The organism is Asticcacaulis sp. (assembly GCF_051954415.1).
Taxonomy (GTDB): Bacteria; Pseudomonadota; Alphaproteobacteria; order Caulobacterales; family Caulobacteraceae; genus Asticcacaulis.
Map to the genome: position 1 here is coordinate 57,672 of NZ_JBQCHT010000002.1, position 42,569 is coordinate 100,240.

General features: G+C 60.3%; 43 protein-coding genes and 2 riboswitches (1 of these 45 only partly in view). Of the genes, 26 read left to right on the forward strand and 17 right to left on the reverse strand.

What is annotated here, in order from left to right; all coding sequences use genetic code 11:
* Positions 1-853, forward strand: the 3' end of a protein-coding gene (locus tag ACTHND_RS00290; protein ID WP_440175200.1) for a helicase-related protein. 2,015 nt of this gene lie to the left of the window's left edge; 853 of the gene's 2,868 nt are visible here — the last part of the coding sequence; its start codon lies beyond the left edge, outside the window; the stop codon is at positions 851-853.
* A 37-nt stretch (positions 854-890) separates the two neighbouring features.
* A complete protein-coding gene (locus ACTHND_RS00295; RefSeq protein WP_440175201.1) occupies positions 891-1,151 on the forward strand; it encodes a DUF6966 domain-containing protein in 261 nt (86 codons plus the stop codon).
* Between the two features lie 11 nt (positions 1,152-1,162).
* On the opposite strand, the gene ACTHND_RS00300 is transcribed toward ACTHND_RS00295, so the two are convergent.
* Entirely contained in the window at positions 1,163-2,356 is a 1,194-nt protein-coding gene (locus ACTHND_RS00300; protein WP_440175202.1) for an esterase-like activity of phytase family protein, read from the reverse strand.
* A 197-nt stretch (positions 2,357-2,553) separates the two neighbouring features.
* Positions 2,554-5,028 (reverse strand): glycoside hydrolase family 9 protein, encoded by a 2,475-nt coding sequence (locus ACTHND_RS00305; RefSeq protein ID WP_440175204.1) that lies wholly within the window; start codon positions 5,026-5,028, stop codon positions 2,554-2,556.
* A gap of 122 nt (positions 5,029-5,150) precedes the next feature.
* On the opposite strand from ACTHND_RS00305, the gene ACTHND_RS00310 reads away from it, so the two are divergent.
* From ACTHND_RS00310 to rpmB, 5 genes are all read left to right on the forward strand, one after another.
* Positions 5,151-5,465: an RNA-binding S4 domain-containing protein gene (locus ACTHND_RS00310; RefSeq protein WP_440175205.1), complete on the forward strand. Its 315-nt coding sequence runs from the start codon at positions 5,151-5,153 to the stop codon at positions 5,463-5,465.
* A 96-nt stretch (positions 5,466-5,561) separates the two neighbouring features.
* Positions 5,562-5,813 (forward strand): ferredoxin family protein, encoded by a 252-nt coding sequence (locus tag ACTHND_RS00315; protein WP_440175206.1) that lies wholly within the window; start codon positions 5,562-5,564, stop codon positions 5,811-5,813.
* Between the two features lie 112 nt (positions 5,814-5,925).
* Positions 5,926-6,120, forward strand: coding sequence for a DUF1294 domain-containing protein (locus ACTHND_RS00320; RefSeq protein WP_440175207.1), 195 nt, complete (start codon positions 5,926-5,928; stop codon positions 6,118-6,120).
* A gap of 375 nt (positions 6,121-6,495) precedes the next feature.
* Positions 6,496-7,011 (forward strand): CarD family transcriptional regulator, encoded by a 516-nt coding sequence (locus ACTHND_RS00325; protein WP_090644948.1) that lies wholly within the window; start codon positions 6,496-6,498, stop codon positions 7,009-7,011.
* Positions 7,012-7,195: 184 nt separating this feature from the next.
* On the forward strand, positions 7,196-7,489 hold the full coding sequence (rpmB, locus tag ACTHND_RS00330; protein WP_303827873.1) for a 50S ribosomal protein L28: 294 nt from the start codon (positions 7,196-7,198) through the stop codon (positions 7,487-7,489).
* Between the two features lie 65 nt (positions 7,490-7,554).
* Here rpmB and ACTHND_RS00335 read toward each other — a convergent pair whose 3' ends face one another.
* The 5 genes from ACTHND_RS00335 to ACTHND_RS00355 all read right to left on the reverse strand — a co-directional run bounded on the left by ACTHND_RS00335 (position 7,555) and on the right by ACTHND_RS00355 (position 12,320).
* A complete protein-coding gene (locus ACTHND_RS00335; protein WP_440175209.1) occupies positions 7,555-8,550 on the reverse strand; it encodes an esterase-like activity of phytase family protein in 996 nt (331 codons plus the stop codon).
* Positions 8,531-8,794 carry a hypothetical protein gene (locus ACTHND_RS00340; protein WP_440175211.1) on the reverse strand — a complete coding sequence of 88 codons (264 nt, stop codon included), beginning with the start codon at positions 8,792-8,794 and terminating at the stop codon, positions 8,531-8,533. The genes ACTHND_RS00335 and ACTHND_RS00340 overlap by 20 nt, the downstream gene beginning before the upstream one ends.
* Before the next feature lie 12 nt (positions 8,795-8,806).
* On the reverse strand, positions 8,807-10,651 hold the full coding sequence (gene cobT, locus ACTHND_RS00345; RefSeq protein ID WP_440175212.1) for a cobaltochelatase subunit CobT: 1,845 nt from the start codon (positions 10,649-10,651) through the stop codon (positions 8,807-8,809).
* 120 nt (positions 10,652-10,771) lie between these two features.
* On the reverse strand, positions 10,772-11,773 hold the full coding sequence (cobS, locus tag ACTHND_RS00350; RefSeq protein WP_440175213.1) for a cobaltochelatase subunit CobS: 1,002 nt from the start codon (positions 11,771-11,773) through the stop codon (positions 10,772-10,774).
* 97 nt (positions 11,774-11,870) lie between these two features.
* Positions 11,871-12,320, reverse strand: a complete 450-nt coding sequence (locus tag ACTHND_RS00355) for a GFA family protein (protein WP_440175215.1) — start codon at positions 12,318-12,320, stop codon at positions 11,871-11,873.
* Positions 12,321-12,393: 73 nt separating this feature from the next.
* Between ACTHND_RS00355 and ACTHND_RS00360 the strand changes: the two genes are divergently transcribed.
* On the forward strand, positions 12,394-13,107 hold the full coding sequence (locus ACTHND_RS00360; protein WP_440175216.1) for a GNAT family N-acetyltransferase: 714 nt from the start codon (positions 12,394-12,396) through the stop codon (positions 13,105-13,107).
* Positions 13,108-13,307: 200 nt separating this feature from the next.
* Here the strand turns inward: ACTHND_RS00360 and ACTHND_RS00365 are convergent, their stop codons facing one another.
* Positions 13,308-13,973: a J domain-containing protein gene (locus tag ACTHND_RS00365; protein WP_440175218.1), complete on the reverse strand. Its 666-nt coding sequence runs from the start codon at positions 13,971-13,973 to the stop codon at positions 13,308-13,310.
* A 71-nt stretch (positions 13,974-14,044) separates the two neighbouring features.
* Between ACTHND_RS00365 and ACTHND_RS00370 the strand changes: the two genes are divergently transcribed.
* Together ACTHND_RS00370 and ACTHND_RS00375 are read left to right on the forward strand one after the other, a co-directional pair.
* Positions 14,045-14,329, forward strand: coding sequence for a BolA family protein (locus tag ACTHND_RS00370; protein ID WP_440175219.1), 285 nt, complete (start codon positions 14,045-14,047; stop codon positions 14,327-14,329).
* Positions 14,330-14,369: 40 nt separating this feature from the next.
* A riboswitch (cobalamin riboswitch) is annotated at positions 14,370-14,558 on the forward strand.
* Positions 14,559-14,737: 179 nt separating this feature from the next.
* Positions 14,738-16,600, forward strand: a complete 1,863-nt coding sequence (locus ACTHND_RS00375; RefSeq protein WP_440175221.1) for a TonB-dependent receptor plug domain-containing protein — start codon at positions 14,738-14,740, stop codon at positions 16,598-16,600.
* Positions 16,601-16,638: 38 nt separating this feature from the next.
* Here the strand turns inward: ACTHND_RS00375 and moaC are convergent, their stop codons facing one another.
* The 3 genes from moaC to ACTHND_RS00390 are packed head-to-tail and all read right to left on the reverse strand — an operon-like array spanning position 16,639 to position 17,824.
* Positions 16,639-17,121: a cyclic pyranopterin monophosphate synthase MoaC gene (gene moaC, locus ACTHND_RS00380; protein WP_440175223.1), complete on the reverse strand. Its 483-nt coding sequence runs from the start codon at positions 17,119-17,121 to the stop codon at positions 16,639-16,641.
* Complete coding sequence (locus ACTHND_RS00385) at positions 17,118-17,591, reverse strand: molybdenum cofactor biosynthesis protein MoaE (protein ID WP_440175224.1); 474 nt, start codon at positions 17,589-17,591, stop codon at positions 17,118-17,120. Before ACTHND_RS00385 ends, moaC begins: the two co-directional genes overlap by 4 nt.
* 2 nt (positions 17,592-17,593) lie before the next feature.
* Positions 17,594-17,824, reverse strand: coding sequence for a MoaD/ThiS family protein (locus ACTHND_RS00390; protein WP_440175226.1), 231 nt, complete (start codon positions 17,822-17,824; stop codon positions 17,594-17,596).
* Positions 17,825-17,953: 129 nt separating this feature from the next.
* Here ACTHND_RS00390 and ACTHND_RS00395 point away from each other — a divergent pair, with 129 nt between their 5' ends.
* Positions 17,954-19,120, forward strand: a complete 1,167-nt coding sequence (locus ACTHND_RS00395; protein WP_440175227.1) for an SDR family NAD(P)-dependent oxidoreductase — start codon at positions 17,954-17,956, stop codon at positions 19,118-19,120.
* 70 nt (positions 19,121-19,190) lie between these two features.
* Here ACTHND_RS00395 and cydX read toward each other — a convergent pair whose 3' ends face one another.
* From cydX to ACTHND_RS00410, 3 genes are read right to left on the reverse strand one after another with little or no spacing between them, the layout of a single operon-like run.
* Positions 19,191-19,313, reverse strand: coding sequence for a cytochrome bd-I oxidase subunit CydX (gene cydX / locus ACTHND_RS00400; protein WP_090644987.1), 123 nt, complete (start codon positions 19,311-19,313; stop codon positions 19,191-19,193).
* Between the two features lie 57 nt (positions 19,314-19,370).
* The gene (gene cydB, locus ACTHND_RS00405; protein ID WP_440175228.1) at positions 19,371-20,531 is read right to left on the reverse strand and encodes a cytochrome d ubiquinol oxidase subunit II; all 1,161 of its coding nucleotides are present in this window, start codon (positions 20,529-20,531) and stop codon (positions 19,371-19,373) included.
* 28 nt (positions 20,532-20,559) lie between these two features.
* Positions 20,560-22,152 carry a cytochrome ubiquinol oxidase subunit I gene (locus ACTHND_RS00410; RefSeq protein ID WP_440175230.1) on the reverse strand — a complete coding sequence of 531 codons (1,593 nt, stop codon included), beginning with the start codon at positions 22,150-22,152 and terminating at the stop codon, positions 20,560-20,562.
* Positions 22,153-22,404: 252 nt separating this feature from the next.
* Here ACTHND_RS00410 and ACTHND_RS00415 point away from each other — a divergent pair, with 252 nt between their 5' ends.
* Both ACTHND_RS00415 and ACTHND_RS00420 read left to right on the forward strand, forming a co-directional pair.
* Positions 22,405-23,952, forward strand: a complete 1,548-nt coding sequence (locus ACTHND_RS00415; protein WP_440175232.1) for an ABC transporter ATP-binding protein/permease — start codon at positions 22,405-22,407, stop codon at positions 23,950-23,952.
* A complete protein-coding gene (locus tag ACTHND_RS00420; RefSeq protein WP_440175233.1) occupies positions 23,949-25,490 on the forward strand; it encodes an amino acid ABC transporter ATP-binding/permease protein in 1,542 nt (513 codons plus the stop codon). Before ACTHND_RS00415 ends, ACTHND_RS00420 begins: the two co-directional genes overlap by 4 nt.
* Here ACTHND_RS00420 and ACTHND_RS00425 read toward each other — a convergent pair.
* On the reverse strand, positions 25,480-26,082 hold the full coding sequence (locus ACTHND_RS00425) for a TetR/AcrR family transcriptional regulator (RefSeq protein ID WP_440175234.1): 603 nt from the start codon (positions 26,080-26,082) through the stop codon (positions 25,480-25,482). The genes ACTHND_RS00420 and ACTHND_RS00425 overlap by 11 nt on opposite strands.
* A gap of 178 nt (positions 26,083-26,260) precedes the next feature.
* Here ACTHND_RS00425 and ACTHND_RS00430 point away from each other — a divergent pair, with 178 nt between their 5' ends.
* The 4 genes from ACTHND_RS00430 to ACTHND_RS00445 all read left to right on the forward strand — a co-directional run bounded on the left by ACTHND_RS00430 (position 26,261) and on the right by ACTHND_RS00445 (position 31,511).
* Complete coding sequence (locus tag ACTHND_RS00430) at positions 26,261-27,709, forward strand: efflux transporter outer membrane subunit (RefSeq protein ID WP_440175235.1); 1,449 nt, start codon at positions 26,261-26,263, stop codon at positions 27,707-27,709.
* Positions 27,710-27,732: 23 nt separating this feature from the next.
* Positions 27,733-28,887, forward strand: coding sequence for an HlyD family efflux transporter periplasmic adaptor subunit (locus ACTHND_RS00435; protein WP_440175236.1), 1,155 nt, complete (start codon positions 27,733-27,735; stop codon positions 28,885-28,887).
* 72 nt (positions 28,888-28,959) lie between these two features.
* Positions 28,960-30,510, forward strand: coding sequence for a DHA2 family efflux MFS transporter permease subunit (locus ACTHND_RS00440; protein ID WP_440175237.1), 1,551 nt, complete (start codon positions 28,960-28,962; stop codon positions 30,508-30,510).
* Between the two features lie 137 nt (positions 30,511-30,647).
* Positions 30,648-31,511: an isoaspartyl peptidase/L-asparaginase family protein gene (locus ACTHND_RS00445; RefSeq protein WP_440175238.1), complete on the forward strand. Its 864-nt coding sequence runs from the start codon at positions 30,648-30,650 to the stop codon at positions 31,509-31,511.
* On the opposite strand, the gene ACTHND_RS00450 is transcribed toward ACTHND_RS00445, so the two are convergent.
* Positions 31,508-32,437 (reverse strand): polysaccharide deacetylase family protein, encoded by a 930-nt coding sequence (locus ACTHND_RS00450; protein ID WP_440175240.1) that lies wholly within the window; start codon positions 32,435-32,437, stop codon positions 31,508-31,510. The genes ACTHND_RS00445 and ACTHND_RS00450 overlap by 4 nt on opposite strands.
* A 160-nt stretch (positions 32,438-32,597) precedes the next feature.
* Between ACTHND_RS00450 and ACTHND_RS00455 the strand changes: the two genes are divergently transcribed.
* The 7 genes from ACTHND_RS00455 (at position 32,598) to ACTHND_RS00485 (ending at position 39,210) form a co-directional block, all read left to right on the forward strand.
* The gene (locus tag ACTHND_RS00455) at positions 32,598-32,984 is read left to right on the forward strand and encodes a hypothetical protein (RefSeq protein ID WP_440175242.1); all 387 of its coding nucleotides are present in this window, start codon (positions 32,598-32,600) and stop codon (positions 32,982-32,984) included.
* Between the two features lie 89 nt (positions 32,985-33,073).
* Entirely contained in the window at positions 33,074-34,291 is a 1,218-nt protein-coding gene (locus tag ACTHND_RS00460) for an amino acid aminotransferase (protein ID WP_440175244.1), read from the forward strand.
* A gap of 2 nt (positions 34,292-34,293) precedes the next feature.
* Complete coding sequence (hppD, locus tag ACTHND_RS00465; protein WP_440175245.1) at positions 34,294-35,337, forward strand: 4-hydroxyphenylpyruvate dioxygenase; 1,044 nt, start codon at positions 34,294-34,296, stop codon at positions 35,335-35,337.
* Between the two features lie 93 nt (positions 35,338-35,430).
* Positions 35,431-36,696, forward strand: coding sequence for a homogentisate 1,2-dioxygenase (gene hmgA, locus ACTHND_RS00470; RefSeq protein ID WP_440175246.1), 1,266 nt, complete (start codon positions 35,431-35,433; stop codon positions 36,694-36,696).
* 211 nt (positions 36,697-36,907) lie between these two features.
* Positions 36,908-38,173, forward strand: a complete 1,266-nt coding sequence (fahA, locus tag ACTHND_RS00475) for a fumarylacetoacetase (RefSeq protein ID WP_440175247.1) — start codon at positions 36,908-36,910, stop codon at positions 38,171-38,173.
* 27 nt (positions 38,174-38,200) lie between these two features.
* Positions 38,201-38,857 (forward strand): maleylacetoacetate isomerase, encoded by a 657-nt coding sequence (gene maiA / locus ACTHND_RS00480; protein WP_440175248.1) that lies wholly within the window; start codon positions 38,201-38,203, stop codon positions 38,855-38,857.
* Positions 38,854-39,210 (forward strand): Rieske (2Fe-2S) protein, encoded by a 357-nt coding sequence (locus ACTHND_RS00485; protein WP_440175249.1) that lies wholly within the window; start codon positions 38,854-38,856, stop codon positions 39,208-39,210. Before maiA ends, ACTHND_RS00485 begins: the two co-directional genes overlap by 4 nt.
* On the opposite strand, the gene ACTHND_RS00490 is transcribed toward ACTHND_RS00485, so the two are convergent.
* A complete protein-coding gene (locus ACTHND_RS00490; RefSeq protein WP_440175250.1) occupies positions 39,207-40,076 on the reverse strand; it encodes an EamA family transporter in 870 nt (289 codons plus the stop codon). The two genes, ACTHND_RS00485 and ACTHND_RS00490, sit on opposite strands and share 4 nt — an antisense overlap.
* 14 nt (positions 40,077-40,090) lie before the next feature.
* A riboswitch (guanidine-III (ykkC-III) riboswitch) is annotated at positions 40,091-40,147 on the reverse strand.
* Positions 40,148-40,256: 109 nt separating this feature from the next.
* On the opposite strand from ACTHND_RS00490, the gene ACTHND_RS00495 reads away from it, so the two are divergent.
* Complete coding sequence (locus ACTHND_RS00495) at positions 40,257-41,297, forward strand: glycosyl hydrolase family 18 protein (RefSeq protein ID WP_440175251.1); 1,041 nt, start codon at positions 40,257-40,259, stop codon at positions 41,295-41,297.
* 369 nt (positions 41,298-41,666) lie between these two features.
* Positions 41,667-42,452 carry a 1,2-phenylacetyl-CoA epoxidase subunit PaaC gene (paaC, locus tag ACTHND_RS00500; RefSeq protein ID WP_440175252.1) on the forward strand — a complete coding sequence of 262 codons (786 nt, stop codon included), beginning with the start codon at positions 41,667-41,669 and terminating at the stop codon, positions 42,450-42,452.
* Positions 42,453-42,569 lie beyond the last annotated feature (117 nt).

The window sequence follows — 42,569 nt, forward strand, 5'->3', positions numbered from 1 at the left end:
TAAGGCATTGGGAATCGCCGGCCATCGCTACGCCTGGTTCCTGCCCGATATACAAAGCCCGAAACTCCGGCCGCTGCTGCAAGCGTTCGGCAAGGGCGAAAACCCCGCCGACCATCCACAGCGCAAGCACAGCCTGCGTGGCCAGTTGCTGCTGGATGATTACGGCGCGGTGGCGCTCAAGACCCTGTCGCAACTCGACAAGATCATGAACCACGGCCAGTGGCAAAAGGGGGCAACCTATGTGAGGGAAGATGCCTTCGCTGTCCTCGCCCTGGGAGACAAGCAGCGCGACAAGCTGATGCAGGCCCTGGGCCTGGTCAAGGTCGAGCCCATCACCATCACCGAAACGGTCGTGGTCACGCCTGTCGCCGGGGAAGCGACAGCAGAAGGCAAGAAGCGTCGCCGACGTCGCAAGGGCAAGGCGACCGCCGTGCCTGAGAGTCCGACCGATACCGTAGACGTAGTGCCGGCAGAAACAGCCGCTGAGACCGAAACCGCTGTTGAAGCGACCGCTGAACCGACGGTTGAAGCCCTGCCGGAAGTGCCCGAAGTCGCGGCCGAAACGTCGCCCGTAACGGAAACCCGCGAAATCCAGTTGCTAGGCTGGCGGCATAAGTCATTTGAGCCGCGCCCGCCGCGTGAAAAACTGCAAAGACAACGTTCGGAACGCAAGGCGCCAAAAGACTCCAGCGAACGCGGTGAAGGCAAGCCCCCTCGCAAGGGCAGGCCGCAAGGTGGCCAGCGCCCGGAACGGCCGCATAAGGATCAGTCTCGCAAAGAACCGGCGGTTAATCCCTACTCGCCATTCGCCGACCTGCGCGCCCGGTTGGCCGAAAAGGTCGAGCAGGACTGATAATGCAGCATCCCGATGTCGCTGAATTTCTGGAAGCTTGCGGGGCCTGCAAACTTTGCTCTTTCAACAAGGCATCAACACTTGGGCAGCACGCGTGAAACAGGCGGCTGATAATATCGAAAAGTCTGACGCTTATGGCTTGCAACAATTTCTGAGTATGTTTGGCGGAATGGAATCGTTAAATGACCTTATCCTTAGCCAGGATGGAAAATTACCCATTGAAGAAAACGAGCAACTCGACAGTTTGAGGTCGAAAGCCTGGTCTCTTGCCAACAATCTGAGACGTGAAATTCGTTAGCACATATAGAGTTACTGCGCCAGCACCTGCGGTACATAACCCGGCAGATCGGCATCGCTGAAACCGAACACATAGATACTGTTGGGATTGGGCTTGCCGTCAATCGTGCTCAGGAAGTCGTTGTCGCTGGCGATCCACAGGGTGTGGGTGACGCCCCCATTCAGCGTAACGTCCGGGCCAAAGGTGACGCCCTCGATCTTTTCCGGAATGGCATCCGTAACCACGCCACCGGCTTTCAGGGCCGCGACCATATCGAGGAACACCGTCTTGGTCACTGTCTTGCCGGCCAGGGCCTCGGCACCGCTCAGGTCGCTGACATCGGCGGCACCTTTCAGATCGATCAGGAACAATTTCTTGAAAACCGGTTCACCGCCGGCGCCGCGCCCCTTGCCATCGCGCTCATCGACCAGGAACTGGTGGTCATTGACCGCCACGATCTCGCTGATACCGGCATATTTCGGCTTTTCCGCCGTACCGGTATTGTTCAGGCCATAGGCATATTCGTGCGTGGCACCCCTGGCGATATCGACCGTGACAATACGCACATAAGGCGCCCTGGTGCCGCCATCCTGCGCCAGCGGACTTTGCATGATACCGACCAAGGTCTTGCCATCCGGGGTGATCGCCAGGCCTTCCATACCCTTGTTGGCCACGCGGCCGCTGTCATTGCCGGCGATTTCGGCTTCGCCTTTCGAGGATAGGTGCGATGCCGCGAATTTAGACGGCAGGGCGAAGCTTTTCAGGCGCTGGCCCGTGGCGCGATCGAACTGATAGAGATACGGCCCGTATTCATCCGAAACGAAAACGCTCTTGCCGTCGCCTGAGACGCGGATGCCCTCTGGATCAAACCGGGCATTGTCCGGATTGGTCGAGCCCTCAGCCGCATCGAACTGGTCGGAACGGCCATTGAAATAGAAACGGCCCGCGGCATTGAGTGCCGGCGCCTCGCCTTTATAGGTCAAAGGTGTGGGGCTCCACAGCAGAGTTGTAGCCTCAAGCGTTTCCTTGACTGTAAAAGGCAGGCCAGTACTCGAAGGTCCAAGTTGGAAACGGAAACTATGGAACCGGTTATAATAGCGTGTGGCGTTATCGACCGAGACGTCATAAGGCGTGGCATTCGGCCCACGATCAGGCAGCATCAGGAAGGCATCACCCCCTGCATAGGCCAGGCCGGAGCCCAGGCCGCCGAGGATATTGCCCGACACACCGTCTTCCAGTGTACCAGCCGTTTGAACCGCCAGGTCATGCCGCTAGACATCAATATCCAGCGCTGCGATCAGGCGTGGTTCGGCGGCGGCCGAAGTGGCGGCAAACAGGGCAAGCAGGACTATCAGCGAGCGCATAGGCAGGTCTCCTTTTGGGAGTCCGCTTATGGACATACCGCGTGACAAGCCCATGACAGTTAACGCTTCTGCGCTGCCGCCAAAACCAGGAACATATAATTGGTCTCGCCGCCGCCCATGACGTATTCCGTCTGCTGCCAGAAATAGGGCCATTTTTTCAGTTCCGGCAGGTCGGGCTGGATCAGGGCCGTACCGGAAATGACGCCACCGGGGATATAGGACCAGTCGGCGCGGTTGGCGCCATAGGCGGTAGTGGCCGATTTTGCCCCGACTCCGGAAGCAAAGGACGCGGTGTTCTCGCCCGGATGGACGCCCAGCACGAAGTTCAGCGCCTCCATCTGCAGGGCGTCAGGCGTATATTGCGGCCATGCCTTGCGGATAAAATACTGGTCGACGCCGAACTTCTGGATATCCCAGCCGGCGCCCCAGATATAGGGCACGTAAGGGACGCCATAGGGCGTCTTGGTGGCCTCGTCGGTCAGTTTAGCCTGCCAGGCCTTCACCGCCGCACCGACATCCCGGTTGAACGCCTTGTCCCTGATCAGCGGCATGGCCGAAGCCAGTACCGCGCCGGTCTGGTCGATATGGGCGACGATTTCCGGTTTTAGCGCCACCAACCGTTTCAGGACCGCGGAATCATGCGTCGTCTGCGCTAGCTCGGAGAGCACAAAGACCTTCGCCTGCAAATCCGTGGCGCGATCATAGGCCTTGTCATAAAGATCGCGCGACGCCGCCAGGGCATCGGCGGCCATTTTCGGATTGGTCGGGGTCAGGACGCGTGCCGCCGTCGCCAGTTGCGCCGCTGTCGTCAGTTCACGGTTGGGATTATCCTCGGTGAAGACATAGCGGTCGTCCGGAATGGATGAAGTCCTGGCCGTCCTTTCGCCCGGTTTCAGCGTCGGATCGTAGTCGAGATTGTCGGTCTGGGTCGAGATATCGCCGAGCAGGGTATATTGCGCCAGACCGGGCTCAATGATGCCCCGATAGGTGCGGCCGAGCGCCTTATAGCCGCCGAGCACCGACAGCAGGCCATGCTCGATCTGCTGGAGGGCATCGTTCCGGCCATCGGGCTGATGGATTTCAGTAACCTTTTTCGCCTCGTCGATCGTAGTGGCATCGTAATCCAGACCGAACTCCTCAACCATCTTCGACAGCAGCCACACCGTGCCCATCTGGCTTTCGACGCGCAGGTCGTAGTCGCCGGCATCGTGCCAGCCGCCGGAATTCAAGCCCGGCACATGATCGCCCGGCTGGTATTTCGTAAGCGTCGAACCACCCTGCAGATAGCCGTCGAAATGATTAAAATTGACGGGCGCCATGCGGACATCGTCCTCGTGGTCGAGGCCATGCCAGGTGCGGTACTTCTCTTTGACCAGCATATGGCACATCTGGACAGGCAGGAAATATTCCAGGGTCGGCTGCCAGACATGGCGGTCGTAGACATCTTCGGCGATACGGAAGACACCCGTCGCCTCGCCGCGATATTCCAGTTCGTACATGCCGGGGTCTTTCACCGCCGTCAGGTCGGCCGTCAGGTAGTTATAACGCAGGAACTGCCCCCAGGGTTTCGGCGTATAGCGCGCGACCTCCTCACGTCCGTTCGCCGTCATGCGGTAGAGCACCAGCGGATCGGCCTGGGTGTCGCGCTTATCCTGCTCAATGACGATGGTCTTGGCCTGATCCGGCCTATAACCGACCTGGCTGACCTGCACCACCGGTGTGTAGCGCCAGTCGGGATCGACATTCGGCGTGATCGTCCAGGTGATGGCATCCTTTGTGGCGCCCGGTCTGGTGATTTCACGAACAATATACCAGCCATTGTTGAAATTACCGCGGCCGTCGATCAGTTCCAGTTCGCCGGTCTGGCTCCGGATCGTCATGCGCTGTAGCGGGCTTTCGGGCGCCACAGTCAGGGATTTGCCTTCGGCCAGAGGCGCGGTGATGGTCTGGCCATGGTCATTTTCCATGCCGCCATTGGCCTGGCGCGGGAAAATACCCGATTGCGCATCCATCAGCCACGACTTGCCGAAGAGATCGGTCGGGAACAACTCGAAGTTAAAGCCGACCTTGCCTTCCCAATCTTTCGGCAAGGGCTTGTCCAGATCAACCGACACCTGGAAAGCGTTTCCCTCCAACGGCGTGACGCGCACATGGTAGCTGAAATTCAGATCGGGATAAGCGATCGGATTGAAGCCTTTGCGGTTCTTCGACTCGTCCGGATAGTGCAGTGCCTGGCTGACCGAATTGGTCGCGGCATCGACCACCGGCTTGCCGTCGCCCGCCGGCATGGGCGACCACTGGCCTGGAGACGGCTCCAGCCGCAGATCGCCATTGGCCGCCACGCGCACACCGTGCTGGATAACGGTCACTCCGGTCTGGTGGCCATCCGGGTAAATGTCGGCAAAGACCGTGACGTTAAGTCCCGGCGCCTCGAAATAGCCCTTGTCATTGAGCTTCAAGTTGGGCTCGGCGGCCGCCGCTCCCGCCATCAGAGACAGGCATGATACGGCCATCATCAGTTTACTGATCTTCATGGTCTTCTCCCAATCTGCCCTCTGAAAGCGGGGCATTGATATCGATTACAGGACTATAGCGGAGGATAGCCTGATCACAAGAGCCGTTTGACATACAGGCACTGCATCTCAATATTCAGGTCATGCAGACAGAAACTTCTTCAGTCCGGCTTGACGTATGGCTGTGGCGCGCGCGCTTCTTCAAGACCCGCGCCCTCTCGGCCAGGGCCTGCGAAAGCGGCCATATCCGGCTGGAGCGCTTCGGCAGGGTGACGCGTATCGAAAAGGCCTCCGCCTCCGTCAGGCCCGGTGACCGGCTGATCTTCGCCATAGGCACCCGCCTGTTCGACATTATCGTGCAGGATGCCGGCGAACGACGCGGACCCGCAACTGAAGCCCAAAGCCTTTACCGACAAGCCTCTGCGGCGGCTGACACGGATACTAATGCCTCGAATTAGAACAAATCGGGTTTCCACTGCCGCCGGACTCTTGACACAGCGGCCTTATCTGAGCATGACGCACACATTCCAAGTTTGTAATCGAGGCTTTAGACTATGACCTACATCGTTATGGACCCTTGCGTGAAGTGCAAGTTCATGGACTGCGTGGAAGTCTGCCCGGTCGACGCCATCAAGCCGGATACCGAGGACGAAGGCACCAAGTGGCTGGAGATCAACACTAAATACGCCGCCATCTGGCCCAATATCTCGGAAAAGGGCACCCCGCCGGCCGACCGCGAGGACTACGAGCGCGAAACCGGCAAGTTCGAGAAATACTTCTCCGAAAAGCCCGGAGATGGCAAATAAGCCGACGGCAAGTAAGCCGCTTGCCTCTGTGGCCCACGTTTCTGCTTTATGGCGCGCTTATCAATCTTATGACATGGCACGCCTGGCGACTTGATAAAAGAAACGCCGTTATGTGAGAAAACGCATTTCCGAACGAACGCTTTTGGCTCTCTGCTGGCTCGGCGGATGGCCAGACGCCTTGATCGGCACACAGGTTTTTCGCCATAAAGGCAGTAAAAAAGCCTTTATTCACAAGGTTTATTTCGCAGCACGCTTTCAAGCGGCGCTTCTCTGCGCTACGCTGCTGCTGATGTGGCAGCCTGTGTGAGCGCTAACGCACCCGCCCTTTATTTCGCCGTAAATTTGTGATATACGTGTCATATTGCAAGAGTCGCACGGCCCGCTTTTTGTCCTTCACGGATAAACCCAGACCACACGATCCGCGCAAATCTTCGTTTGTTTCAGGCGTTCAAACCTGCGCTTCGCGCGGGTTTTAAATGCACCATCGACGCAGGTCGGATGACAACCTTGTCTTAGTTGAGAAATAGCGCACATCCATCATCCCCATGAGGGCTCTCCTGAGGATGATTTTGTGCGCTCATGCGTAACCTTCAGCCCCTCCCCGGTTGCTGGAGCGAGACGCCTTGACGCCTATGAGACCCGATTGTCCGCCGGTTTGCCCCAACCTCTCGAAAGGTTCGCCATGTCCGACACCCTCACCCTTTCCCGTCATGATTTCACCGTAGGCGACAAGGTCGTCTATCCTGCCCATGGCGTGGGCCAGGTTGCGGCGATCGAGACCCAGGAAGTGGCTGGCTACACTCTGGAAGTGTATGTGGTTACCTTCGACCATGAAAAGATGACCCTGCGCGTGCCTACCAAGAAGGCCAAGGTGGCCGGCCTGCGCCATCTCGCCCACGAAGCCATCATGTCGCAAGCCCTTGTCACCCTCAAGGGCCGCGCCCGTATCAAGCGCACCATGTGGTCGCGCCGCGCCCAGGAATATGAAGCCAAGATCAATTCCGGCTGTCTGGTCTCGCTGGCCGAAGTCGTCCGCGATCTCTATCGCTCCGACAGCCAGCCCGAGCAGTCCTACTCTGAGCGCCAGCTCTATGAATCGGCCCTCGACCGCATGGCCCGCGAAGTGGCGGCCATCGAAAAGATCGACCGCGACTCGGCCGTGGCCATCCTCAACAAGAACCTGACCAAGGCCGCCTAAGCCTTTCTCCGGTTTTGAAAATGAAAAGCCTTCCGGAGTTCCGGAAGGCTTTTTTGCTGGAATGACAAGGCAAAAATGCCGTTTTACCCTTGACCTCCCCCGCTCATTTGCCTATAGAACCGCCTCTCGCGCGACGGACAGGTGTCCGGACGCGCTCACATACTCGTTTAACAAGGTAAATCCCATGTCGCGTCGTTGCGAACTGACCGGTGTCGGTCCTATGGTCGGCCACAGCGTCAGCCACTCGAACATCAAGACCAAGCGCCGCTTTCTGCCGTCGCTTCGCCAGATCAACCTGCAATCGGACGCGCTGAACGCGACCTTCCGTCTGAAGATCTCGAACGCCGCCCTGCGCACGCTCGACTTCAAGGGCGGCCTGGATGCCTTCATCGTCAAGGCTGACGACGCCAACCTGTCGATCCGCGCTCGCCGCCTGAAGAAGCAGATCAAGGACAAGCTGGCCGAAACCGCCGCTTAATCCCTGCGGGATACCGAACAAAATGAAAAGCCCTGAACCTCGGTTCAGGGCTTTTCATTTGGCGATCAGGGTGTCCAGTCGAAGACGAGCAGTTTGGACATGCCGTCCGCCTTCACGCTGTCGCTGACCAGGAATACGCGATATCCGGTCGCGGTTTTGACCGAGGCCACGCCCTCGAAATTATCGACCGGCAGGGGCGGCGTGATCTTGACCATGTCGCTGACCACAGTGAGCGTGTCGCCTTCCAGATGCAGCAGGCGAAGTATATTGCGCGGCCCGGTGATGGGGTCGTAATAGCGATAAAGCCCCAGAATATCGTGACCGCGGCGCGGATCGCCGTAATCGACGACAGCCAGCGATGTCATCATATAGAGGAAACCAGGCGTGGCGGGACCGTGGATTTCCGTGCAGGTGTTCAGGGCCAGCCCGCAGCGCCAGAAGCCGCCCCCTTCGACACCGATCAGCAGGGCATCGCCCTTCGGTTCCTGGATATAGGTGACCGCCTCCATGCCGAGGTTCGGCGGAAAGCTCGGCAGTCCACCCAATGGCAGGGTTTCGCCGGCCCGCTTCCAGGGAACGACTTTTCCCGGTGCGGCAAATTTCATTACACGCTGATGCCCCTCGAAAGAGACATAGCGATCTCCCCTTAACGGATCGACCGTCATCCCCTCCGAATCGGCTTCAGTCTTATAAGCGAAACGCTTGCCATCAGAATCGAGCAAAGGATCGATTTCCAAAGGACTGTCAAGATAGCCGCCCTTGCCATCCGGTTTGAGATCGAATTGCGCCATGGTGCCGAAATCGCTGACGGCTTCCACTTTCAGCGTGTCGCCATCGGAGAAGATGTGCAGATCGGACAGGCCCACCAGTTCGGATGTGCCTTTTGCCACCAGTTCATAACCACCGACATAGCGCACCTTCGGATTGACCGGTTTCGGGTCGCTGCCCTTCAAGGCACGAAAACTGACAGTGGGCTTTTGCAGGTATGGCAAGGGCTCGGCATGGACCGAGGTGGCGAGAAGGGCAAGACCAAGGAAAATGCTAGTTGAAGTCTTCATCATGGGCCGCAATTGCCTCTTCTACCGTCGCAAACCATTCAATATCTGGATTAGATATGAAGCTAACCAACATGTCTGCCTGGTAATGGTTATGCTGATCCATTGCCGCAACAGCGTTATCTTCATTCGCAAACGTCGATAACTGAACGGCGAATAAATTGCGCCCGATCTTTTCCTGACAGATGTAAATCTGCACACCGTCAGCCTTCGGTTTATAAACTTTATGCTCAAGAAATAGCTGTGTCATGTGGCTAAAGAGTTATTTCTCTTCAAAGAGTTCGGTAAGCTTATCCATCAGCCCGCCGGCCAGATGTTCGACATCGATCAGGGTCAGGGCGCGCTTGTAATAGCGCGTCACGTCATGGCCGATACCGATGGCGACCAGTTCCACACGATGGGCGGTCTCGATATCAGTAATCACTTTGCGCAGATGGTTTTCTAGATAGTGGCCCGAATTGACCGAAAGCGTCGAATCATCGACCGGCGCGCCGTCCGAAATCACCATCAGGATCTTGCGCTGCTCCGGCCGACCCGCCAGGCGCGAATAGGCCCATTGCAGGGCCTCGCCGTCGATATTCTCTTTCAGCAGCCCTTCGCGCATCATCAGACCGAGGTTCTTGTGCGTCCGGCGCCAGGGATTATCGGCGGCCTTGTAGATGATGTGGCGCAGGTCGTTCAGACGCCCCGGATTGGCCGGCTTGCCCGCCCGCACCCAGGCTTCGCGCGACAGGCCGCCCTTCCAGGCTTTCGTCGTAAAGCCCAAAATCTCGACCTTGACGCCGCAGCGCTCCAGGGTCCTAGCCAAAACGTCGGCGCAGATGGCGGCCACCATAATCGGCCGGCCACGCATAGAGCCGGAATTATCAAGCAGCAGGGTCACCACCGTGTCACGGAACTCGGTGTCCTTTTCCTGCTTGAAGCTGAGCGGCGCGGAAGGGTCAGTGATCACCCGCGTCAGCTTGGCGGCATCGAGTACGCCTTCTTCGAGATCGAATGACCAGGAACGGCTCTGCTGGGCCAGCAGCTTCCTTTGCAGACGGTTGGCGAGGCGCGACACGACCGAGGCCATATTGGCCAGTTGCGCGTTCAGGAAGCCGCGCAGGCGCTCCAGCTCTTCCGGATCACACAGTTCCTCTGCCGTGATGATCTCGTCAAACTGTTTAGTGTAGACCTCGTAGTCCTTTTTGACATTGGCGTCCGGCTGATCGTTCTCGCGGCGCTCGGCCTCACCGGCTTCGCCATCAGGCGTCTCATCGGTCGAGGATTCGGACGCCATCTGCGGGTCGCCCTGCATCTGGGTGTAGTCGTCCTCGCCCTCCTGCGGCTGGTCCTGGCCGGTCTGTTCCTCCGGCTGGTCCTGTTGCGACTGGCTGTCGTCCTGCTCATCCTTTTCGGGCGCATCTTCCTTCGGGCTGTCGCCTTCGCTCTCGCCCTCCTCGCCTTCGTCCTTCTCGTCCTCGGCGTCCTGGCTGTCGTCCTTCAGGTCGAGCGCCGTCAGGATATGACGCGCCTGTTTATTGAAAGCCTTCTGGTCGTGGATCAGCGCAGCCAGCTTTTCCAGTCCGTCGCCAGTCTTTTCCTCGATCTCGGCGCGCAGCAGATTGACCACGCGCTGCACGGAATGCGGAATCGGATCGCCGGTGACCGCTTCGCGCGCCATCAGACCGAGGATTTCCGGCAGGCCGATCTCGGCCTTGTCTTCCTTGCGATAGAGGCCCGAGCGTTCCAGATCACCTTCCTGAGCCGCCAGCAAATTAGCGCGCACCCCCGCCATGGCGCGGGCGCCGATCGCTTCCAGACGCGCCTCTTCCAGTGCATCGAAGGCATCAGCGCTGATATCGTCACGCGGACGGGCACGAGCATGAATGGCATCGTCGTGATGGGCGCACTTGAGGGCCAGACGGTCGGCCTGTCCGCGCACACGCTGGGCCAGCTTCGGCGCCAGGTCACGCGGCGGATGTGGCAAAATCAGCTTTTGGCCATCAAGGCGCGGACCGTCCGAGCCGAAGACCACCTCAAGCTCGGAATCCTCCGCAAGCGCCCGGGTGGAATGCACCAGCGCCTTCTTGAATGGTTCGGACAGGATGGTCGGCTTTTGGGCCATGGGGACTGTATCCTCTCCTCCCCATGACAATGGGGAGGTGGCATTTGCGTAGCAAATGACGGAGGGGCGCCCCTCCACCATTTCGTGGTCCCCCTCCCCATTATCATGGGAAGGAGAAAATTAGATCACCTTCACCTTCAGCGCCGATTCCTTCACATCGGTGCCGAAGGCGCGCTGATAGAATTCGGCCAGGGTATGGCGTTCCAGTTCATCGCTCTTGTTGAGGAAGGACAGGCGGAAGGCCAGTTCGGGATCATTGTTGAAGATCAGAGTGTTCTGGGCCCAGGTGATGACCGTCCGCGGCGACATGACCGTGGAGATATCGCCATTGGCAAAGGCCGAGCGCGACATATCCGCCACGCGCACCATGGCGTCGATGACGCCCTTCTTCTCTGGTGTATTGAACTCCGGCACCTTGGCCAGCACGATCTCGACCTCGGCTTCGTGGCTGAGATAGTTGAGCGTGGTCACCAGCGACCAGCGGTCCATCTGGCCCTGGTTGATCTGTTGGGTGCCGTGGTAAAGGCCGGTTGTATCGCCCAAACCGATGGTATTGGTCGTCGAGAACAGGCGGAAGAACGGATTCGGCTTGATCACCTTGTTCTGGTCAAGCAGGGTCAGGCGGCCCTGCGCTTCCAGCACGCGCTGAATGACGAACATCACGTCCGGGCGACCGGCGTCGTATTCATCAAACACCAGGGCGACCGGACGCTGCAAGGCCCACGGCAGGATGCCTTCCTTGAACTCGGTGACCTGCTGGCCGTCCTTCAGCACAATGGCGTCCTTGCCGATCAGGTCGATCCGCGATACATGGCTGTCGAGATTGACGCGGACCAGAGGCCAGTTCAGACGCGCGGCGATCTGCTCGATATGGGTCGATTTGCCAGTGCCGTGGAAGCCTTGCACCATGACGCGGCGATCAAAGGCGAAACCGGCGCAGATGGCCTGGGTTGTCTGCGGATCGAAGCGGTAGGCCTCGTCAATATCCGGCACATGGCTGTCACGGTGCGTGAAGGCCGGCACCTGCATGTCGATATCAATACCGAATACGTCACGGACATTGACCTTTTTATCGGGCACATGGGACAGCAGCGGATCGGGATATTCAAGCTCGGCGGACATATAATCAGGCTTTCGGCGGCAAGGATGTACGGGTTTCAGCTAAGACTTTAGAGGTCAGGAAACAACCCGTAATTTCGCGCCGCGCGAAGTTTTTTGCTTAAGGCCCGTCCGGGTACTGATAGCTGACCAGCTTATCGAGAAACGGCGCGGCTTCAATATCCTCTAGCGTGGTAAGTCCTGGCCAGTCATTGACATGATCGAGCCACTTGATCCTGGCTTCCACTCCATATTGTATATGCGGTTCCAGGGCTTCCGGATGATCGAAAGCGCCAATAGAAATCGCCATGCCGTCCGGCGCTTCATAGGTCAGGGGCGTGCCGCACTTAGGGCAAAAGCCGCGATTGACCAGATTGGAGGAGGCAAAACGCTTCGGCTCCGCCTTCGTCCAGCGGAAATCGGTGCCGCGCACCGAGACCAACGGCGCGAAGACATTACCGAACGCCTTCTGGCACATGCGGCAATGACAAATCGAGGCGTCCGGCAGCGGACCGGTCACTTCAAAGCGGATGGCGCCGCACTGGCAGCCGCCTTTCAGAATATTGTTCATATGCGCCTCCATAGCCATTTATAGCGCAAGATTCCGGCAGCAGCCGAATCCGATTTCTGCTAGATGCCCCTCTATGAAAATCACTGAACTCGACAATCCCGCCTGGTCGGCCCTCGCCGGCCGCCATTCCCATCTGGCCATCGGCGATGGGCCTGTGCGGCGCTATCCGGCGGACGTTTCCCCTTTTGCGGCCATTGAAACCCCCGACGCCTTGCCCGTTCTGGCCGAGCGGATGGCTGAAGGCGAGACCGCCGTGCTGTGGTCACCGGAAGAACTGGCAACACCTGAGGGCCTGGATCTGCTGGTGCATTTCCCCATCCTGCAAATGGCGGGTTATGATTTCCGTCCTGCCGATGTAGCTGATGACGCCCAGCCGCTGACGCCTGAAAACGTCAACGAAATGATCGCCCTGACCACCCTGATGAAGCCAGGCCCGTTTGGCCAGCGCACCATCGAAATGGGCAACTATATCAGCGTCTTTGAAGCCGGCCGGCTGGCGGCCATGGCGGGCGAACGCATGAAGCCTGCGGATTTCACCGAGATCAGCGCCATCTGCGTCCATCCGGATTTTCAGGGACGCGGCCATGCCCGGCGCCTGACCTCGATTTTGGGCAAACGGATCGTCGCCGACGGCCGCGTGCCGTTTCTCAATGTCCTGCCGGAAAATACGCCAGCCATCGGGCTTTATGAAAGCCTGGGCTTTGCCCTGCGCCGGCGAATGCACGTCCATCTGTTCCGCAAACCGGGTGGAGACGTGGCGGACGATCCGTTTTTCAGCAGTTTATAGGACGTGAGGGGCTTGCCCCCTCCGTCAGCGGCACCAGCCCGAAAGGGCTTCGCGCTGCCACCTCCCCCGCCTCGCAGGGGAGGAGAAATTGAGAGCACCGCATAGGCGAGGGATTTTTGTTCGTGGCTAGCCGGCTAGCGACGCGGGTATACATAATACCCGCTAGCGACGACTGCGACGTCCACGGGCGAAAACACCGCCTAGGCGAGCGACATCTTCTTGAGAATCTTGTACGCCTTGATGACGCGTTGCAACTTGTCCTCGGCCGAGCGGTCGCCGCCGTTATTGTCCGGGTGGCAGCGCTTGAGCATTTCGGTGTAGCGCACACGAATCTGCTCCGCCGTGGCGCCGACTTCGAGATCGAGATCGGCAAAGGCGCCGCGCTCAATCTTGCCGTACTGGCGTTCCGACTGCACGCCTTTTTCCTTCATCGGGGCCGCGCCGGCGCCAAAGACGCTGTGCGGATCGTAGAAACCGCCGGCCTTGGTGCCCTTGGTGGCGAAGTTCGCGGCTTCACGGCTGACGCGCGAGGCGCGGAAGGCCCAGGTCGGGCGATCACCGGTGGCAATGGCTTCGCGGTGTCGGCGGGCCTCGCCTTCGCTCATACCGGCGAAGAAGTTCCAGTTCTTGTTGTACTCAGCCGCATGAGCCATACAGAAATTATAGTGCTCGTTCATCATTTCGCGCGACTTCGGCGCCTTGGCCGTGGCGGCTTTGTGGCACTCCGGCCATTCGCACGGCTTTTCACCGGGCTTGAGTTGCAGCACGTCGTCTTCGGCGCGACGTGTTTTTTCCTCGCCTTCCTTTGGCGGGCGAATACGCATATCCATACCGAGACGCGGCTTGTACTTAAATCCTTCGCTCATATCTTGAAATATGATCCTTAAATCTTAAAAGACGCTGACATCCGTTCCATACCCAGAAAGTGAGGCAGAATATGGGAATCATAGCCGACCGCCTGAAGGCGAAGCTCAACCAGGCTCTCGCCCCGCAGCAATTGGAGATTCATGACGACAGCGCCAAACATAGTGGACATGCGGGCGCGCGTGAAGGGGGCGAGAGTCATTTTTCCGTGCGTGTGGTATCCGAGCGCTTCGAAGGGCTGAACCGAGTGGCCCGCCAGCGCCTGATCAATACCACCCTGGCGGAAGAACTGGCAGGTCCGGTCCATGCCCTTTCGCTGCAAACCCTGACCCCGGCGGAATATGCGGCGCAGAACTGACTGTGCGACGAATGGCTTGACGCACAGCACCAAACACCCTAGTGCGGCGGCGTGCCAATGGTGCCCGCGCATCAAACCCGCGGGATAATAGGGAATTGGGTGCGATACCCAGACTGTCCCCGCAACTGTAAGCGCCGAGCGAGCGACACATGTCACTGGTCATTACCGGGAAGACGTCGTCCGCGTTCGAGGCGCAAGTCAGGAGACCTGCCTTGGCTGTCGTCCTTTGCGTGGCCGGGAAGTGCAGCGCGAGCGGTTCAAGCCTCATGCCGAAAAGTGGATTGCCACTTTTCGGATAAACATGATGGCGTCTGAAAAAACCGAGAGACGATACGTTGTGAGCCGTAACCGGCGCGGGCTTCGTCATGCGCGTTTTACGGCTTTCGTTTCTGACTGAAAGACCGCTAGATGCGTCATCGCAAAACCGCCCTTATCCTCTCCACCGCCCTGTTGGCCCTGCCTGTTTTCGCGCAAGCCGACGAGGCCCCGACCGAGGTGATCGTCTCCATCACCCGCGAAACCCTGCCGGTTTCCAAAATCGGCCAGAGCGTCGATGTCCTGACCGACGCCGACATCAAGTCGTACCAGTCGTTGTTCGTGGCCGACCTGCTGACGCGGACCACCGACCTTAGCCTAGCCCGCAACGGTGGCCCTGGCTCTGCCACCACGGCCTCGATCCGTGGCGCCGGCGCCGATCACACGCTTTACATGCTGGATGGCGTGCGCCTGAATGACCCGTCGCAGGTCGGCGGCGGTACCAATCTCGGTCTGGTCAGCACGGACGATGCGTCGCGTGTCGAAGTCCTGCGCGGGCCGCTCTCCACCCTGTGGGGCTCCGGCGCCATGGGCGGCGTGGTCAGCCTCACCTCGCGCACCCCGACCCGACCGCTCGAAGGCGATCTGCGCGTGGAAGGTTTCGATGAATATGGCTCGGCCCGCGCCGGCATCGGCGGCAAACGGGGCGGCCTGACCTGGCGCCTGTCGGGCAGCACCTACAATGATCGAGGCGTCTCGGCCTTCGCCGGCGGCAGCGAAAAAGACGGCTTCACCCAAACCACGCTGAACGGAAAGCTGCGTTACGACATAAATGAGGCCCTCAGCCTCCAGGCATTTTCAACCACCAGCCACAGCCGCACCGATTTCGATGGGTATAACCCTCAGCCGCCCTATGATTTTACCGATACCGGCGATTTCGGCAAGAACGACACCACCCTGTCGGTTATAGCCCTCACCCATCGCTTCACGAAAGGCGAACAGGTTCTGTCAGTCAGCGTCACTGACAATGACAGCAACAATTACAACCCCGACCATACGCCGAATTTCGTCGCCAACGGCCATATCGAAGCGGCCGACTATCACATCAGCTACCGCCTCAGCGACGCCACCCGCCTGCTCGGCGGTCTGAGCTATGAACGCGATACCATGCGCGTCGCCTATCCGGCGAGTTGGGATCCCAATCCCGTGCCGCTCAGAGCGGCTTCAACGCTTTCCAGCGTCTATGGCCAGGTGACGCATGATTTCGGCCCACTCGACGTGGCCCTGAGTGCTCGTCACGACGATGCTTCGTCCTTCGGCGGTAATGACATCGCCCAGGTGACCATCAATGCGCCGCTGGGCGATCGCTTACGCTTCCATGCCAGCGCAGGCCAAGGCGTCAAGGTGCCCAGCCTGTATCAGCTCTACAGCGATTACGGCACGGCCTCGCTGATGGAAGAAAAGTCCATCACGCTCGATGGCGGCCTCGATTACGGCTTTGACGGCGGCCTGTTCAGCGTCAGCCTGTTCACGCGTTCGGTGCGCGATCAGATCGACTTCGTCTACAGCGGCTGCCGTTCCGATCAACCCTACGGCTGCTACGGCAATATCGGCCGGACTGAGACCCGCGGCGTCGAACTGGAACTGTCAAAAGACCTGACCGATTCCTTACATCTGCGTGGCAATTACAGCTTCCTGCACGCCCGTGACGGCAATGGCGGCCTGTTGCCGCGCCGCCCGGACCAGATGGGCAGTATCGACCTGACCTGGACAGCCACAGACAAGCTGAATTTTGGCCTCGGCCTGCGCCATGTCGGTGAAGGTCTCGACACGGCTTTTACAGGGATGCTGAAAGCCTATGACCTGGCCGATCTGCGCGCCGACTATGCGCTCAATAACGCCTTAAGCCTCTACGGTCGCGTCGAAAATGCGGGTGATACCCATTACCAGACGGCCGGCGGCTATGGCCAGACCGGACGCAGGCTTTGGATCGGTTTGCAAGCCAGGCTGTTTTAAATCCTGGCGCGGAAGGTGCCTGCCTTCCGCGCTTTTTTTTATATTGTGGATGTCTGCGGCCAGTCAGATTTACCGCCACTCTTGGCGGTGACTTCGATGCCTTCGATCCGCATGGCCTTATCGACCGCCTTGAGCATATCGTAAAGCGTGAGCGCAGCTATGCTGGCGGCCGTCAGCGCCTCCATCTCCACACCGGTCTGACCTGTGGTGCGGACCTCGGCCTCGATATCGAAGCCCGGCAGGCCGTCATTGATGGCAATTCGCACGGCCGCCTTGCTGAGCGCCAAAGGATGACAGAGCGGGATCAGGTTGGAGGTCTGCTTGGCGGCCATGATCCCGGCCAGTTCGGCGGTCGAGATCACCGCCCCTTTCGGCGTCCGGTTTTCACGCACCAGCGCGACGGTTTCCGCCGCGCACACCAGGCGCCCGCGCGCAATGGCCGTCCGTGCTGTGACCGCCTTATCAGAGACATCGACCATACGGGCGCGGCCGTCATGATCCAGATGGGACAGGTCACTCATTTCTTACTCCAGCGTTTCAGGTCATCGGCATCGCCTGTCGTCGGCTCCACCCAGCGATCGGTCTGCGGCCCGACCTCGCGCTTCCACAGGGCCGCTTCGGATTTCAGCCGATCCATCATATAGTCCACGGCTTCGAAGGCCGCCCGCCGGTGCGCGCTGGCCGCCGCCACGAAAACCACCGGCTCGCCGGCCAGCACTTCGCCGCAGCGATGATGAATACTGAGGGCGCGAATATCGAATCGCGCCGCCGCGGCATCGGCTATGTCCTGGATCGACGCCTCGGTCATGCCGGGATACCAGTCGAGATAGAGATAATCGACCTGGTTTTCTTTTTGGGCCCCTTTTGCCGCTTCCCGCACCACGCCGGTAAAGGCCGTGACAGCCCCGAGCCGGCCGAAACGCGCCAGAAAATGGCTGTGGACCACCGCCGGATCAAATCCCGCCGGCAACAGGCGAATCTCCATTTCCATGATCAGCCTCCGGAAAATACCGAGAAAAAGGCCACCTCATCGCCATCATGCAGGGGCCGGTCTTCCGTCACCACTACCTGATTGACGCTCATGCGCAACCGTCCATCGTCTTCGCCGTCAAAAAGCCGCAGGCGCAGGGCAAACAGGCTCAAACCTTCCGGCGGCAGGGCCATCGCCAGACGGCGCTTGCCAAGGCTATCCGCCACACGGCCAAAAAAGAGAATATCGATCATTTCCTGTCTTTACACCACCCGTGGCGTCCGGTTGCAAAAAATAGCGTTACACGGGCGCTTCGCCCTTGCTAAATAGATCATAACACGCTCAATACGTTCTCCAATTATCGCCAGCCTGCCGGAATATCCATGAGTCTGTCCAATTATCGACTGCTACGTTTTCTGGCACGCGTGGCGGCTTTCGGAAAGAAGAACGGCGCCCTGCCGCTGCCGGAACCCAGCGATCCGGCCTCTTTCAAGGTGCTTTTGCACCGGCCGCAGGTCAAGCTGGATACGGACGGCCTGAAAAACTTCTACGCTGGTAAACGCATACTGGTAACCGGCGCCGGCGGCTCCATCGGTTCTGAAATCTGCAAGCAGGTGCTGGCCCTGGGCGCCGCCCATGTCAGCCTGATCGATCACTCGGAACTGGCGCTCTACGAAATCGACCGCGCCATCAAGCTGGAATTTCCCGGCAGCGAACGCGCCCGCCCCTTCCTGTGCAGCGTCCGGCGCAAGGAACGGATCGCCGCCGTGGTGGCGCAGCAGAAGCCGGACGTTATCTTCCATGCCGCCGCGCTCAAACATGTGCCGATGGTGGAGCTTAATCCGTCTGAGAGCGTACTGACCAACGTGCTGGGCACGCAGTATGTCATCGATGCCGCCAAGGCCGCAGGCGTCAAGCAACTGGTGCTGATCTCGTCGGACAAGGCCGTGGCGCCCTCGTCGCTGATGGGGGCCACCAAACGCCTGGCCGAGCACCTGATCCGCACGCAGATTTCAGATACCCACCAGGCGTGCGTCGTGCGTTTCGGCAATGTGCTGGGCTCAACCGGTTCGGTCGTGCCGCTGTTCAAGTCGCAGATCGAACGCGGCGGGCCGATCACCCTCACCGACCGCGATGTCGAACGCTATTTCATGACCATTTTCGAGGCGGTGCAACTGGTGCTGACCGCCGCCATGACCAATGCCGGCACGCCGGAACATTCCGGGCTTTATATCCTGGAAATGGGCACGCCGGTGAAGATCCACGACCTCGCCACCCGTATGATCAAGCTTTACGGCCTGCGCCCGGAGAAGGACATCAAGATCACCTTCACCGGCCTGCGCGAAGGCGAGAAGATCACGGAAGCACTGGTCGATGACAATGAAGTGCGCCGCCTGCTGCTTCCGGGTATTTTCGAGGTCGTCAACCAGGCGCATGTCGCCCCGGTCGCCGAAGAAGTGATGCAGACGCTTTACGGCCTGGCCCAGGGCGGCCACGATGATGAGGCCAAGACCATGGTGTTTAATCTCGTCAATTCGCTCCGGGAATAAAAAAGCCGGCCTGACGGATCAGGCCGGCTCCGGGTCAGGTGCGGCGGGGGAAAACCGCGCCTGAAATGCGTTATTCAATGTACGGGTCTTCGGCATCCGGATCATCAGTGGTGTGAAACTCATACCAGATACCGTTGAGAATACCGACGGCGACGGCCAGCCCGACACCCAATATCCATGAAAAATACCACATGAGGAAACTCCTTCACAAAGGGGGCACATGGGGGAAGGTTTGCTTCCCCCATGAGGTTCAATACAGATCGGGATTGGTTTTCAGGTGCTCCGTGCTGATCCGGCCGAACAACACCTTGTAGACCCAGGCGGTGTACAGCAGCACGATCGGCAGGAATACCAGCGTCACCAGCAGCATGATGAACAGGGTCAGATGCGAGCTGGAAGCCGTCCAGACCAGCAGGCTGGAATGGGCATCCACTGTGCTCGGCAGGATGATCGGGAACATCGAACAACCGACCGTGCCGATGATGCCGACAATCGCCAGGGACGAACCACCGAAGGCCAGCCAGTCGCTGCGCAGGCGCTGGCCGAGGATGGCGACCACCGGACCGACAAAGCCGAGCGCAGGTGCCGCCCACATCCACGGATACTTGGCGTAATTAGCCAGCCAGGCGCCAGCCATCGGCACCACTTCCGCACGGGTGGGGTTGGAGGCGCCAGCCGGATTGACGGCATCGACGACGCTGAAACCAAGACCGGAAAAGCGGACAAAGACATAACCGGCGGCAAACAACACGATCACGGCCAGGGCGGCAGAGAAGCCAAAGCGCAGGGCCCGGTCACGGACAATGCCCTTTTCCAGCTTGAGGCCGAGCCAGGTCGAGCCCTGCAGGACAAGCATGGCCGCGGAGACAAGACCACACAGCAGGGTGAACGGCGTGAAAAGGCCCAGCAGACCGCCCAGGAACATATCGTGGTACGTGGCGCGCAGGTCGCTATCCAGGCTGAACGGAGCGCCTTGCAAAACATTGCCCATCGCCACGCCGAAGACCAGGGCCGGCACAAAACCGCCGACGAACAGCGCCCAGTCCCAATTGCGGCGCCACGCCTTGCCCGGACGCTTGGAGCGGTACTTGAAGCCGACGGGGCGCAGGATCAGCGCCGTCAGCACCAGGAACATGGCAAGATAAAAGCCGGAAAAGCTGACGGCATAAACAAAGGGCCAGGCGGCGAAGACGGCACCACCGCCGAGGATGAACCACACCTGGTTGCCTTCCCAGGTGGCGCCCACCGTATTGATGACGGCGCGGCGCTCAGAGTCGTTTTTGGCGACGAAGGGCAGCAGGGCCGCGACGCCCATGTCGAAGCCGTCCATGATGGCGAAACCGATCAGCAGCACGCCGACAAGGCCCCACCAGATAACCCTCAGGGTCATGTAGTCGATAGGAAGTTCCATAACTTTATTCCTTTAGCTCAGGCGGGGATTACTCAGCGGGACCGATTACAGGCAGCGACGGATCGTCCGTGGCGCTGACTTCGGGATCGTCGTGCATCCGGCCGAGTTTGCTTTCATACGGGCCCTTGTTGATGGCGCGGATCATCAGCTTGACCTCGATCACCGCCATGATGGCATAGACCAGGGTGAAACCTATGATGGTCGCCCATATCTGCCCTTTGGTGAGCGATGAGGCGCCCATGAAGGTCGGCAGCACGCCATCCACCGCCCAGGGCTGACGGCCGATTTCAGCCAAAACCCAGCCGGCTTCGATGGCGATCCACGGGAAGGGAATGGCGATCATGCAGGCCAGCAGGAACAGGCGGTTATTGTGCTTCTCGAAGGTCACCATCAGGAAGGCAATGGCGAACAGGGCGATGAAGGCGAAACCCAGGCCGGCCATCAGGCGGAAGGTCCAGAACATCACCGGCACATTGGGAATGGTGTCGAGCGAAGCCTGGACGATCATCTCATTGGTCGCCACACGCGGATCGGACACATACTTCTTGAGCAGGAGCGCATAGCCCAGGTCAGCCTTGTGCGCCTCGAACAGCGCGCGGGCATCCATATCGTCGGCATTGACCTTCAGCTTTTCAACACCGTCATAGGCGATGATGCCGGAACGGATGCGCATTTCCGCCTTGTCGGTCAGGTCGAGGATGCCGACGACCGGCGTATCGACACTGCGCGTGGCGATCAGGCCCAGCACATAGGGAATCTTGACGTCGAAATCGGTGCGCTGTTCCTTGACGTTCGGAATGCCGAAGACCGAAATCCCGGCGGGCGCCTTTTCGGTGTGCCACATCGATTCCAGGGCCGCCAGCTTCATCTTCTGGTTATCAGTCAGGGCATACCCCGACTCATCCCCCAGCACGACGACCGACAGCGAAGAGGCCAGGCCGAAGGCCGCAGCCACCGCCATGGAGCGCTTGGCGATGCTGGTCCATTTATTGTTCCACAGATAGATGGCCGAAACGCCCATCACGAAAACCGCCGCCAGCACATAGCCGGCGCTGACCGTATGGACGAACTTGGCCTGGGCCACCGGATTGAACAGCACATCGATGAAGTTAGTCACCTCCATGCGCATGGTGGCCGGATTGAACTCGGCGCCCGTGGGGTGCTGCATCCAGCCATTGGCGATCAGGATCCACAGCGCCGACAGGTTGGTGCCGAGCGCCACGAGAAACGTCACCAGCAGGTGCGCCGGCCGGGAGAGCTTTTCCCAGCCGAAGAACATCAGCCCGACGAAGGTGGCTTCGAGGAAGAAGGCCATCAGCCCCTCGATCGCCAGCGGCGCGCCGAATATGTCTCCGACATAGTGCGAATAGTAGGACCAGTTCATGCCGAACTCGAATTCCATGGTGAGACCCGTTGCCACACCCAGGACGAAGTTGATGCCGAACAAAAGCCCCCAGAAGCGCGTTATGGTGCGCCAGACCTCCTTGCGCGTAAGGACATAGACGCTTTCCATGATCACCAGCATGAAGCTGAGACCCAGGGTCAGCGGCACAAATAGAAAGTGGTACATAGCGGTCAAGGCGAATTGCAGCCTTGAGAGTTCTACGGTACTGAGGTCCATAAAGACTTCTCCCCAATAAACTTCGCGTCTCCGGTGAGAAGACACCTAAAAACAGCCCTTAGCAACGCTTAATTTCAACCTTTGGGAGAAGAAGCATTGCTAAACCCATATAAACTTTAAGGCTTATTCTTGCGCCGCACAATAACCAAGATGTCGCACCCGGATGCCGCACCTCCCGCAGAAAGCTCTGCGAAGCTTTTTCGCCGGCAATTGCGCAATTGGGGGCAAGCGGACGCCGGCCCTTTACGTCTCATGCACGGCTTGGGCCTGCTGGAAGGCGCCTGCATCGCCGGCTTCGCCTGGGGCCTGAGCCACATGATCAGCGACCTGTTCGGCAAGGCTGCCAGCCTTGGCAACCTCGCCCTTCCGCTGGTCGTGACCGTTGTCTCCCTCGCCGCACGCGCTATTTTAAGCCTTGTAAATCAGAAGCTTGCCATGCAGTCGGCACGACGGATCATCCGCGCTATAAGGCTCGACATCATGGCGAAAGCGCTCGGCGGCCATATCGATTCCGGCCGCCATCAGGCCCGGCTGAATGCCCTGTTCGAGGACACAGAAGCGCTGGAAGGCTATTACGCCCGTTTCCGCCAGAGCGACTTCCAGGCGCGCCTCCTGCCACTGATTTTTATCGCCCTGACGGCCCTGGCCAGCCCGGTCAGCGCCGGCATACTTCTGCTGACCCTGCTACCGTTTGTCGCAATGATGGCTGTTCTCGGCCTGACCAGCGCCGGGGAATCGAAGCGCCAACTCGACGCCCTGTCGCGCCTGTCCAACCTGTTTGTCGACCGCATTCGGGCCCTGCCGCTGATCCTGAGCTTCGAGGCCGGCCCCAGGCAGGTACGCACCGTCGGCCGCGCCGCCCATGAGGTTGCCGAACGGACGCTCAGCGTCCTTAAGATTGCCTTCGTCACCTCGGCCGTGCTGGAATTTTTCAGCGCGCTCAGCGTAGCGCTGATCGCCATCTATTGCGGCTTTTACCTGCTGGGCGAACTGCCCTTCAAGGTGCCGGAAACCCTGACCTTCGCCTCGGCCTTTTTCGTCCTGGCCCTGGCGCCGGAAGTCTATGCCCCCATGCGCCGCCTGGCCGCCGCCTACCACGACCAGCAAGCCGCGATGGCGGCAACTCAGAGGCTGATGGCGATTGAAGTCCAGGCTGAAAGCACACCTGCCGCGCGCCTGACCGCCGCACCGGAAATCCGCTATCATGCGGTCGTCTGCGGCTTTACCGATGATCCCGGCTTTCGCATCGGCCCCGTCAGCTTCACCGCCGCGCCAGGACAAATTATCGCCCTCAAGGGGCCGACAGGCTCGGGGAAAACCACGCTGCTGCGCTTGCTGCTGGCTCAAGGTCATCTGGTCGCCGGCACGGTCACGATCGATGGCCAGCCACTCACCGATATCGGCGAAAGCATCGCCTGGGTCTCGCAGGCACCGCCGATCCTGGCTGCCCCCCTGGCCGACAATCTCCGCGTCGCCAACCGCTCCGCCAGCGATGATCAGGTAAGGCAGGCGCTTGAATTGTTCGGACTTGAAGCCGTGGCTGAAAAACGCACCGGCTCTCTCAATGAACGCGGCTCCGGTCTTTCGGGCGGTGAACGGCGGCGCATCGGCCTGGCACGCGCCTGGCTGAAGGATGCGCCGATCCTGCTGCTCGATGAACCGACGGCCGATCTGGATGCAAAAGCGGAAGCCGACCTGATCACGCAATTGCCGGCGCTCTTCAGGGGCCGGACCGTGATCCTTTCCAGTCATTCGCCAAAGCTATGCGCCCTGGCCGATCGGGTGGTGGACCTGTCATGAGCTTTGATGACTATTTCAAAAAGCTGATTGACCGGTTCGGCACGCGCCTGTTCCTGACCGCCGTCTTCGCCGCCGGGGTCAGCGTCTCCGCCGTCATGCTGCTGGGGATTTCCGGCTGGTTCCTGACCGGCGCGGCGGTGGCAGGGGCCGCCGGCGTTCTGGCCGCGCAGGGTTTCAACTACCTGCTGCCGAGTGCGGCCATTCGTTTCTTCGCCATCGCCCGCACCGTGCTGCGCTATGGGGAACGCTATACCGGCCATTCGGCGGCCCTGCGCGCCATGGCTGAGTTGCGCCCTGCCCTGCTCGGCCGCGTGCTGACCAGTGATCCGCAAAATACCCTACGCTTAAGCCGGGGAGACGCCTCCAGCCGCTTCATCCAGGACGTGGCCACGCTCGAAAACGCGCTGGTCATGCGCAGCGCCCCCTGGGCCGGCGGCGCGGGCATCCTAACGGCGCTCGTATTGACGGCCATCGCCTCGCCGTGGGCCGCACTGGTCCTGCTGATTTTTATAACCTGCGCCGTGGCCGCAAGTCTCTACATCCACCGCCGCCCGGCCGATGACCTGTCCGAAGCGGCCGCCATGGGCGATCTCAAGGCGCGGTTTTTCTCGCTGATGGCGCTGCTGCCGGATATTCGCGCCTATGACCTGGGCGCTGCGCTTTTAGCCGAATTGCAGGATTTGGAAGCAAAACTGTTCGCCGCCAAAACCGATACGGTTGGCCGGGAAGCCGTCAGCAATGCAGCCACCACGGCCCTGACCGGCCTGTGCCTGGCGAGCATCGCCATGGCCAGTCTGGGCCAGCCCCTCGCCCATATGGCGCTGGCGCTGCTGGCCGGCAGCATGGGCTTTGAATCGGCCACGATCCTGACACGCGCCCTGAGCCAGAAGCCTGGCATCGATCAGGCACACGCCCGGCTGGCGGAAATCCACGATCAGCCGCTGGTGGAAAGAACCGATACTCAGGCAAGCGTTTCCATAGGCGGCCAGACCTTTACGCCAGACCGCACCTTACGCCTGCGTATCGACGGCCCTTCCGGCAGCGGCAAGACGCGCGCCATTGAAACCCTGATCGGCCTGAGAGGCGCAAGCGGCACGCCCGGCCTGTTCTCGCACTGCCCGCAGGATGCCACCCTGCTGACCGGCACGATCCGCGAAAACCTGTTGATGGCAATCAGTGACGCCGCATTGAAGGCCCTGAGCCGCGTCAATCAGGAACAGAAGATGCTGGAAGCGCTTGATACCGCCTGCCTGAAGGATCGGGTAATGGCCCTGCCGAAAGAACTCGATACCTGGATTGGCGATGGCGGAGTGACGCTTTCCGGCGGCGAACGCAAGCGCCTGGCCCTGGCCCGCGCCTTGATGCGGGAGGCACCGATCCTGGTACTGGACGAACCGACCGAAGGGCTTGATCTCGCCACCGAAGCGCGGGTGGTCAAAAACCTGGCGCAACGGCTGGCAGAACGCTCACAGGGCCTGATCCTGATCAGCCACCGCGAAGGCCCGCGCGTCCTGTCCGATCAGGTGGTCAGTCTTTAGGGCCGTAGGCGGCGAAGAAGACAAACATCGCGGCCTCGACCTCGGCGGCGATCTCTGCATCGGTCGGGGCCGGAATATAGTTGAGCAGGCGCGCCTTAATCATACGACCGTGAATCAACGAGGTGAAATGATGCGCGGCCACCATGATATCCGGCACGACCAGGGCGCCGCGCGCCACGGCTTTTTCAATATAGGCCGCCAGGATGCGCGCACCGGCGAGCGGACCGCTTTCATAGAACAGCCGGCCGATTTCCGGCGACTTGTGGCTTTCGGCGGAGATGACACGCCAGTTCTGCAAGGCCGGTTCCGCCGTGAAGGCGCGTAGATATCCCCTGGCGAAAGCGGTCAGCACGGTGCGGGCGTCGCCATCTTCCAGCAGCAGGTCAGCGATCTCACCACGATGGAAGATGCAACTGCGCTGCACATAGGCAGCGAACAGCTCTTCCTTGCTCTTGAAATAGTTATAGAGGGTGCCCTTGGAACCGCCCAGTTTCGCCGCGATGGTCGACATCGAGGCGCTGGCATAGCCTTCCGACAGGAAGATATCCGTCGCCACGTCGAGGATGGCTTCGCGGCGGTCTTCGCTGCTCATGCGCCCTTTGGATTCGCAGGTTTTCAACTCTTGTACTTTTTCGTTCTGCATCGCAAAATAATTCCTAAACCGTACGGTATGGTCAGTTGACAGATACATCGTACCGGACTATATGTCCAGCACAAATGACCATACCGTACGGTTGTTTCAAGAGTCCGCCCTTATGAGACTTAATAATATGACACATAACACGCCCTCCGCCCAAATGCCGCGCCGCCGTCTTTTTGTCGCAGCCCTTCTGGCCGCTACGGCCTTGAGTGGATGTACCACCCTGCCGCAAAGCGCGCCTTTCGCATCTGAGCCCAGTCAGGCCAGGAAGGTCAACCCCATCAATACGATAAGCGAGCAGATGTGGTGGAAGAGCCTCGGCGATCCGCAGTTGCAGCGCCTGATGACCCAGGCCCTCAACAATTCACCGTCGCTGGCCATGGCCGAAGCTCGCCTCAACCAGGCCCAGGCCGCCGTTTCGCAGTACCGCGCCGCGAATCGCCCGCAGGTCGGCCTTGATGCCACGGCTTACGAAGCGAAGCAGAGCTATAACTACCTTTTCCCGAAAGCCTATATCCCGCAAGGCTATACCGATTACGGCCAGACGACCCTGAGCTTCAACTGGGAACTTGATTTCTGGGGCCGCAACCGCGCCGCCATCGCCGCCGCCAGTTCCGCTGAGCAAGCCGCGGCCGCCGATGCAGCGCAGGCCCGCCTGGTGCTCTCCACCGCCATCGCCACCGCCTATATCGATCTCGACCGCCTCTACCAGGAACGCGACCTGGCCGAGCGCGCCGTCGGCATCCGCAGCGACAGCGCCAAACTGGTGCAGGACAAGCTCAATAACGGCGTCAGCAATAAGGCGCAGGATGCCCAGGCGCAGGCGGGTGTCTTCGCCGCCCGTGCCGACCTGGCCGCGCTGGACGAACAGATCGAACTCAACAAGCACCTGATCGCCATGCTGACCGGTGCCTCACCCGACTTCGCCAATACGCTGGAGCGCCCGGCCCTGGGGCTGGACACCCAGGCTTTCGGCAACGTGCCCGCCCAGGTCAATCTCGACCTGATCGGCCGCCGCCCGGATATTATCGCTGCCCGCTGGCGCGCCGAAGCGGCTTCGGCCCATATCAAACAGGCCCACGCCGCCTTCTATCCCAATATCAATATCGCCGCCTTTGCCGGCTTCCAGTCGCTGGGGCTCGATAAGCTGTTCTCATCCGGCTCCGATATCGGCCAGGTCGGCCCGGCGCTCAGCCTGCCCCTGTTTGATGGCGGCGCGCTGAAGGCCAATCTCAAATCGGCCGAAAGCGAACACGCCCTGGCTATCGCGGCCTATAATCAGGATGTGCTGCAAGCCATGCAGCAGGTGGCCGACACGCTTTCCAGCCAGAAGGCGCTACAGGCCCGGCTCGATAATTCCGAACAGGCCCTGACGGCCTATGAAGAGGCGTACCGCCTCAGCAAGCTGCGTTATGATGGCGGCCTGTCCGACTACACCTCCCTGCTGGTGGCCGAGCAAAGCCTGATCAGCCAGCGCCGCACGGTGGCCGACCTGCGTAGCCGCGCCATGACGCTCGATATCGCCCTGATCAAGTCGCTGGGCGGGACTTACAACATCCAAAATATTGCCCAAAATTAAGCTCTTAACACAGAGATCCGCACATGCCCGATACCGCACAAACGGCTGATAAAATTCAGTCTGCCCCCATCGCCTCCTCGCAAGCCGCCAGCAATGCCAAACGCAAGCGCCTGCTCACCTATCTCGGCATTGCCGTCGCTGTCGGCGCCGTCGCCTACGGCGCCTATTATGGCCTCGTCGCCTCACATTATGTCTCGACCGACAATGCCTATGTCGGCACCGATACGGCCCAGGTCAACGCGCTGGTCGCCGGTCCGGTGGCCAGCATCGCCGTTTCCGAAACCCAGATGGTAAAAGCCGGCGATGTGCTTCTGACCATCGATGACTCCGACGCGAAAATCGCCGTTGCCCAGGCTCAGGCGGCACTGGCCCAGGCCCAGCGTCACGTTCAGGGCTATTATGCCAGTGATGAGGCCCTGGCCGGCCAGTTGGGCGCCCGCCAGGCCGATGTCGCCAGTGCCGACGCCCAGATCGCCGCCGCCCAGGCCAATCTCAGCAATGCCAAAACCGAACTGACCCGCCGCCAGAACCTGGCACAATCGGGCGCGGTATCGCAGGAAGAACTGACCACGGCGCAGAACGCCTTCACCCAGGCTCAGGCCGCGCTGAATGCGGCCCAGGCGGCACGCGCTCAGGCCCTGGCCGGTGTTCAGGCCGCCAGCGGCCAGCGCGCCACCAATGCCGCCCAGTTCGCCGGTGTCGATGCCGCGCAAAACCCGGAAGTCCTGGCCGCGCAGGCGAAACTCGACGCCGCCAATCTGGCCCTGGAGCGCACCATTGTCCGCGCGCCCACCGATGGCATCGTTTCCAAAAAGGCCGTTCAGGTCGGCCAGCAGGTCGCCGTTGGTACCCCGCTGATGACCGTGGTGCCGATCGCCCGCGCCTATGTCGACGCCAATTTCAAGGAAGGCCAGTTGCGCAAGGTCATCCCCGGTCAGGCTGTGGAACTGCACTCTGACCTCTATGGCAAGGGCGTGGTTTTCCACGGCACTGTCCGCGGCATTTCCGGCGGCACCGGTTCGGCCTTCTCATTGATCCCGGCCCAGAATGCCTCTGGCAACTGGATCAAGGTGGTCCAGCGCCTGCCCGTCCGCATCGACCTCGACCCGAAGGAGTTGAAGGCGCACCCTTTGCGGGTCGGGCTTTCGATGAGCGCAAAGATCGATACCAAGAACTGACTTTCCTGGCCCCGCGTTTCTTCTCCCCCTGGGACGCGGGGTGCTTTTTCTATCCTGAACAAGAGGCGCTTCATGTCCTCCCCCGCTAATGCTGCGCCTGCCCCCATGACCGGCGGCCTGCTGGCCCTGACCGCCATCGCCCTGGCGCTCGGCACCTTCATGCAGGTGCTGGACTCCACCATCGCCAATGTCTCGATCCCGACCATCGCCGGCGATCTCGGCGTCTCGACCTCGCAGGGTACCTGGGTTATCACCTCATTCGCTGTGGCCAACGGCATTTCCGTCCCCCTCACCGGCTGGCTGATGGGGCGTTACGGCGTGGTTAAGACCTTCACCGCCGCCGTTGTCCTCTTCACCATCGCCTCCTTCCTGTGCGGCGTGGCCTGGGATATCAATTCGCTGATTTTCTTCCGCATCCTGCAGGGCGCGGTTTCCGGCCCGATGATCCCCGGCTCCCAGGCCCTGCTGATGATGATCTTCCCACCTAACAAGCGCGGTACGGCCCTGGCCATCTGGTCGATGACTACCCTGGTGGCGCCGATCTGCGGCCCGATCTTTGGCGGCTGGATCTCCGACAACATGACCTGGCCGTGGATATTCTTCATCAATGTACCGGTCGGCGTCTTCTGCGCCTTCTTCTGCTGGCGCGGCATGTCCGACCGCGAAACCCCGACCTTCCAGCGGCCGATCGACCGCACCGGCTTTGCCCTGCTAGTCGTCTGGGTCGGTGCGCTCCAGGTCATGCTCGACACCGGCAAGGAAGCCGACTGGTTCAATTCACCGGCCATCGTCGTCGAAACCATCATCGCCATCATCGGCTTCATCGCCTGGGTGATCTGGGAACTGAACGACAAGAACCCGATGGTCGATCTGTCCTTCTTCAAGACGCGCAACTTCGCCTTCGGCACCCTCATCCTGTGCATCGCCTATGCCATCTTCTTCGGCGCCAACCTGCTGATGCCTTTGTGGCTGCAAACCAACATGGGCTATATCGCCACGTGGGCCGGCCTCGCCGCCGCGCCCTCCGGCGCCGTGGCCGTGATCATGACGCCGTTTGCCGCCCGCCTGCTTAACAAGTATGACGCCCGCATCCTGGGTTCGGTGTCCCTGCTGCTGTTCGCCCTGTCCTTCTACATGCGGTCGCTTTTCACCACCGACGCCAGCTTCTTTGTGCTGACCCTGCCAATGCTGGTGATGGGGGCGGCGATGAGCATGTTCTTCATCTCGTTCATCAGTATCGGGCTGAATGGCATCCCGCACCAGCGCGTGCCAGCGGCTTCGGGCCTCAGCAACTTCGCGCGGATCATCGCCGGCTCCTTCGCCGCTTCACTGGTCACCACCCTGTGGGAACGCAGCGAAACCCAGCATCAGACCCGCCTGGCCGAAGTGATGGGCATGACCGATCCGGCCTTCCAGAATGCCCTGCATCAGGCGCAGGATTTCGGCCTGACGGCGGGCCAGAGCCTCGGCGCAATCATGCGGCAAGTCTCCAGCCAGGCCTTTCTGCTGGCCACGGTCGACCTGTTCCGCATTTCCTCTATCATCATCCTGCTGCTGGTGCCCGCCGTCTGGCTGTGCCGCAAGACCCTGGTCCAGGGCCCCGTCACCCACGCCGCGGACTGATTTTCGTAACCACCAATGAACACGAATGCACACTAATATTCGTGCTTATTCGTGTTCATTGGTGGTTTTCCCAACTTCATCTTGCATCCCTCATCGCATCGCGTCATAGCCGGTTACAAACGTAACGGAGTCTGAAGATGATCGCTTTTGCCTTGCACGGTGGCGCCGGCGCCAAGAAGGGCCGCGACTATTCCGCCGAGATCGCCAATATGCGCGAGATCACCGAAGCCGCCCGCGACGCTCTGAAAGCCGGGGCAACCGCGCTGGATGTCGTCACTGAGGTTGTCCGCAAACTGGAAGAGTCCGGGCTTTATGTCGCCGGCCGAGGGGCTTCGCCCAACCAGGCCGGCAATTACGAGCTCGACGCCAGCCTGATGAATGGCGCTGACCAGACCTGTGGTTCGGTCACGGCCCTGCAGGGCTTCGCCAATCCGGTCCTCGTCGCCCGTGCCGTGATGGAAAAGACGCCGCACGTCATGCTGGCGGGTGATGGCGCCGCGCTCTTCGCTCACGAGCAGGGCTTTGCCTCGATCGCCGATGAGGCCGAATATTTCACCCGCGCCGGACGTTTTGAGTCCAACCATCCCCCCGGCACATTGGCGCATGGCACGGTCGGCTGCGTCTGCCTCGACTCCTATGGCAACCTCGCCTCGGCTACCTCGACCGCCGGGGTCTTCGGCAAGATGGCCGGACGCGTTGGCGACACGCCCATCATCGGCGCCGGCACCTGGGCGGACGGCCAGACCGCCGTTTCCTGCACCGGTCAGGGCGAATACTTCATTCGCGTCAATGCCTCGGCGCAACTGGCCTTCCGCCACGCCGGCGGGCAGAAGCTCAGCGAAGCCGCCGACTCGGTCCTGCAACAGATCGTCGATATGGGCGGCGAAGGCGGCCTGATCGCGCTCAATCGCGCTGGTGAGGTCATTGTCCCCTTCCGCTCGCAGGGCATGAAGCGCGCCTGGTTCTCCGGCGAAGGTGAGATCGTCTCGGAAGCGTTTTAGCGGCAAAGCCCATCAAGATTGCTGATATCGACATCGGGCGGCGCATCGCTTCCCAGGTCGATGCCCTTTTCCTTCGCCGTGCGCTCGATCAGCAGCCCCTCGCCCTGGTGCGCGCTTGGTGCGCTGTAGGCCGGATCGCTTTGCGCCTGGTCGAGCGTCACGAAATGCGCGCCTTCTTCTTCAAAGGCGGTCAGCACTTCCGGCAGCATCAGGGCGGTAAAGGCGCCTTCATGGATCAGCAGGACGTGTGAAATCTGGCGGCCATAGGCCTTCTGCGACGCCATAAGGGAACGCGCGATCGACGCCTTCACCCCCTGCATGTACTGGATCTTCATGCTCTCGATGGTGTCCTGATCGCCCTTTGCCATGCAGCGGGTATAGGTCTCGGTATAGGCCCAGTCATTGAAGCTGATTGAGACATCGGCGATCCGGTATTTGTGCGCCTTCAGATAGGCCATGATCCCGGCATGATGGGCCTCATCACCGGCGCTAAGATAGGGAAAGCGCAGCACGCGCCAGTCTTCTTTGCCCATGCGATCGCGGATCGCGGGTTCGCCCTTTTCCAGATCAGCCTCGAAAGCTTCGAGCGTGCCGGCATTGATATTCATATGGCTGTAGGTGTGGTTGCCCAGCGGATAGCCGGCCGCCCGCCACATATCGAGCGCTGCCCCGCTGCCCGGTTCGCGCTCCAGCGCCACGGCATTGACGAAGCCGTAAACGCCAGGAACATTATGCGCCTTCAGCGCCGCCAGGTAATCGCGCGCCACATCGATCCGGCTGACGCCCGGCGGCACACTGCCATGCGCCGGCAGGTCATCCACGGTAATGGCGACATCGAAACCGGTCTGGGCCTGAGCCGTAAAAGCAGCAAGCGCCAGAGCGGAGGCACACAGAACGGCGGAACACAGGGCAACAACAGGCTTCATGGGGGCAGTCTCCTAATCCGCCTCTGATGGGCGTTAGCGCTACCCTGCGCCCGAAGTCAGCTTCTGGCAATCGCCTCGGTTGCCCCTTGCGCAAAAAACAGCGTTACGTTAACTATGCGCATCCAAAAATGGGCCAAGGAGGTCCAAGAGGGGGAACATCATGACCGGTAATATTTTCCTGCGTACCAGTGTAGTGTTTCTGTGTATCGGCATTGTACTCGGTGTGTATATGGGCGCCACCGAGAATTTCACCCAGATGCCCACACATGCGCACATTAACCTTGTGGCCGGAGTGTGGATGTTCCTCGCTGGATTGTTTTACAACGCGCATCCTGGCCTTTCACGCAAAGCAATCGCGTTTCATTACTGGCTGGCGCTCGTGGGCCTGCTGCTCTTTATTCCCGGCATATGGGGCGCGCAAACCCAGGCTTCCTGGTACAAGCCTGTCGTGGGCATTGGCAGTATTGTGACCGCGGCGCAGATCGTCTTCTTTGCCGTCATGGTTTTTCAGGGGACTGGAAAAAAATCTGCTCTCACGGGGTCGTGACGGCAGATCGGCCATAACTTCAAAAAAGGGATTGCCACGGGGCGACAACAGGCATAGTTTCATAGGATACTATATCTGTGAGACCCGCCATGACCGCCAACGCCCTGGCCTGCCCAACCGGAACCCGGCTCTTCGACGCGCTGGACGACCAGCCGCTTGATGCCATGCTGACCCTATTGCGCCAACTGCGCAGCGATCCGCGCGACGACAAGATTGATCTCGGCATCGGCGTTTATGGCGACGAGAAGGGCCGTACGCCGGTCATGCAGGCGGCGCGCCAGGCTGAACGAATCGTTGCCGAGGCCCAGACCACCAAGGCTTATGTGGCGGCCGAGGGCGATGTGCGGTTTGTCTCGCTGCTGGCGCCGATTGTACTGGGCGCCGCCCGCGCCGCCGATGACCGCTATTGCGGAATGCAGACGCCCGGCGGTACCGGCGCTTTGCGCCTGGCGGCCGAGCTGATCGCCCGTGCCAATCCGGACGCCCGTATCTGGATTGGCACGCCGAGCTGGGTCAATCACTATGGCCTGATGCGCGCGGCCGGCCTGACAATACTGGAGCATCCCTTCTTCGATCAGGCGACGCAGACTGTGCTGTTCGACGAAATGATGAGCGCACTCGAAGCCGCCCGCACCGGTGATGTTTTGCTCCTCCACGCCTGTTGCCATAACCCGACTGGGGCCGGTTTCACGGCCGATCAGTGGCGCGCCATCGCCGATCTGTGCGCACGCAAGGGCCTCCTGCCGCTGGTCGATATCGCCTATCAGGGCCTCGGCCACGGTATGGAAGAGGATGCCGCCGATATGCGCGCCCTGCTCGATATCGTGCCGGAAGCACTGGTAACGGCTTCGTGCTCCAAGAATTTCGGCCTCTACCGCGAGCGTATCGGTGCCCTGTGGATAAAGGGCAGCCATGCCCAGGCCGCTCTGCGTGCCCGCGCCACCTGCATGAAGGTTGGCCGGTCCATGTGGTCCATGCCGCCCGATCACGGCGCGTCTGTGGTTCGCACCATCCTGGAATCGCCCGAACTGACTGCGAGCTGGCAGGCCGAACTCACCACCATGCGCGCCCGCCTGAACGCCATGCGCGCCGAACTGGCGCACGCCCTGCCGCAACTGGCATCGGTGGCGCGGCAAACCGGCATGTTCGCCCTGCTGCCCCTCAGCCGCGAGGCCGTCACTGAACTCCGCGTGAGGCGCGGCATCTACATGATCGAAAACGGCCGGATGAACATCGCCGGCCTGACCTCTGAAAACCTGACGCGTTTCGCCGCGGCCTTAGCCCCGTACCTCAGCAAAGGAGAATAAAAATGGCTTCTAATCCTTTGGGCTTGAACGGTTTTGAGTTTGTTGAGTTCACCGGCCCAGATACCGCAGCCATGGCGGCGCAACTGGAGATGATGGGCTTTGTCGCCGCGTCACGCCACAAAACGCGCGATATCGTCCGCTATAAGCAGGGGACGATCAACTTCCTGCTCAATACCGCCGCCAGCCCGCAGGCGATCGATTTCGCCGGACATCACGGCCCTTCCGCCAATGGCATGGGCTTCCGCGTTTCGGATGCGAAAGCGGCCTATGACCTGGCCCTGCAAAATGGCGCTCAGGCGGCGGATGCCTCGCAAGGTGCGCTGGGCGAAGGCAGTTACGCCTTGAAGGGGATCGGTGGCTCGCTGCTCTATCTCGTTGATCACGATATTTACGCTGAGTGGGATGCTGTGCCCGGCGCGGCGGATGATGAACACCTGAACAGCGTTGGCTTTCAGGTACTCGACCACCTGACGCACAACGTGGCGCGCGGCCAGATGCGCACCTGGTCGAGCTTTTATGCCCAGATTTTCGGCTTCGAGGAGCAGAAGTATTTCGACATCAAGGGCCAGGCCACCGGTCTTTTCAGCCAGGCGATGATCGCGCCGGACGGCGCCATCCGCATCCCGCTCAATGAGAGCCAGGACGATACCAGCCAGATCAAGGAATTCCTGCGCCAGTATAATGGCGAGGGCATCCAGCATATCGCCCTCACCACCGACAATATCTATGAAACGGTCGAGAAACTGCGCGCCCGTGGCGTCAAATTGCAGGACACGATCGAGACCTATTATGACCTCGTCGATAAGCGTGTACCCGGCCATGGCGAAGATCTGGAGCGCCTGAAAGCCAACCGCATCCTGATCGATGGTAATGTCGGCGAAGAAGGCATATTGTTGCAGATCTTCACCGAGAACACATTCGGGCCGATCTTCTTCGAGGTCATTCAGCGCAAGGGCAATCAGGGCTTTGGCAATGGTAATTTCCAGGCGCTGTTTGAGTCGATCGAGTTGGACCAGATCCGGCGCGGCGTGATCAAGGTGGCATGACCTTTGTACCTCCCCGCTTGTCGGGGAGGGGGACCGCACGACCAAAGGGAGATGCGGTGGTGGGGTTTCTTACTTCCATAGGAGGAGGCGCAAATGTCAGATTACATGACTGGCTTCGGCAATCACTTCGCCACAGAGGCCGTGCCCGGCGCCCTGCCGATCGGACAGAATTCGCCACAGCAAGTCCCTTTCGGCCTCTATGCCGAACAACTCTCCGGCTCTGCCTTCAGCGCGCCACGCGCCGAGAACCGCCGGTCCTGGCTTTACCGTTTGCGCCCTTCGGCCAGCCACGCGCCCTTTACACCCTACCGCGATGCCCCCACCTTCGCACCACCGACACCCAACCGCCTGCGCTGGTCACCGCTGACTGCGCCTGACAAACCAACCGATTTCATCGACGGCCTGACTGCTTACGCCGCCAATGGTGATCCGGCGGCGCAAACCGGTGTGACCGTCTGGCTCTACGCCGCCAACCGCTCGATGAACCGCGCCTTCTTCGATGCCGATGGCGAACTGCTGATCGTGCCGCAATCGGGCCGGCTGGTGATCTTCACAGAGATCGGCGTGCTGAAGATCGAGCCACTCCAGATCGCTGTCGTTCCGCGTGGCATGAAGTTTCGCGTCGCCCTGCCGGATGGTCATGCCACCGGTTATGTGCTTGAAAATCACGGTCATCCTTTCCGCCTGCCCGACTTGGGCCCTATCGGCGCCAATGGCCTGGCCAATGCGCGAGATTTCGAGACGCCCGTCGCCGCTTTCGAGGATATCGATGGCGACTATGAACTGATCCAGAAATTCTGCGGTCGGCTGTGGACGGCCCGCGTGGATCATTCTCCGCTCGATGTCGTGGCCTGGCATGGCAATCTGGCTCCGTATCGCTACGATCTGCGGCGCTTCAATACCATCAATACGGTCAGTTTCGATCATCCTGATCCGTCGATCTTCACCGTTCTCACCTCGCCTTCCGAGGCGCCCGGCACCGCCAATGCCGACTTCGTCATCTTCCCGCCGCGCTGGATGGTGGCCGAGCACACCTTCCGTCCGCCGTGGTTCCACCGCAATATCATGAGCGAATTCATGGGCCTGATCACCGGCGCCTATGACGCCAAGGCAGACGGCTTTGCCCCCGGTGGCGCAAGCTTACACAACTGCATGAACGGCCACGGCCCGGACAAGGCGAGCTATGAGGCCGCCATCGCCGCCGATCTGAAGCCGCACAAGATTGAAGGGACTATGGCCTTCATGTTCGAAAGCCGCTTGCCCTTTATTCCGACCACTTGGGCGATGGAAACACCGCTTTTGCAACGCGATTACGACCACTGCTGGGACAATTTCAAAAAGGCCGAACTGCCGAAGTAAAGAAGGTTTATCCGCAGATTACACAGATTATGCGGGCGCTACCACGCCCTAGGTGTCTGAACTGACTATAGCGCTATAACGACGCGGAGCGTCATAAGTGCAATTTTGCTCAGCAGTCCGACACAAATGCGGAAGGGCGCGGTAGCGCCCGCATAATCTGTGTAATCTGTGGATCACCTAAACCTTACGCACCACATATACTGAAGCCAGAATGATAGACTCAACCCACGATCCGAAACTGACCTCCTGGGTCGCCAGTGCCAATGGCCATGCGGACTTCCCGATCCAGAACCTGCCGCTCGGCCTGTTTTCGCCGACCAATGAGGCGCCCCGTCCGGGCACGGTTATCGGCGAACATATCATCGAATGGCAGGCGCTTGTCACCGCCGGCCTGATGCAGGATAGTGTGACGATCGAAGAGGTCCTGGCAACGCCAGCCCTGCGCAAATCCCTGCGCCAGCAACTGTCGAAACTGCTCAGTGATCCGCTGTACCGCGAAACCGCCGAACCTTATCTTCATGCTGCCGCCGACTGTACCCTGCATCTGCCGACGCATATTGGCGATTATACTGATTTCTATGCCGGAATTCATCATGCGGTGACCGTCGGCAAGCTGTTCCGGCCGGACAACCCCCTGCTGCCGAATTACAAACATGTGCCGATCGGCTATCACGGCCGTGCCTCGTCCATCCGGCAGAGTGGCGAACCGGTTATCCGCCCGAAAGGCCAGACGAAAGCACCTGATGCCGAGACACCCGCCTTCGGCCCCAGCAAGCGGCTCGATTTCGAGCTGGAACTGGGCATCTGGATAGGCCCTGGCAACGCACTCGGCCAGCCTATCGATATTGCCGCGGGCGCCGATCATATCGCAGGCTATTGCCTGCTCAACGACTGGTCGGCGCGCGATTTCCAGGCCTGGGAATACCAGCCGCTCGGCCCCTTTCTCGCCAAGAACTTCATGACCACCATTTCGCCGTGGATCATCACGCCGGAGGCTCTGGCGCCGTTCCGTCTGGCGCAGGCGCCCCGTCCGGACGGAGATCCAAAGCCCCTGCCCTATCTGTGGGACGAAGCCGATCAGGCAAACGGTGCGCTGAAACTTTCCCTGGAAGTGTTGATCCAGACCAACGACATGCGCGCGCAAAACCTTCCGCCTGTTGCCCTCAGCCACAGCGAAGCGCGCCATATGTACTGGACCCCGGCACAGCTTGTCACCCACCACGCCAGCAATGGCTGCAACCTGCAAACCGGCGACCTGCTGGGCACCGGCACTATCTCTGGGCCGTCTCCAGACAGCGCCGGCAGCCTGCTGGAACTGTCCGAAGGCGGTAAAAAGCCCGTGAGTTTGCCGTCAAATGAAACACGCTGCTTTCTTGAAGACGGCGATGCGCTTATCTTGAGAGCCTATGCCGAAGCCGACAACTTTGTCCGCATCGGCTTCGGAGACTGCCGCGGGCGTATTTTACCCGCCGGATAAGAGCCAGATAAGAGAAAGCAGGCGAGGATGCTCAAATTGCATGATTACTGGCGCTCCAGCGCCGCCTATCGCGTTCGCATCGCGCTCAATCTCAAGGGACTGGACTACAAACAGGACAGTCATGACCTGCGCACCAATGCCCAGCATCTCGACAGCTATAAGGCGCTGAATCCGCAAGGTCTGGTGCCCGCGCTCGATATCGGCGGCCATATCCTGACGCAAAGTTCGGCGATCATCGAGTGGCTGGAGGAAACCTGCCCTGAGCCCCCCCTTTTGCCGCGCGCCGCCGCTGACCGCGCCGTGGTCCGCGCCATGGCGGGCCTGATCGCCTGCGATATCCACCCGCTGAATAATCTGCGGGTATTGCGTGAACTGAAGAAAGACTGGAACGCCGACGAGGCGCAAACAAAGATGTGGGCCAAGGGCTGGATCGCCGAGGGGTTCACCGCCCTGGAAAGCCTGATCGGCCGGCACGGTAACGGCTACTGCTTCGGCGATCGCCCGACCCTGGCCGACTGCTTCCTGGTGCCGCAGGTTTTTTCCGCGCAGCGCTTCGGTGTCAGCCTTGATCCCTACCCGAATATCCGGGCGGTCAATGAACGCTGCGACGAGCACCCGGCCTTTTCGCGTGCCCATCCGGCGCACCAGCCTGATGCCGATACGGTCGATTTCAATACCAGATGAGTTTAAGAGTCTACGCCACCCCCGCCGGCGTAAAACTGGGGCCGAAGGATCTGATCGCGCCCGACACGGCGCGCAACTTCGTGCTGGAAATCGGCGAGGCGCATTTTCACGGCTTCGTGGTACGCAAGGCCAATGACTTTTACGGCTATGTCGACCGCTGCCCGCACGCCGGCCTGCCCCTGGCGCAAGAACTCGACGACTACCTGACGCCCCAGGCCGACCTGATTTCCTGTAGCTGGCATGGCGCCCTGTTTCGCATCTCCTCCGGCCAGTGTGTCGGCGGTCCTTGCGCCGGACAGTCGCTGACGCCGTGGCCAGTACGAATTGAAGACGGTTTTATAGTGACCGTTTAAGCCGTTGCGTCGTTCGAGCCGCGCTTTGCCGTCAGGCTCGAACCCGCTGAGGCGATGATGACCAGCGCCACCGCCAGCCATTGCAGCGGCGTCAGTAACTCATGCAGAATAACGAGTCCCAGCAGAGCTGCAACGGCCGGCTCCAGGCTCATCATCAGGCCAAAGGTTTTGGCCGGCATGGCTTTCAGCGCGACCATTTCCAGCGCATAGGGAATGGCGCTGGCCAGGATACCGATACCGACGCCGTAGAGCAGTATGGTCGGCGACAACAACGACGCCCCAGCAAAGGCCACACCGATAGGCACGGTGAAAAGCGTCGAAAAGGCCATGCCGAGCGCCACGGCCTTGCCCCCGTGGACCCGATCACCGACCTTTTGGCCGACAATGATATAAAGCCCCCACAGCACACCGGCGATCAGGGCGTAGACCACGCCCAGCAGATCGAGCGCCGTGCTGCCGTCTCCCCACGGAAGCAAGATCAGCAGCCCTGCCACGGCGCAGGCCACCCAGATAAAGTCACTCCATTTGCGTGACCCCAGGATCGCCACGGTGAGAGGCCCGGAAAATTCCAGCGCCACGGCGATCCCTAACGGAATACGGGCGATCGAAGCATAAAACACCAGGTTCATGACGCCGAGTATGGCGCCATACAGCGCCAGCACCGGCCAGTGTCTGCGCTCCGGCCCGCCGCGCCACGGCTGGAAGACGATCAGCAGGGAGACGGTGGCGAAGAACTGGCGCAGGGCCGTTGTGCCCTCTGAACCGACCAGCGGAAAGACGTGCTTGCTCAGCGTGGCGCCAAGCTGCACCGAGACAATGGCGATCAGAATGGCGACAATCGCCCACAGTTTGGGATTTTTAGACATGGCTCGACTCCGGTGTGGCGTCGTCTTTTCGTAACCGGGTACGGCGCACCTCGTCCGGAGAATATCTGCGCCCAGGATAGCGTTTCGATATGACAATCTCAACGGATCGGAAAAATAAAATTGGTCTTGTTGCTTATGACCAATAGGTAGGCCACCCTTCGGAAAAATGGAGGAAAAACCATGAAATCGCTCGTCGCCCTGATGGCGTCCGCGGCCCTGATGGCTGCGCCGGTAATGGCCAAGCCCGCGCCCAAACCGGTAATTATCGGTTATCTGCCGGCCTTCAAGGGCCCCATGCTGCCCTATATGGACACGATCGACCTGAACAAGGTCACCCATATCAACCTGTCCTTTGTCAATCCCGATCCGCAGGGGCAAATCACCAATGGCGACCTGATGGCCTGCATGGATACCGAAGGACATGGCGCCTTGCCGGTGAGCGATGTGCAGGCGGTGATCGACCGCGCCCACAAGGCCAATGTAAAGGTGCTGATCTCCCTTGGCGGCGGCATTATTCCCAAATGCTCGGGTGACTGGCCCACCTTGCTCAAGCCGGAAAACCGCGCCGTCACCGTGGCCAATCTCATAAAGTTTCTCGATGACACCGGCCTCGATGGCCTGGATATCGATCTCGAATGGGATGTGCTGACGGCCATTGATAAGGCCGGAGAATATACGCCCTTCATCCAGGCCCTGAGCGCCGAACTCAAGAAACGCGGCAAGCTGCTGACCTGCGCCACCGCTTCAGCTGAAGGCGGCATGGTGCCGGTCTCGTCCGTGCCCTATTTTGATTATGTGAACATCATGTCCTATGACGCCATTGGCCCTTCATGGGGTACGCCCGGTGATGAGCACGCCACCCTGGATATGGCCAAACACGATATCGCCGTCTGGCAGGCGCGCGGGGTGAAAAAGGGCCAGTTGGTGCTTGGCGTGCCCTTTTATGGCCATGCCTTCGGCAGCTACAAACTCGGTTTCCACGATTATAAGAGTCTGCTGGCGGAATATGGCGATGCGGTTGCCGAAAATGATATTCTCGGCAAGGCGTGCGCCGGCTGCGATTACGTCACCTATAATGGCCGCCCGACGATCCGCCAGAAAGCCGAACTGGCCCGGCAGAGCGGTGCCGGCGTCATGATCTGGGAACTGACGGCCGATCAGCCGGGGCCGAACAGCCTGCTTGATGCGCTGCATGACTCGCTCAATTCTACTGCAGAGTGAATTGCGCAGCATATTTTCCCACCGCACCGCATCAGACGATAAAATATCCCGGATCGTCGTCAATTTTCCAAATTTGACATAAATGTCAGTATTTGAAATTGACCCTGCGTCGGGTTTTTTGTATTGTGTTTTCAATAACAAGAGAAAACGCCACAGACCGAATCATGTTTACGCCTCCGCGCCTCAGCCAGGGTCCGAGCACCACCTCAACCCGAAGCCACACCCAGACAGCGTGCGTAAACCGGCCGGCGCGCCTCGCCAGACATAGCGAAAATGCTGCATCACGTCCCGATGCAGCATTTTTTGTCATTGGCGTCGAAACGCATCAGGCCGTGCCCCAATGAAAAAGGATACAGGGAACAAAACACCATGAAAACCAGCATAAAAGCGAAGCCCGCCTCTCAAGCCGACAACGCCGTTTTTGAATATGCGCTGCGCCTGGGCGATGATGCCCTCATTCTCGGCCAGCGCCTGAGCGCCTGGTGCGGCCACGCCCCCAGCCTGGAAGTCGATCTCGGTCTCTCCAGCCTGGCGCTCGATCTCGTCGGCCAGGCCACCTTCTGGCTGGAACTGGCCGCCCGGCATGACCCGCGGGGCCGCGATGCCGATACCCTGGCCTTCCGCCGCGATACCCACGATTTCCATAATTGTCTTCTGGTCGAGCAGCCGAATGGCGACTTCGCCCAGACCCTGGCGCGACAGTTCCTGTTTTCCAACTATCAGCTTCTGTTCCTGGAAGCCCTCAAGGGCTCATCCGACAAGGCCATGGCCGACATTGCCGCCAAGTGCGCCGGCGATGTCGCCTATCATGTCGATTTCGCCCGTGACTGGATGATCCGCCTGGGCGACGCCTCCTGCGTCAGCCACCAGCGCCTGGTCAAGAGCATGGACTTCATGTCCCACTTCGTCGATGAGTTGTTCATCATGGATGAGGTCGATAATGCCCTGCTCGCCGACGGCATATCCATCTGCAAGGCGGCCCTGCGCAACGAGTTCGACCATCGCATTGCCAGTGTTTTGAGCGAGGCCGGACTGACGCCGCCCAAGGCAAAACGCTCCGTGATCCTGGGCCGCAAGGGCCATGACAGCGAGCATGTCGCCTTGCTACTGCACGACATGCAGATCCCGCCGCACGAGGCCGATCCACGCTGGTAAGAAAGTTAAGGTTGATCCACAGATTACGCAGATTTGCGGGCGGGACCCCGCCCGGGGTGTGCCGGTCAGCGCCCAGGGGCGACCGGCCCGCCCCCGCCGGCACGGGGGAATGTTGAG

What these genes read in the sequence shown, in the direction of transcription:
- ACTHND_RS00305 (WP_440175204.1), bottom strand. Translation starts at nt 5,028, where the DNA reads ATGAAGATCAGTAAACTGATGATGGCCGTATCATGCCTGTCTCTGATG.
- ACTHND_RS00310 (WP_440175205.1), top strand. Translation starts at nt 5,151, where the DNA reads ATGCAGACAGAAACTTCTTCAGTCCGGCTTGACGTATGGCTGTGGCGC.
- ACTHND_RS00315 (WP_440175206.1), top strand. Translation starts at nt 5,562, where the DNA reads ATGACCTACATCGTTATGGACCCTTGCGTGAAGTGCAAGTTCATGGAC.
- ACTHND_RS00325 (WP_090644948.1), top strand. Translation starts at nt 6,496, where the DNA reads ATGTCCGACACCCTCACCCTTTCCCGTCATGATTTCACCGTAGGCGAC.
- rpmB (WP_303827873.1), top strand. Translation starts at nt 7,196, where the DNA reads ATGTCGCGTCGTTGCGAACTGACCGGTGTCGGTCCTATGGTCGGCCAC.
- ACTHND_RS00335 (WP_440175209.1), bottom strand. Translation starts at nt 8,550, where the DNA reads ATGATGAAGACTTCAACTAGCATTTTCCTTGGTCTTGCCCTTCTCGCC.
- ACTHND_RS00340 (WP_440175211.1), bottom strand. Translation starts at nt 8,794, where the DNA reads ATGACACAGCTATTTCTTGAGCATAAAGTTTATAAACCGAAGGCTGAC.
- cobT (WP_440175212.1), bottom strand. Translation starts at nt 10,651, where the DNA reads ATGGCCCAAAAGCCGACCATCCTGTCCGAACCATTCAAGAAGGCGCTG.
- cobS (WP_440175213.1), bottom strand. Translation starts at nt 11,773, where the DNA reads ATGTCCGCCGAGCTTGAATATCCCGATCCGCTGCTGTCCCATGTGCCC.
- ACTHND_RS00355 (WP_440175215.1), bottom strand. Translation starts at nt 12,320, where the DNA reads ATGAACAATATTCTGAAAGGCGGCTGCCAGTGCGGCGCCATCCGCTTT.
- ACTHND_RS00360 (WP_440175216.1), top strand. Translation starts at nt 12,394, where the DNA reads ATGAAAATCACTGAACTCGACAATCCCGCCTGGTCGGCCCTCGCCGGC.
- ACTHND_RS00365 (WP_440175218.1), bottom strand. Translation starts at nt 13,973, where the DNA reads ATGAGCGAAGGATTTAAGTACAAGCCGCGTCTCGGTATGGATATGCGT.
- ACTHND_RS00370 (WP_440175219.1), top strand. Translation starts at nt 14,045, where the DNA reads ATGGGAATCATAGCCGACCGCCTGAAGGCGAAGCTCAACCAGGCTCTC.
- ACTHND_RS00375 (WP_440175221.1), top strand. Translation starts at nt 14,738, where the DNA reads ATGCGTCATCGCAAAACCGCCCTTATCCTCTCCACCGCCCTGTTGGCC.
- moaC (WP_440175223.1), bottom strand. Translation starts at nt 17,121, where the DNA reads ATGAGTGACCTGTCCCATCTGGATCATGACGGCCGCGCCCGTATGGTC.
- ACTHND_RS00385 (WP_440175224.1), bottom strand. Translation starts at nt 17,591, where the DNA reads ATGGAAATGGAGATTCGCCTGTTGCCGGCGGGATTTGATCCGGCGGTG.
- ACTHND_RS00390 (WP_440175226.1), bottom strand. Translation starts at nt 17,824, where the DNA reads ATGATCGATATTCTCTTTTTTGGCCGTGTGGCGGATAGCCTTGGCAAG.
- ACTHND_RS00395 (WP_440175227.1), top strand. Translation starts at nt 17,954, where the DNA reads ATGAGTCTGTCCAATTATCGACTGCTACGTTTTCTGGCACGCGTGGCG.
- cydX (WP_090644987.1), bottom strand. Translation starts at nt 19,313, where the DNA reads ATGTGGTATTTTTCATGGATATTGGGTGTCGGGCTGGCCGTCGCCGTC.
- cydB (WP_440175228.1), bottom strand. Translation starts at nt 20,531, where the DNA reads ATGGAACTTCCTATCGACTACATGACCCTGAGGGTTATCTGGTGGGGC.
- ACTHND_RS00410 (WP_440175230.1), bottom strand. Translation starts at nt 22,152, where the DNA reads ATGGACCTCAGTACCGTAGAACTCTCAAGGCTGCAATTCGCCTTGACC.
- ACTHND_RS00415 (WP_440175232.1), top strand. Translation starts at nt 22,405, where the DNA reads ATGCACGGCTTGGGCCTGCTGGAAGGCGCCTGCATCGCCGGCTTCGCC.
- ACTHND_RS00420 (WP_440175233.1), top strand. Translation starts at nt 23,949, where the DNA reads ATGAGCTTTGATGACTATTTCAAAAAGCTGATTGACCGGTTCGGCACG.
- ACTHND_RS00425 (WP_440175234.1), bottom strand. Translation starts at nt 26,082, where the DNA reads ATGAGCAGCGAAGACCGCCGCGAAGCCATCCTCGACGTGGCGACGGAT.
- ACTHND_RS00430 (WP_440175235.1), top strand. Translation starts at nt 26,261, where the DNA reads ATGACACATAACACGCCCTCCGCCCAAATGCCGCGCCGCCGTCTTTTT.
- ACTHND_RS00435 (WP_440175236.1), top strand. Translation starts at nt 27,733, where the DNA reads ATGCCCGATACCGCACAAACGGCTGATAAAATTCAGTCTGCCCCCATC.
- ACTHND_RS00440 (WP_440175237.1), top strand. Translation starts at nt 28,960, where the DNA reads ATGTCCTCCCCCGCTAATGCTGCGCCTGCCCCCATGACCGGCGGCCTG.
- ACTHND_RS00445 (WP_440175238.1), top strand. Translation starts at nt 30,648, where the DNA reads ATGATCGCTTTTGCCTTGCACGGTGGCGCCGGCGCCAAGAAGGGCCGC.
- ACTHND_RS00450 (WP_440175240.1), bottom strand. Translation starts at nt 32,437, where the DNA reads ATGAAGCCTGTTGTTGCCCTGTGTTCCGCCGTTCTGTGTGCCTCCGCT.
- ACTHND_RS00455 (WP_440175242.1), top strand. Translation starts at nt 32,598, where the DNA reads ATGACCGGTAATATTTTCCTGCGTACCAGTGTAGTGTTTCTGTGTATC.
- ACTHND_RS00460 (WP_440175244.1), top strand. Translation starts at nt 33,074, where the DNA reads ATGACCGCCAACGCCCTGGCCTGCCCAACCGGAACCCGGCTCTTCGAC.
- hppD (WP_440175245.1), top strand. Translation starts at nt 34,294, where the DNA reads ATGGCTTCTAATCCTTTGGGCTTGAACGGTTTTGAGTTTGTTGAGTTC.
- hmgA (WP_440175246.1), top strand. Translation starts at nt 35,431, where the DNA reads ATGTCAGATTACATGACTGGCTTCGGCAATCACTTCGCCACAGAGGCC.
- fahA (WP_440175247.1), top strand. Translation starts at nt 36,908, where the DNA reads ATGATAGACTCAACCCACGATCCGAAACTGACCTCCTGGGTCGCCAGT.
- maiA (WP_440175248.1), top strand. Translation starts at nt 38,201, where the DNA reads ATGCTCAAATTGCATGATTACTGGCGCTCCAGCGCCGCCTATCGCGTT.
- ACTHND_RS00485 (WP_440175249.1), top strand. Translation starts at nt 38,854, where the DNA reads ATGAGTTTAAGAGTCTACGCCACCCCCGCCGGCGTAAAACTGGGGCCG.
- ACTHND_RS00490 (WP_440175250.1), bottom strand. Translation starts at nt 40,076, where the DNA reads ATGTCTAAAAATCCCAAACTGTGGGCGATTGTCGCCATTCTGATCGCC.
- ACTHND_RS00495 (WP_440175251.1), top strand. Translation starts at nt 40,257, where the DNA reads ATGAAATCGCTCGTCGCCCTGATGGCGTCCGCGGCCCTGATGGCTGCG.
- paaC (WP_440175252.1), top strand. Translation starts at nt 41,667, where the DNA reads ATGAAAACCAGCATAAAAGCGAAGCCCGCCTCTCAAGCCGACAACGCC.